Genomic DNA, 57,671 nt, shown 5'->3' on the forward strand with positions numbered 1-57,671 from the left:
GCACCTGTCGCGCCTACATCACCCTTGTCGCCTTTATCACCCTTGTCACCTTGCGCGCCCGTTGCGCCTGTCGCTCCAGTGTCACCTTTATCGCCCTTATCACCTTGGGCACCTGTCGCCCCAGTGTCTCCTTTGTCTCCCTTATCACCTTGAGCACCTGTCGCGCCTACATCACCCTTGTCGCCTTTATCACCCTTATCACCTTTTAGAGATGCCAGCCATTGTGTCTCATTGCCAGTGAATCCATTATCTTGCGCTATTTCATAAGCACTTTTACCATCTGCACCAGCGCCAGTAGGTAAACTGTCAATTTGGCTCTGTAAACTTGTCAATTTAGTATTTACGGCACTAAACGCACTGCCTACATTATTATAGTTAGATCCTTGAATCGTATATGTGGGATTACCAAAAAAACCATTTGTAAAACCAGCCCCACCGCCTAAAGCTGCGGCCAGAGAGTTTAACTGCCCATAATTCACTGCATCATTTGTAGAAGTACCATTTGCAAGATTGGTAATCTTATTACTGTTAAAGGAGATTTCACCACTGCCGATATCATTTCCAAGTGCACCTTTAGACGTTATCCCTCCAGTCCCCACCTTTAAAGTGTCTGTGCTAATCGTTACATTCATATCGTCATTTAATAACTTATTATCAGAAACGAGTGTTCCAGATGGCTGGTTTAAACAATACAGCGTTCCCCAATACTGCTGTGAAATAATTGAGTTATTTAGTCCAGCTGTTGCGATACTCGGATTGGTATTTGCCCCTTGAGCACCACAAGTAATTACCTGTTCAGCAAATGTTTGTTGCGAATATATCGTTGTAAAAATTAAACTTATAGCCATCGTGATTGGCTTCAAAGTCAGGGTGAAATTATTTAATTTTTTGATGTTTTTAATATTATCTAATGATTCCGAAACAGATATCGACTTATTGGTCTTTCCCGCACCTTTAGCATTTTCTGATACGACAATGATGCACCCTTGAGCTTTGCTCCAAATTTTTTTAAAGATATGGTTCATGTTATTCCCTACTTTTGTGAGTATAAATACATAAATTAGAGAATATTTTCTAAAACAATGAATCATTGAAATTTGGTATAAATTTAATTTTTTTAAATAACAAATTTCAATGATGTGCAACTTAGACATTTACTTTTTAATAACCGTGCTGCAAACAACAACGATTTTTCTAGAAAGGAATAATATGAACAACACCACCTTATTAAGTCATAGAGAACATGAAATTTTTTTAAATGTTAGCTCATGGTTTTAGAATTAAAGAAATTGCCGCAAAACTATGTATTAGTGATCGAACTGTTACAACACATCAAGAAAGAATTTACCAAAAACTTAAAATCCATCATCGTGCTAGCCTGATTCAATTTTCACCTTATTATTTAGAACTTCTAAACTTACTTACTCCTAGAGAAAGTACAATTATTGAATTACTGACCCAAGATCTTTGTAGTGAAGATATTGCTGAGGAATTAAATTTAACAGTTGAAACAATCTATAGCCATCGTAAATCAATTAATAAAAAATTAAGAGGTCTTCAAGAAAAATACGATGTTTTGGGGATATTCAGACAAAAACAAATTTCCTTTAATTAAATGGCACATAAACATCAACAACTTTTCAAGAAAATAATAGGTAAAAATTATGAGCGCAGATCCATATTTAGGGGAAATTATTCTTGTTCCATATACTTTTGTCCCTCAGGGATGGGCAGCATGTAATGGGCAGTTACTATCAATAGCCCAATACCAAGCTTTGTTCAGCTTGTTAGGCACAACTTATGGTGGTGATGGTCGAACTACTTTTGCTCTTCCAAATTTAGGTGGTCGTTTTGCAATGGGGCACAATAATACCAATCAATTGGGTCAAAGTGCTGGTCATAACAGTACGACCTTAACCGTTGCCAACTTGCCTGCACATAATCACATTGTTCCTGCTGAAACCGTTTCAACTGCAATCTCTTTAACATTGCAAGCAAGTAACGGTGGAGGAAATACAAGTGATCCAACAAATGCCGTGTGGGCAAATGCAAATGATCCAACTACAGGCGGTATTTTTGATACTTTTACTCAAAATCCAAGCCAATTGATGAATATGAAGCCTGTAAGTTCGCCTGCGAACATACCATTACCTCAACAAAATACATCAATTGCAGGTGGCAGTATTCCTGTCGATATCACAAACCCTTATCTTGTGCTTTATTACATTATTAGTTTGCAAGGTATTTACCCTTCTCGTTCTTAATTTATAAATGGGTTTCTATTTATTGATAATAATTTAAATAGAAACTCATTATCACCACATAAACAATTATTAAAAAGCATATTAAAACAAACTAACAAATAAAATTAAGATCCAATATTATTAAAATTATTTAACAAAGATATAGAAAATAAACACCATATGTTTATAATAATTAAATACAGATAACAATAGAATAAAATCATGGTTGAGCAACTACAGGAAAGGCAAGATTTATTTGATAAAAATATCTTGAGCACCATCTTGCCTAAACCCGTGTTAATTGCAGAAGAAGACCAAAAACTTCAAAATAGGTTAACAAACTTATTAATTAAATTAAATTATAAAAATGGTGATTTAATCATTTCAAATACCCTCCAAGATGCTCTTTCTATTGTTAAAGAAAACAGCGTTGCTTTTGCCTTAGTTAATTTAAACCTACCTGATGGAAATGGAACTAAGCTTATTCAAACCCTGAAACAACAGAATTCGAATACTTTAATATTGGTTATCTCTGAATGGGATACAAAAGAAGCCGTCTTAACTGCAATTCATGCAGGAGCAACTGGTTATTTATTAAAAGAAAGAAATGATGTTGAAGTTTCAATGTCAATCAAACAAATTTTACAAGGTGGAATTCCTATTGATCCATTTTTAGTGCGTATCATTTTATCAGCAAGACTAAGACAGCCAATTAAGCTTGAACATTCTCCTGAAAACCTATCTACAAGAGAGTTAGAAATTTTAGAATTTGTGACTCAAGGGTTTAACAATCAAGATATTGCAAATGAATTAGGCTTATCACGGTATACCATAGAAGCACATTTACGCAATATTTACAGCAAACTTTCAGTCGATAGTCGCTCTAAAGCCATTAAAATTGCATATTCTCTTGGCCTTTTTTAAAATAAATACAATCTTTATTAAATAAAATTCACTTAATTTTTAAAATAAATAAAGGTGCATTTATTACTAAATAACACCTCAATTAAATATATTTCAAAGGCTTCTGAAAATTAAATTATTCAACAGTCGCTGATAATTTAATTTGATTATTATTAGAAACCATTTCCATTTTTTGAATACTTAATCCCATCTGAGACAATTGCATTAAAAAATTAGCAAGCACAGCATAATTTTGATGTTCTGCGACGATTTGGATTTGCTCACCACTTTGTTGTGATGAAACTGCTAGCCCCTGCTGTTGAGCAGTCCGTTGAATTTTATCTGCTGGTGTAAGATCAAGATCATTCGCAGGCTTCATCGTTGCAGCATTACTCTGCATCCAAACCGTTAAATCTTTAAGTTCATTTAAACGTGTCTGTTGCTGATCTGCTAAAGAATGCATTTTCCAAAGTGCAGAACCGATAATCACAACTGTTAAAAATATTGCAGTGAAAACCACCATAACACGTTCACGAACAGACAAGCTCTGTAAATACTGACTGACTGCTTCAACCTTTTGATCAAAAAGGTTTTTTATTCCTGTAAATGCTTTCATTATTTTACTTTTACCACCCCGATTGCACCTACTGTATCGGCTTGCACGTTACCTAATTCAGCCTGAAATCCTTGTTGATTCAACTGTTGAGTTAATGCTTGTAAATCATCCGATGATTTGGCTTTCAATGACATCGTCAATTCAGATGCATCGTAATTCACTTGCTGAGCAAGGATTTGTTTTTGCATTAGAATAGGACCAACACGACTCAACAGTGACAATGCTTGCGTATCACCTAACTGGCTCATTCTGAGCTGGCTTTCAAACTGACTTTTTATATTTTGTTCAGTTACACGACTGTTTTCACCAAACCAATATTTATATTGATCAATCGCTTGGGCTGCTGTTTGATCCGCCACCTTTTTGAGCTTAGCCCAGCGTAAACCATCATAAGTCAACTGAACGAAAATTACGGCGATAAAAACGATTGCAGCAGCTTTCCAGTAACCAGACCATTGCACATCAGCATTTTTTGCTTTTGGAAGAACATTAAACGGATGCTGTCTAGGTCGTTGTAACTGCTGAAATTGGTAACTAAACTCACTGCGCTGATCTTTACTCGAAGCAGTTGCCAAACTATCTAATTGTTGAATATTGAGATTAGCAAACTTGTATTGAGTTTCTGGTGTTTGAAACTCAAGAAATAGACCTAAGTCATCAACAGAGTTACCAGACCAAAGATTTTCTCGAACAAGCAAATGATCGTAAATATTTGTGATCACAACTTCGGCTTGTTCTGGTTCAGGTAACATCAAAAAGTCAGGTAAAAAAGCAACAATTTGAATAGGTAATAAACTTAATGCATGCTGCCAAGTTTCAATGGATGATTGTGCTACACCTAAAATATTAAGTTGATCATTTTGAAAATGATGAACGACTTTCATTTGATCAATAGGTAAAGTTACAAACTCTTCAAGGAGGTATTTTATTCCTTCTTGCCCCAACTGTTTGTAATGTGCTTTCGTCATTGTTTGTTGCAAGATTTGAGCATTTCGACTCGGGAAAAAAACTGTCGTCTCTTTCCCTTGATGCTCTTGTAGATCCTGAATGAGTTGTTCAAGACTTTCAGCGACTAACCAATTTTCCCCTGCCGACCAATACCATGTTCCATTGGTTTCGGGCATCCATATATACAGCATCGGTTTTAATTACCCTTTTATCCGCTTAGGATAGATAAAATTTATATTGTTGGCGTAAAACGTTTCTTTTGTGTCGATAAGCCATTTGCAATCACAGTCTGATCATAAATACGCGCTTCGGCTAATGCAAATGGATTAAAACTTTCATGTGTTAATTGTTCTGCAATATGCGCTACGACATTCATATGACATACAACTGCAATAGATTCATATGGTAGTTTTGACAACCATTCTATCGCATCTTTAGCATCATCATCAGGTTTAATTTTATCGCAGATTAAAACAGGAATACCTTCAAAGTGTGCCTTGATATGTGACAATGTTTCTTGAGCACGCAATAAAGGACTTACAATAAAAATCTCAGGTCGAATGACATCTTTTAGAAAATGTCCTGTTTGATCAGCTTGCTGATGTCCACGCGGTGTTAATGGACGCTTGATATCATCACCATCAATAGCTGGAGAAGCTTCACCGTGACGAACTAAAGTGAGTTGCATAAAAATACCTTATTTCTTATCTCTATATTTTAACTATGATTGATGACAATTTGATAAATCTATCATCACTTTACCAGGCCCTTTCTAAAAAGGGCCAATATATCTATTTTTTATCCCAGCCTTAGCTTAAAAGATTGAGATAATACCAATTAAAAGATATTTAATTGGTGCCAGTATCTTTGTTTGCTGAAAGACCTAAAAGCCACCCTACACTTCATGATGTGGTAGTACGAACTCGACATCACTGCGATGACCATTTTTCATCAAAGATAAAGCGATCGTCATCGGTGGCGCATTTTCAAAAATAACTTCATATAAAGCATTAGTAATTGGCATATACAGATCAAGTTCTTCCGCTTTAGCACGAACTTGAACAATTGTATTGATCCCCTCAGCCGTTTGTCCTAAAGCTTTGGTTGCGTCATCCAATGTTTTACCTGAACCTAAAGCAAAACCAATTTGATAATTTCGGCTTAGTGGACTATTACACGTTGCAAATAAATCACCAACACCTGACAATCCCAAGAAAGTTAATGGATTAGCACCTTGCTTAACCGCAAAACGACTCATTTCAGCCAAAGCACGGGTCAAAATCATACTCTTGGTATTTTCACCAATGTTATATGCCGCACCCATTCCCATCGCCACGGCATAAATATTCTTTAACGCACCACCAAGCTCTACACCATGTACGTCATCACTACCAAACACACGGAATAAAGCACTGTGCAATGCATGCTGCACAGCATAGCGAACCAATTCAGATTCACTCGCAATCACTGTACCTGATGGCATACCTGCCATAATTTCTTTTGCCAAATTTGGACCTGACAAAACCCCATAAGGGACTTCAGGTAATTCTTCACGAATAATATCGCTCATGAAGCTAAAAGTTTTTGCTTCAATCCCTTTCGTGAGTGAAACTACAGCTTGCGAGGTAATAAACGGCGCAATTTGTTTTAATACATCACGGAATGAATGACTCGGAATTGCAACAAGAATAATGTCGCGATCTCTTACTGCAAGCTCTAAGTCGGCAACTGCACGTAATGCAGGCTCTAATGGATAATCAGGTAAATAACGTTTATTGATATGCGTTTGATTGATCTCTTCAGCCGCAGCAGCATCACGAATCCAAATCATGGTATCGCAACCATTACGTACTGCTAAATTTGCCATAGCAGTACCAAAACTGCCGCCACCCAACACGGTGATTCTTAATGCTGTTTTTTGATCGACCGCAACAGGCTCAACTAAATCACTAAATTTTAACTCTGTCATTTTTTATCCTGAAACTCTATTTTTAAATCTAAAATAAATTTTAAGTCGCTTGCCATGTTTTCATGAATACTTGGCTATCAATTTCAGCGCGTGGTGGAATTGCTTTTGCTGCCGTTCCAACATAAATAATGCCTGAAATGAGATCTTGCTCTTTTAAGCCAAGTTGCTGTTTTAACCAGTTTGATTCAACCACTGCTCCAGAACGCCACATACTTGCAAAACCTTGCGCTTGTAAAGAAAGCAAGAAGTTTTGAATCGCAGCACCTGTACTAAGAATCTGTTCAAAATGAGGAACTTTAGGATGATCTTGTATCGTAGTTAAAGCGAGTACTAACATCGGAGCACGGAACGGATGTTGTTTTACCCTGTCCAACTGAGATGAATCTGTCTCACCTAAATCAGCTAAAGCATTGGCTAACTGCTCACCAAATGCAGCCCTTTGCTCTGGAGTAATAATCACAAAACGAGTTGGTTTCAAACGATGGTGGTCTGGTGCAGTTAATGCAGCTTGGACAGCTTTTTCGAGTTGTTCTGAATTTGGAGCTGGCTCAACGAGTTGACCAATAGATTGACGTTGATGGATATTTTGATGAATTGTCTCTATATTTGAGTCCGTCATTGACATGAATCTAACTAACACAAGGATTTCGCTAGATTAGCATAATATATCTAATCTCCACTACTGATCCCCTACGCGCTTCACGATCAATTTTAAAAATTTAACAGACCCTCAGCATAAACTGTACATAATCAGCTAAAGCAATCAAAAGTTGTGTGTTCAAATAAAATAATTATGTAGTAACTAGAGAAAAAGCAATGAAAAAAACTTTGATGATGAGTGTATTAGGTGGCTTAGCACTTGGATTAACGGCATGCGCATCTACACCAACCAACACCATCGCGATTCAAAAAGAAAATAATCAATATGAAGTGACTGGAATTGGCAAAACCAATCTCATTTCAAAAAATAACGCAGTAAGTGCAGCGCAAAAAACGTGTACTAAAAATACGTCACCTGTCGTCGTTGATGAGAAAACGACTTATCAAGGTGTACTAAATGGTGTAGTCGATGAGCAAACTGGAAAAATGGTTGAAGCCGCCGCAGGTGTCATTGGGACATTGACTGGTAAAAATGCGTCTTTGGCTAAAGATGATGATTATCAAACTACCCTAACATTCTACTGCAAACCAAATGCTTAAATAAAAAAAGCCGATGTGATCACATCGGCTTTTTTTATTTCAGAACAGCTTACTGAGCTTCGCTCGCTGCTACTTCTGATGCTGCACTTTCTACAACATCAGTATTCTTTTCATCTAAATTCGGTTTATCGATCGCAGCGATCGCAGCTTGTTGTTCTGGAGTAGTCTGTGTTGCTACAGTTGAAGCTGCTTGTTCTTGCTGTTCAGCGTTATTCGCTTCTTCTTTTTTTGCACATGCAGTTAACATGATTGGTGCAATGATTAAAGCGGCAAGAGTTAATTTAAATTTCATCACGGCTTTCCACAGTTACTTGGTTAAGTTGATGACAATCATATTGCAAATATATGACAATTTTATGACTACTTTGTAATGCAAAAGTAAAAGAGCCGATTTACATCAGCTCTTTAGCTCTATCTTTTATTGTAAATCAATCAATTAACGCAATTAAGCACGTTCGAGTAAAACAGCAACAGCAGGTAAAGTTTTGCCTTCTACAAATTCTAAGAAAGCACCACCACCTGTTGAGATATAACCAATTTGATCAGCAACTTCATATTTATCAATCGCAGCAAGCGTATCGCCACCACCTGCAATTGAGAAACCAGCTGATTCAGCAATCGCCAATGAAAGTGCTTTCGTCCCTTCACCAAATTGATCAACTTCAAATACACCTACTGGGCCATTCCAAAGAATTGTTTTTGAAGTTTTTAAGATCTCAGCAAAAGCTTTAGCAGTTTCAGGGCCAACATCTAAAATCATATCAGTATCTGCAACATCTTCTACTTTCTTAACAACTGCTTGAGCATTTGCTAAAGAACCCAAAAAGTCACTGAAGTCAATTTGAGTTGCATCAGCAACCACGACATCAGTTGGTAATGGCACACTTACTTTTGCAGCAATTTGTTTTGCTGTTTCAACTAAATCAGCTTCGTAAAGTGATTTACCCACATTGAAACCAGCTGCAGCTAAGAATGTGTTTGCAATACCACCACCGACGATCAATTGATCACAGATTGTAGAAAGTGAATTCAGTACATCGAGTTTGGTTGAAACTTTAGAACCCGCAACAATTGCAACCATTGGCTTTTCAGGTGTTTGCATTGCACGACCTAAAGCATCCAATTCAGCTGCCAACAAAGGACCCGCCGCAGCAACTTGAGCAAAGCGTGCTGCACCTTCAGTTGAAGCTTCTGCACGGTGTGCTGTACCAAATGCATCCATAACGAATACGTCACAAAGTGCTGCATATTTTTTAGCAAGCTCTTCGTTATTTTTCTTTTCGCCATGATTGAAACGAACGTTTTCAAGCAATACAACTTGACCTGCTTCGACTTCAACACCATCTAAATAATCAGTAAATAATTTTACTTCTTGGCCTAAAGCTTTTGTTAAATACGCTGCTACAGGAGCAAGTGATTGTTCTGGTTTTGGCTCACCCTCTACAGGACGACCAAGATGAGAAAACACCATAACTGCTGCGCCTTTTTCTAAAGCAGCTTTAATGGTTGGCAATGCAGCACGTAAACGTGCATCGCTAGTAATTTCCCCATTTTTTACAGGAACGTTTAAGTCTTCACGAATAAGAACACGTTTACCTGCTAAATCAAGGTCAGTCATGCGCTGAAAATTCATGGATGGCTCTCTAGTTGATTTTAAAAACGGCACAATTTTAAATGATTCTCTGAAATAAAGGTGAGTTTTTTTGCAGAAAAGCTGTCTAAAGCTTCACTTTTGATTATGATAATCATCGTCATTAAATCTATATATTATTATGTCTATTCATCCAGATCCTAAAATTAATCGCTTAAATGTGCTTGGCGAACCTTTATCCAGCTGTTGTTATGACCCAATCACTGGGTATTTTCGTAACGGTTTTTGCCATACGGCAGTTACTGATCTAGGTCAGCACACCATGTGCGCCCAAATGACTTCAGATTTTCTTAATTTCTCACAAAAAGTTGGCAATGACTTAATTACGCCATTACCCGAAGTAGGTTTCCCTGGCCTAAAACCAGGTGACTTCTGGTGTATCTGTGTGACCCGTTGGGTTGAAGCATATGAAGCAGGACATGCTCCTCCAATTAAGCTAAATGCTTGCCATAATGCGGTACTACACTATGTGCCTCTCAATATTCTTGTGGAATATGCAGTCTAATGAAGCCATTAGAATTGATCTTGGCTTCTAGTAGCCAAACCCGTAAAGATTTGATGGATCGTTTACGTTTGGACTATCGTTGTATTTCACCTGATATTGATGAATCTGCAATGGGTGAATTACATGCTGATGATTTAGCTAAACGATTGGCATATGAGAAAGCTCATGTTATTTCCGCAGAGCATCCTAATGCCATTGTCATTGGCTCTGATCAAGTGGCGTGGCGTGAACATGCACCCTATGACTTTATTGGTAAACCATTAACTGTTGAGAATGCCATTCAACAATTACTAAAAAACTCAGGGAAAACTGTTTTTTTTAGTACGGCGCTCAGTGTTCAACATTTGCAATCTGGCTTTGAAACAACGCTCGTAGAACATTATCAAGTCAAATTCAGAGAACTTACTTTAGCTGAAATCGAACGCTATATTGACATAGACAACCCCTTGCATTGTGCAGGCAGCTTTAAATGTGAAAGCTTGGGTATTAGCTTATTTGAGAAAATGCAGGGTGATGATCAAACCACGTTGATGGGGCTACCTATGATTCAGTTATGCAAGATTTTGCGGAAATTCGGATTGAATCTTCCGTGAGAAACACCCTTAGCTTGAATGACCAAACTAAGGGTAATCTTTATTCTTCAACAACAGTCACTTTCTTTGGTAAAGCAAAATAAATAAAAATAGACAATATAAAAAACAGAAAAGCAGCGACATTCAGAACAGAACGATGTGATTGAATGAATGCTTGTTTCGCAGCATCAATGACTGTTTCAGCAATCGAAGGCTGTAACTGTTTGACGACTTGCATCGCCTCTCCGATTGAACCACTCACCTGCTCAATGAATGCATGAGGCAACTCATTTGGAATAATAATTGAGTTGGCATAAAACCATGAAAGCATCAAACCGAAAAATGCAATTCCTAGCCCTGCCCCTAATTCATATGCCATTCCTTCGATTGCTCCTGCTGCTGTCGCTTTACTCGGAGGTACAGAAGACATAATTGCTGAGGTAGACGACAATAATGCAATTTCCACACTTAATCCCAAAATCACCATCCATGCCCAAGCCGATATTTGTGCACTCATAAAATCTGTATGCGCCAATCCCCATAAGCTAATCGCACTCATTAACATTCCAAGTGACGCAACTGAGCGTAGACCAAAGCGATTCACCAACAAACTTGCAATTGGCCCACCCAAACTAATGGCGATCATAAATGGCAAGATAAATGCGCCTGCTGCAAGTGGTGAAAGCTGATAAACAAACTGTAATTCTTGAGAAATTAATAGCTCAAACCCAACCAAAGCCATCATTGATAAAATGGCCATGATGACGCCTGTCGCAATCACAGGATGCTTAAACAATTGGATATCGATCATTGGAGCATCAGAAATTAACTGTTTACGTACAAACCCAACCAACAAACTCAGACCCACAGCAAAAATCAGTACCGACCAAATTGAAAAGCCGTGTATCACTGATTTAATGGCATAAATCATACTTAGAATAGCCACAACTAAAATAAGCGCTTGCAATAAATTCAAGCTTTGCTTGGGTTGCCCTGTTTGCTTTGGAATTATTAAAGCTGTCATGATTAATACTGCAAGCATAATTGGCACATTAATCAAAAAAACTGAGCCCCAATGAAAGTGCTCAAGTAAAAAACCACCAAGCAATGGGCCAAAGGCTGCGCCACCACCACCTACAGTCGCCCAAATACCCAAAGCAAAGTTACGCTGTTTTTCATCTAAAAAAGTATTGCGTACAGCGGATAAAGTCGCTGGCAAAATCATTGCTGCACCAACGGCGAGTAATGCCCTTGATGCAATCAAAGTCAAAGCTGTTGGTGAAAATGCAGCAGCTAAAGACGCTAAACCAAATAATAGACCACCAATAAGCATCAATCGTTTAAAACCGATACGATCACCCAAAGCACCCATTGGCAAAATAAGACCAGCCATAACCAGTGAATAAATATCAATGATCCACAACATCTCATTTGCCGATAGTCCAAGTGACTCACTCAATGTAGGTGTAGCGACATGTAAAATAGTTGCATCGATCGAAACAGGAAGATAGATCAATACAATGATTGCAAGAATTAACCACTTGCGTGACATAAATGCCTCTAAATTCTGGACAGTTGTTCAAATTGGTGCAATTATAAGCAAAATTGAACACTTGTCCAACTTTAAAATATAAGTTAATTTGTATCTGTTTTTACAAACCGAGTTTTGGTCAAAAAAATGGCTTATTTAAATCGAGAACAACGCCGTGAAATGATTTTACAAGCAGCGATGCATGTTGCTTTAAATGAAGGATTTTCAGCGATGACTGTTCGCCGTATTGCAACCGAAGCACAAACCTCCACAGGACAAGTTCATCATCATTTTGCATCAAATTCTCACCTTAAAGCAGAAGCTTTTATCAAACTTATGCAACAACTCGATGAAATTGAAGACCAAGTAAATACTGTAAATTACTTACAACGTGTCTCTCTTTTATTAGGTTGCGAAAATATTGAGCAAATTCAGCCCTATCTCCGCCTGTGGAATGAAGCTGAAATCCTGATTGATCAAGATTCAGAAATCAAACATGCCTATAATCTAGCGATGCAAGATTGGCATCGCTCAATTGTCCGAATGATTAATGAGGGTAAAAACCAAGGTGAATTTAACTTTGAATCAGATAGCCAAGACATTGCTTGGCGATTAATTGCTTTTGTTTGCGGTCTAGAAGGTATATATAAATTAGGACTGAATGGTCTAAATGATGCAGACTTTAAACGCCATACCGAAGCTATTTTACAAGCAGAGCTATTTAGAAATTAAATGAATTACACATTACCAATATTACAAAGCTCAAGAGTCAATCTATTTGTATTTCAAATGGATGATCTAGTAGAGATATACCCTTGTATTACCAAAACCTTAACTCGCTATATGGCTTGGGAACCTGCTGAAAATTTTGAAGCATTAGAACAAATTGGACAGCAATGGCTGCTAGCCGAATCAGAGAATACAGATCATCACTTTGTTTTACGGTGTAAAGAAACGCATATTTTTATTGGTCTGATTGGTGTACATCGCGCCCAAACAGCCACACCAGAGCTAGGTCTTTGGATCATAGAAGACTATCACAATCAAGGTTTTGCCAAAGAATCAATTTACGAAGTTTTCCGCTGGGCTTCTGAAAAAATACAACATAAATATTTTTTGTATCCCGTTGCCATTCATAATTATGCAAGTAGGAAACTGGCAGAGTTTTTAGGTGCCACAGTTGCAGATAAAAAGACTGAGAGGAAATATGACGCTGTCATTTATCATATTCCTCCGTATTTAGACCAATTAACTTAAAACCAACTTTTTTCCTTTCAGAATTTCATCTGCACAACGTAAAGTTTCTTGGCTCAAACCCCAAAGAAGATAATCCCCATTTGCCGAGGTAATATTAAAATTATGGGTATAGGCAAAAATCAAACCATTCAGATAATATAGCCTTCCTTGCACTTTACTTTAAGTAGAACCAAATTCCATTCAGAACTAATTACTTAAGCATAGGATATTCATAGTCTAATGATCATGTAGCTCATGATCCTCTACACCATCATCAATACTCTGGACTACGCCTTGTCCATTTTTTATTTCTGCAGTGTAATTACCTTTGTCACTATATATTTGAATAATTGTATATTGATCTTTTTGACTTTGAGTAATCGTAAAAAAATTTCGCTCTGGGCTTCCTTGATTAAATTTCCCTCGCCAACACAGAATATCGCTATCTACTTTTTCAATTTCAACAATCGTGCCCTCTCGATTTATACCATACTCTAACATTTGGAATTTAACAGTATCTCCAACATTTTTAGTTTCAATAATATTTTGATTATAAGCAATCGCCATTCCTTTTCCGCTTTTGGATAAAGGTAATGCATCACTATTTGTTAAATCTTCATCTTGAATTTCATGAAACAAAACCATTTCAGTTTTAGCTTTTGCTAAGTCATTAGATGGAATATCCAAATTCTTACGTGGATACCCACCATCTGTATTCAAGATTTCAGGTTGATTTTCATCAGAAATTATATTTTGAACAGATTTAGTTGCTTGGTCTGGCTTTAAAAAAAATACCAAACCCGCAGCCACGACAAACGTGACTGCAAGCAAAAGGAGAATATTTTTATTTTTCATTCAAAAATCACTTAATTGTATTGAGAGATTCGGACAACATTTGCGTTAATAACACCTACAGCATCCTTCTTACCCTCTTCTCCTAAACGAACACCATATTTCGGATTATATAAATACGGACTTGAATAGAAGTTTAAGTTATTACCACCTAAAGCTGTACTTCCTAGAGGATGCGTAAATCCTGAACCAATGTTAGTTGAGTCACCGTGATAAATACCCAAATTATGTCCTACTTCATGACGCATCGCAGCAACTGAACAACCTGCTATATCATTTGCACCGATCATATTGTAAGAACTCGCATTGATCCAAGCCCAACCACATCCTCCTGCACCAGGCTCATTACCTTGGTAATAAACACCATCTGCTAATACACGTTTACGCTCTGCTTGAACAGTTGTATCTGAACGCCCAACATTAATCGCATCAAGTAAAGTCGATGCTGGTATTTTATAAGTCAAATAACCAACGTCTCGTAGATAGAATTTAGCTGATGAATTCTCAGCAGTTAAATTGGTTAAATTCAATCCTTCAGTCATTCGAATTTTAGCTGCACTATCGCCCAATATAGTCGAAACTTCAGGACTATTGACCAACAACATATCTACTACATAGCTGTCAGCAACCCAACCTTGGCTCGTGTAAGCAAAACGTCGATTTTCGCCATTTTTGATCGTTTCAGAAAGACCATTCTCTGCAACTATAAAACTATTCGAATCAGCTGTAGAGCTCACAATCACTTTATCGCCTACTTGTGCATAACTCGGCAGATTTAATGTTTGCTTCCAATTTGTATTTGAGATTTTTACCTTTAAAGTTGGTTCAGTCATACTAGGTAAAGTTGAAGGAATAGTTGTATTTGCATCAATTGTTTTTATCGGAGACGACATCAGCACCCAATGCGCACGATCACTCACATACATAAACTCATACTGATCTCCTTTTTTCAAAGTTAAGGTTGCAGTAGTATTGATATTCGTATTTGAAATTTTTGCTGACCAAGTCGCTGAAGATTTTACAACTATTCGATCCCTATCATTTGCTATTGCTGGTAGTGTGAAATTTGGTACCCAATTTGCATCAGCAAAACTTACTTCAGTTAATGGTGATGACACTGCATTAAGCGAGCTTCCAATATCTTTCACGTTTAATTGTAGTGGTTTAATATATTCAGGTATCCATTTTTGCAATGCAGAATTGTATTTAAACCAATATTCACTGCCTTTATTTAGGTTATAACTACTCGGGAAAAGTAAATTATCTTTAGCTAGTTGTGATGGGTAAGCCGCTGTGGAAGTAATTTGAACTAAACTACCATTATTTACATTTGAAGGTAATGCAATAGTGCTTGCCCATTTTCCATCAGCAATAAGTACATGTTGAATTTTTGCCGTACTTAGTGACATTTGCTCGTATTGTGAGTTGTTCACTGGACTAAGGGTCGCAAGCTGAATTAACCATTTCTTTATGTTTGCATCGAATACAAACTGAAAACTGTCTCCACTTTGAATTTCCAAGACTTCTAACGGTAAATTTGTGTTGGAGGTATCTAGGTAACTTTTATAAGCAGCACTAGATTGAATCGTAACTTTATCTAGATGATTTGCGGTTGTCGGCAAATAGAGATTTTTTGCCCAATTCCCATTTGACAATGCAAAAGTTAATTCGCTGTATCCATTCGGGATATTACCTGAATTGTTAATCTGATTTGGAGATAAGATTGTTGATGCATACACCGCAGATGCTGCTATCGCCCCCACTAAACAGATCGCCTTTAATCCAAATTTCATTTAATAATCCTTGTTTTTGTGTTTTTTGCATGATTAAAGCTATCAAAAAAACATTCTAAAAACAAAACTATTTTGTAAAAAAATAAATAACTATCAATAATTTAATTTTAATAAATATGCATACGTGTTCAAATTTCTTTTTAGAAACAACTACTCAAGCAATCTTGAAACAATTACTTGGTATTAAATCTTAAATTTGGATGGGATTGCCTAATCTGCCGCATATTTATCTTTTTATTAAAATCAACTTAAGAATATTAATCAGTTTTAAATCGTTCTTTTAAATACAAGTAATCTAGTTAGAATCAATAAACCATTTTTGAATATAAATTTTATTGATTAACTGAAGATAGAAAATGAAATTCTAAAACCAGCCTTTTCTTCCTTTTAGAATTTCATCTGCACAACGTAAAGTTTCTTGGCTCAAGCCCCACAAACGATAATCGCCTGTAGCTGAAGTAATATTAAAATTGTGCGTATAAGCAAAGCTTAGTTCTCGATCTGGATCACACCAAGCACCTGAACCATTAAAACCAACATGACCGAAACCATGCGGCGCACGCTTACCCATTGTTAAAATACGGTGATACCCCAAACGCCAATGCATAGGAATCGGCATCACTCGATCACGAGTCTTGCTTTGTACCGTACTCAATTGTTTAAAGACTTCTGGACGAACCAGTTGTTGCCCCTGCCACTGTCCTTGATTCGCAAGCATTGCGTATACTTTTGCAAGGCTATTTGCAGTGAAAACACCATTTGCAGCAGGAATGACCGCTTGTAAACCCGCATCACTATAAAAACTAAAATTACGCATCCCTTTTGGAATCATCGCATCTTGGAAATCTTGTGGACTTTGCCCAGATAACTCTAACAATCTTTCTGATAAAGATGCTTTACGAGCGGCTTGAGGCTTTTGTACTTGCGGTTTTGCTTGAGATTGAGACTTAGGCTTCTCTAGTAACCGTGCGACACGCCCCAACTCCGAAGTTGGCGTACCAAAATATGCACCATCAAGTTCAAGTGGCTGTACAAGATAGCGTTGCATTAACCAACTTAAAGGCTGTTTTGCTGCTTTCTCAAGAACCCCACCAATAATCCAACCATACGTGAGCGGTTGATAAGCAAAGCTTTGTCCTGCTGAAAAGCGTGGTGTAGCAGCAGCCATAACATCTAGCATATGCGACCAATCCAACATTTCTGTTGCTGTCTCAATGGTATTTCGAATATCGAATAAACCACTTTGGTGAGACAGTACATGGCGTACAGTTATTGCTTGCTTGCCATTTTGTGCAAACTCTGGCCAATAATGTGCAATCGGTAGATCATAATCCAGTATGCCTTCGCTCACTAAAATATGTGCAAGCGTGGCTAAAATTCCTTTTCCTGTTGAATAGCACATCGACAAAGTATCTGCTTGCCAAGCTTCATCCTGAGATTTCTTACCCGTGAAAATATCAACAACTTTTTGGCCTTTGAAATACACCACTAAAGCCGCACCGCCTTGATGACTTCGCGCATCTTGTAAACGGCTAAATTGTGTTGCTAGATCAGCGAAACGGTCATCAACATTGCCATGATAATTATGTGTGTCGGCAAACAAAATCTCTTTAATCAATGTACGCATCCTTATGATATTTATATTTTAAATATCCCTCTTGCGAACAAAAGGGATATTGAACATATGAATAATGGCTTAGATTGCTTTTACAGTACCCGCAACATGTGGCTTTTTAGATTTAACATTACGAATTAAAAAGTCAGTCTGCTTAGCGTCTGTAGCAGTTAAAAATTCTACTTTTGAAGGTAAGTACATTGGTAACTTAAACCATACGTCTGCTTCATAAGCATCTGGAAGCTGCACATTTGCTAAAGCTTTTGCTTTGCTCCACATACCATGTGCAATTGCTTGTTTAAAACCAAAAGCTTTTGCAGTCACCGCATGAATATGAATTAAGTTGAAATCACCTGAAATCAACGCATAACGACGGCCTGTATTTTCTGAAATATTCCATTCAGCCTGCGGTTGATAAGCTGGCTCTTGAGTGTCTTTCGCTTTCTCAGCCGCTTTTTTCTCAACTTTCTGACGTGACAGATATGTTGTTAGACTTTCCATCACAACTTCAGCACCGACCTTCGCCGTCGTAATGAAATCAAACTGTAAACCTTTATCATGTGGTTTCAGCTCACCAAACTTGCATGACAATGTGATTTGTTCATTCACACCGATTTTACGCATTTGTTTGATCTGATTGCGGATATGAACTAAACCTAAAATTGCAAATGGGAAAGCTTCGCTTGTCATCATATGCATTTGTAGGCTTTGAGATAGTACGGCTAAATAGATCGCAGGCACAAAACCATCATTTTTAAAACCACAGATTTCGTTATAGCTTTCTAAATGCTTGGTATCAATTTTTAATGTATCCACCACATACTCAACTTGTGGTAATACTTTCTCGCCTTTTGGCTTTTTAAAAATTAAACCCTGAATAACTTTTGGATAAGCCAAATAAGGTTTTGGTAATTCACTAAAATGACGTGTGTTCATAATCAACCTTTTGATATTTTTTATAAAAAAGGGATGCACAAGCACCCCTCTTCAAAACCCTAATGCTTACGCACCTAATAAGCTTTGACCACATACACGAACAACGTTACCTGTAACACCCGTTGAACCAGTAGATGCATACCAAGCAATTGCTTCTGCAACATCTACAGGTAAACCACCTTGGTTCATAGAGTTCATACGACGACCAGCTTCACGAATCGCAAAAGGAATCGCAGCAGTCATTTGAGTTTCAATGAAACCAGGCGCAACAGCATTAATCGTAATACCGTTTTTCAATGTAGGCGCAGTAAATTTCACTAAGCCAATAACACCCGCTTTAGAAACAGCGTAGTTAGTTTGACCTAAGTTACCAGCGATACCACTGATTGATGATACACAAACGATACGACCATTTGCATTTAAACCATCATTTGATAGTAAGTAATCGTTAACGCGTTCGATTGCAGATAAATTAATGTTGATAACTAAGTCCCAAAGCTCTGGCTTCATGTTTGCCAAAGTTTTGTCACGAGTAATACCAGCATTGTGAACAATAACGTCTAAACCACCTTGTTTTGCAGCAGCAGTTTTGATTTTCTCGCCAGCATCCGCAGCAGTAATATCAATTGCCAATACAGAACCACCGATTGAACCTGCAACACGCTCAAGATCAGCTTGCTGTTGCGGTACATCCAAGCAAATTACGTGTGCGCCGTCACGAGCAAGTACGTTTGCAATTGCTTCACCAATACCACGGCTTGCACCAGTCACTAATGCGGTCTTACCTGCAAGTGGCTTCGCCCAGTCTAGATCAACAACGTCTGCTTTAGAAACACGAACCACTTGACCTGAAACATAAGCAGAACGTGGAGAAATTAAGAAACGTAACGTAGATTCAAGATTTGCTTCTGCACCTTGGTCTACATAAACAACTTGAGCAGTGATGCCTTTTTTGAACTCTTTACCGACTGATTTGATGAAACCTTCAAGCGCACGTTGAGCAATCGCTTGTTTCACTGTCTTTGCAGTTTCAGGCGTTGTACCAATTACAATTACACGACCAGAACTAGAAATCTGGCGAGCAATTGGGTTAAAGAAGTTATACAACTCTTTAAGTTGTTCTGAATCTTGAATACCAGAAGCATCAAATACAACTGCTTTAAATTTAGACTCTTTATCGTCTGCATTTAAAGGACGAAGGTTTAAACCAACTTTCGCCGCGGTTTGTTGTAATTCAACATTATTACCCACATAGCTATCTGCATGGATATTGCTAAGAACCTGAGCAATAGCAGCAGAAATCGTGCTTGAAGGCGCTGCGCCAAGCAATACTGCACCATTCACAACAGGTTGAGCACTTTCAAAACGATCTAACGTTACTGGCGATGGTAAACCTAAATTTTTTACAACAAATTTACCCAAAGGCGATTGTGTAAATGCTTGGTATTGATCGGTCATGATTATTATCTCTCATACAAATGAATTTTTTACAAACACATGCATCATGTTAATCAAATTACATGAAATCAATGTTTGATTGACTCGTCATAAATCATACTTGAGTTCATGTTCTGATGTCTTGACCTGAATGTGGTCTACAGCGTCATTCTAGTCAATACAGCAGTATTGTAAATATGGTATTGTTGTCACAAGAATATCGCAATTATGCTTGGAAAAGCCTTATGAGCAAAACAACTCAAGAAAATCCAGCAGTCGAGAATTCTGCTGAAGAAAATGTGTCAAATACATCAAAAGCAGCTTCTACTACACGTAAAACTGCTGGCACGACCTCTAAAGCAGCAAGCACGACACCTAAAACGACTCGTACGCGTGCTACTACTCGTAGTCCGAAAAGCACTGCTTCTTCTACATCTACAAAAGCAGCGCCAGCTAAAACAACCAAACCTTCTGTTCAACAGGATAAAACCATGAGCCAAAACACTGTTCGCCGTGTTGCCATTATCGGCGGTAACCGTATTCCATTTGCTCGTTCAAACGGCGCTTATTTTACAGCTTCAAACATCGACATGTTTACTGCTGCATTAAATGGTTTGGTTGAGCGCTTCAACCTACAAGGTCAACGCTTAGGTGAAGTTGTTGCTGGCGCAGTATTAAAGCACAGCCGTGATTTCAATATGACTCGTGAATGTGTATTGAATACTCAACTTGCTCCAGAAACTCCAGCTTGTGATCTTCAACAAGCTTGTGGTACTGGTTTACAAGCAGCATTCCAAGTTGCAAACAAAATTGCATTAGGTCAAATCGAAGTAGGTATCGCAGGTGGTGTAGATACGACTTCTGACGCACCTATCGCGTTTGGTGATGGTTTACGTAAAGCTTTACTTGAGCTTAACATCGCTAAAACTGGTAAAGACCGTTTAAAAGCACTTTCTAAGATCAATGTTAAAGATCTTATGGATGCACCTAAAAATGGTGAACCACGTACTGGTTTATCTATGGGTGACCATCAAGCAATCACTGCGCTTGAATGGGGTATTGCTCGTGAAGATCAAGACGCTTTAGCTGCTTCTTCTCACCAAAAAATGGCAAAAGCATACGAAGAAGGTTTCTTCGATGACTTAATTACACCATTCTTAGGTTTAAGCCGTGACAACAACTTACGTGCTGACTCAACTGCTGAGAAATTAGCGAAGTTAAAACCAGTATTTGGTAAAGGCGAAGCTGCAACAATGACAGCTGGTAACTCTACTCCACTTACTGATGGTGCTTCATGCGTACTTTTAGCTTCTGAAGAATGGGCTAAAGCAAATGGTCACGAAGTTCTAGCTTACTTAACGTTCTCTGAAACTGCTGCGGTTGATTTCGTTGGCAAGAAAGAAGGCTTATTGATGGCACCTGCTTATGCAGTTCCACGTATGCTTGAGCGCGCTGGTCTTAAACTTCAAGATTTTGACTACTACGAAATTCACGAAGCATTTGCATCACAAGTTCTTTCTACATTGAAAGCTTGGGAAGATGAGAAATTCTGTAAAGAGCGTTTAGGTTTAGATGCACCTTTAGGTTCAATTGATCGTAGCAAATTAAACGTTAAAGGTTCTTCTTTAGCTGCGGGTCACCCATTCGCTGCGACTGGTGGTCGTATCATCGCAACTGCTGCAAAAATCTTAAACCAAAAAGGTTCAGGTCGTATCTTAGTTTCGATCTGTGCTGCTGGTGGTCAAGGCGTAACAGCAATTATTGAAAAATAATTACTAGCTAGACTCAAGAGGGATTAAATCTTTGGATTTAGTCCCTTTTTTATATTCTGAGTTAAAAAAATTCACCTTTCTAAATTTAAACCATCATTTACTATCATGGTTGGTGGCATGGACGCCGCCTTGTTGGACTGCGGTAACAAGGATGTACCGTCAGTCCAACAAAAGATTTTGCTTACTTTTCATCTCTGAAAAGTAAAGGTAAACACAGCCTATCTAGTTATCGTAACTATGAAAATATATTTATTAATTCAGGCTTGAAACCAAACTATCTAGCTCTTTTAAACTTCACATAATAATCATTTAAAACTTTAATCGCTTGCTTCAACTGTTTAAGATTTTCTTCTGTATTCCCCAACCGCTCAACAAAACGCTGTGAGTGTATTTCTAGATCGATCTTTTCATTAATTTGCGGTGCAATCCGAAATAGCTTTTCGAGATCGTCAAATCGATCTAACTTTCGGTTTGAGAAATATTCCAGACGAAATCCCAACTCATTCAAAACAATGCATTTATAAATTGCACCACGACTATCAAAAACTAAGTCATTTTCCCTAAGAAATAACTGTTCAGGTGTTTCCTTTGAACTTTTGAATAGGTTAGTTAGTTGGCTTAACATTTGATCTATCTATACAGCTTTGCTTTGATAACTTGCTTATTAAAACGATAAAGTACTCATTGATGCAAGCTAACAATCAATCAGGAATAAAAAAGCACCCTTAACGGATGCTTTTTTTAAATCAGGTTATCCATATTGTTTTTTCAAATAATCAACAATCTTAGCCGACTCAAACATCTTCACGCCTGTGTTTGGATCAATTAAAAATGGAACTTGAATATCGCGCCCCATAATTTCGACAACCTTTTCACGCTTGCCATTCGGTAATGGAATATATTTACCGGGTTTTAAACGTAGAATGGCTGGCCCCATATCTTGCCAACGCTCCTTAGGCACATTATGCAGAACATATGGAATTTCCAATTCACATAAAGCTTCACGGACTAAACGCGTATAAGGGCTTGCCTCAAAGCTCCACAACTCTAATAGGTGTTCGGGTGCTGCTCGATCAATAATTTTCTTATTGATCCATACACCACGTGCCGCATTTGCAACTGAAGCCAAAGTCGAAACATAAGGTAATTTAGGATAATGGCTGTATTTCTTAGGGGTCTGCCCCGTTTTACCATAATGTTTAAATAAATGATGAATAATATCTTGTGATTCATAAAGTTGATCACCTGTATTTTCATCAATTAAAAATGGAAATTGTCTTTTTCCACCTTTGCTCTTTACAATTTGTCGATATTTCTGACCGCCTTTAGGACATGGATAAATCTCCACATCTAAGTTCAATAAGGTCACTACTTCTCGAACTCGACGGCAGAATGGCGAACCTTCAAATTCATAAAGCTTTAAAGGTTTTGTTGGTTGTTGAGGAAAAGGCGTACCTGATACACCTCGCCCACCCTCAATGATACTCGCAACCACAGATTGTAAAACTTTAAATTGATGATTCACCATTTTCAGCATATCGCTAACCCTTTAGCAGTCGACTAATTTTTCTTTCGCAATCACAATTCCGTTATTATCTGCATAGATATAATCACCAGAACTGATTGTCACACCACCAAAATACAATGTGATATCAACTTCACCTATGCCTTTACGATTACTTTTTTGTGGAATTGCAGCCAATGCATGTACACCTAAATCAAGTTCAGCAATTGCATCTACATCACGCACACAACCATAGATCACAACACCATTCCAGTGATTTTTCACTGCTGATTCCGCAATCATGTCTCCCATCAATGCACAACGCATAGAAGCACCACCATCAACAACAAGTACCTTACCTGTTCCATCAGTTGCCAATAACTCTTTAACACGAGAATTATCTTCAAAGCACTTTACAGTCACAATTTGGCCACCAAAAGTTTTACGAGCTCCATAACTCTTGAAGAACTTCCCATCTAAGCATGGTGTTACGACTTGTAAATCTTTTTCAGGGTTGTCATCTAACAAATCACAAGTTACGAAAGATACTGTTGTCACTGAGCTTCTCCATTATCGAGTTTGTTGTATCATTAAATTATCAAACAGTTTAAATGCGGCAGTTTGTGTTTGGGCTGCAACCAGCATAGTATGCGCCAATTGCTCTGCGGTTACAGGCTTATATTTAAACGGCTTAGTCCATGCTTGTTCTACAAGCTTAAATGCAGTTTGTGCCATATCTTCTAGAAAACGCACATCGCTTCGTTTACCAATCAATAATGATGGCTGAAAAATTGATAATTTATAAAGAGATAAACTTCTGAGGTAATTTTCTAATTCACCTTTAACTTTATTATAGAAAATTGGTGAATTTGCACTCGCTCCCAAAGCACTAACGACCAATAAGTGAACATCTTTATCTTGAAGTAAATCAGCAAAATGAGCATTCATTTCATAGTCAATTGCATAGAATGCTTCTTTTGAACCTGCTTGTTTAATCGTGCTACCTAAACAGCTAAAAGCATGCGTATATGCATTCACGTCTTCATCATTTAATAACAAAAAATCTTCTAAGACAAACTGAGTAACTTTATTATAAGTATCTAATGCATCAGACTTTTTACGCACCACAGCAGTTATCGCACTGAATTCTTCAGACTGTTGCAATTGCTCTATTAAAGCTTGTCCAACCAACCCTGTAGCACCTATTACAATCGCTTTTTTATCACCTGTTTTCATTTTTATTTCATCCAAGTTATAACTAGGCTTAATGTAACGTTTTCTTGCAACATAATCACCTGTTAAATGCACTTAAAAACATTACAAGGCTTGACTTCGATGCTTAGTTTCATCAAAATATGGCACTTGTTTACGGGCTGGTGAATGTTGCCAATATTTTTGGTTTTAACTTCAGCCCGCCCAGACCAACTTATTTTCAAGGAGTGCACGAGTGGCAAACTCTGCTCAAGCTAAAAAACGTGCTCGTCAAAACGTTAAAGCACGTAAACACAACGCAAGCTTGCGTTCTATGGTTCGTACTTACCTTAAACGTACAGTAAATGCGATCGCTGCTGGTGATTATGCTGCTGCTTCAGAAGCTTACAAAACAGCTGTACCTGTAATCGACCGTATGGCTGATAAAGGTATCATCCACAAAAATAAAGCTGCTCGTCATAAGAGCCGCTTAAATGCTCAAGTTAAAGCGTTAGCTAACTAATTTGAAGCAAATAAAAAAGCCCGATTTTCGGGCTTTTTTATTGTCTACAGTTTTTCGTATTACAAAAATTAGAAAGAGGTAAATTGATTACCTCCTCCCTTTTGAGTTTTATGGATTAACTGTTAATACTTTAGAAGATAACGCCAAGTTCTTAGTCGTTAAACCTGAAAGTATTAAGCTATTATTCACAGATGGTATCGTCCATTTTTGGTTCGTGCCAGCAGTGCATCTATAACGAATCAAACGCGCTCTATTATTGGTAAGATAACCACCTTCTAAATCAAAACATTGATTCGATTGCTTAATCGCTTGAGCACTTACATCTGTAACCCAAACTTGATTAGCTTGATTATTATCACAAGGCATTAAATTAATTACATTACCTGAGGTTGTTGCCAAACAATGATCAATGTATTGTTTACTGTGTATTTTCCCTAGAGCATCATAAACCCATTTTTCAGAGTCATCTCCAACACATCCAGTAGCACCACTAATAAATGCATTCAATTGCCCGCTTTCAAGTCTCTCAGCTTTCAAACAATTGGTTCGATTCATCAAACTCACTGCTGAGTCTAAATTAAAATCATTTTTTAATTCGAGTTTATCTAGGAATGTATAGAATGCATCCAAGGCATCAACATTCATATCTATTAGATCAGCTCGATACACATTCATCCAGCGGTTCAAACGATAAAGCTTCGTTTGCTGTTGCGTATAACGATTCATTTCAGTTTGCGCATCGGATGAAAGCTGGTTTTTAAATTTCTGGTAAGAATCAAATAACAACTTAGCATCTGTTGAAAGACTAACAACTGGTTTTGCTTTGTTCGCAACTAGCGCTTGTTCAAGCATTGGAAGCTCAATTTCTTTTAATGCAGAGTAACCAGCCTCCTCACCAATCTCAACAAATGGTGCAATCGGTGTATTATTCGCAGGAATGCTCATTGTAGAGAGTAATACTGCATTTTCATTGGCTTTTCGACAATACAAATTAACTTGTTGAGGTGCTTCACTTTGGGCAATATTGATATGGAACTTATTGGCATTACTATTGCTATTCATACGCTGAGGTGCAAGCGCAATATTTTGTGTAGTTGATGCGAACTGAACATTGAGCCAACAGTTTGCCGTAGTTGCATTAGTATTAACTTGAGGCAAATTAAATACATTCCCCCAATTCCCTTTAGCAGCAGGATAAATTAAACCAATCTGATTCACAGGATCATATCCACCTAGAATCGTATAAACAGGAACACCAAATAATCTTGGTTTTAAATAATTACCATCTGCGCTGTTGTACCAAACATTTCCAGAGTTCGGTACTTTTGGCTGAGCAACTTCCATTACTCGTGTGGTCGCGTTCCATTTTTTATAACCAGTTGGTGAGTTTTTATCCCATACATAGCGATCAAAAGCTGGCTGTATTTTTAAATAGGTACTATAACCTGTGTAGTGCGTATATTTAGAGATGTTACTTGCTGTTGCTCCACCAGACATTGCATCCCAACCATAAGCATATTTGTTTAAAAAGTTTGGAACACCGTTACTGCCATCACCTAAATTTGTTGCCGTCCAGTTTAGATTGCCTCGCATTTTATTTCTAAATGCAATATATCCCCAGCCACTATCTGCATGATGTGCAGCCCAAAACATATTATTACCAACTGAACCAGGATAGTGCCCTAACCCATAGTGATGACCAATCTCATGGCTAAATTCATTACCTATAGAATCAATCAAAGTTAGCATACCATTGCCACCGCTCAATCCGTGCGAAGCCTCTCCATTGCTGTATTTACCGCGAGCATGATGTGTAACTACACTTTGAGTAAGTTGTGGCTGTTCTTGACTTGCCATTGAAGCACTTGTAATTCCCCAATTGGCTAGGTTTATACCCACACCAAAAGTTGATTTAGCCGTATTTTCTCGCATGTCACCACTATAAACATCGCCAGTAGTTGCACTCACAGTGTCGTAAATGACACCACTTGCGACCATTACTTTTTCTAATTTTAAATCATCATATTTTGTGACAATCATTCGCGCAGCTGGAATCGTCTGAAAATAATCTGTTCCCGCTTTTGCTGGTTCTAACAGCATATAGTGACCATTTGATTTAGGCGGATCTGTCAATAAACCTAATCGAATATTTTGCAACACTAATTCACCTGGAGCAGCAAAATCAATATCATTCTCAGCCAAATCACCTATACGATTATTTAATGGATCAATAACTCGAATATGTAAACCCGCCTTAACCTCACCCCAATTCAAAGGTGCACTCCAAGCGCGCTTTGAATAGCTTACAGGTGGCCGACCATCACTATTTGATTGATCAGATGCAGCCAAACGCGATGGCTCCTCTAACTCAACGGTTCTGAGTAATTGATTGCCCTGATAAATCTCAGCCTTTAAGGTCTTTACATCCCCCATCTCAGCCAAAGGTGTAACTAACAATAAAGCCTCTTTATCCGTTGTTAAACGTGGCATGTAATCTTTTTCATTATTCTTAGGATTGACTACATGACTTTGACCGAATTGAATCATCGCAGCAAAGCTACCATTCAAATCATTTCTTAATGAGCGTGGCTGTCCTAATTTATCGTAATCATAAAAGCCCAGAACATTATCATCGATTACATCCTTTGTTGGCTCTGGATATTTCTCAGCTACAGGTGGAGCAGGATTTTCTGTACTGCCTGTCCCTATCGTATTATCTCCTGAAGATTCCGAACCACCACTATTACCACCTCCACCACAACCAGTAAGCATAATAGTGAAAATACATACAGATAAATGTTTGAGTTGCAATTGCATCACATTTCCCCAAAAAAATTACAATGAATTATCAGTAATGATAAATTATGATTACTAGTTAAAGTTAATAAAAATCATATATTTATAATAATATCACCTTTAATTTAAAGATGAAAAAATATATTCAGAATATAATAAAATATCTAAAATAAAATGAATGACTAAAATTAATTTAAACCCAATTGTTCTTTTAATTATCTTTAAAATCTTTAATTAATAGTTCTTGTTTTTGCCCACGCCAAATCCATTTCAATTTACTATTAGCAAAATCCTCACCTTCAAACCAAACAAATAATCCCTCCATCATATCTGGCCAATCCGCTTTATCAATTTGGTTTTTGCCAGAAATCACTGCAACTATCGCCGCCAAAATCGTATCGTGACTGACAGCTAAACTTAATCCTTTTTGTTGTGACGGATGCGTGTGATATAGCAATTCGATCACATCAAAAACACCTGTAATCGGATGCTTCATTCCCGGTAAGGCATTATTCACAAAACTATTAATAAAACCCAGTGCACCTTGTTTACGAAAATAAGGCGCAGCTTGTTGAATATCCAATACAAAGCTTCCTGGTTCAACCAACAAACGTTGCTCAACTATTTCAATCGTATGTGTATTTGAAGCTTTATGTGCATCATCAGCCCCTTCAATCATTAAAGCGGCTGTATCGACACAACGCTGAATTGGACTAGAAATACAATGATGGATGGCGCGATCCGTATTTTGTATTAAATACTGCCCCCATGCATAAGCAAGATCTCGACCTTGCTCTGTAAGCTGAAGATCATAACCAGCAAAACCCTGCCCATTCACCAATTCACGTAAAGAGTGGCGTGTAAATAAAGTGACTGGTGTTGAAGCATCAGGCAACAAGTCGACTGCTTCAAACATACTTTTGGGCAAGAGATGTAACGCCATAATATTTATAAATGATGAAAATTTATTTCACTATACCATGCGCGAAATAACTCTCAATCTAAAATACCCGAATGCGTTAAAGCATCATAAGCAAGATCTTTGCAATATTGATCTTTAAATGCGATAAAACCACCATTAAGTACGGTATCTCTTTGATTGTATAGAAATGGTTTACCCTCTAAAGTCAATAAACCGCCACCAATACTTTCTAACAATGCTTGACCTGAACTTGTATCCCACTCAGAAGTTGGATGGAAACGTGGATAAATATCAATTTCGCCTTCTAACATCATACAGAACTTATAAGCACTGCCCGCTTCGCGGCGAGTTACATCTCTCGATTTTAAAATCGGATCGATGAAATTTTGATATTTAGGGTTTTTACTATTATGACTTAAGCCAATTTGGATCGGCGTATTAACCGAATGCTCTTCAACCTGATATTGAAACCATTGTTGTTGACTAAAACTATATTTATAAGGGCGATGTGAAGTGTAGCCAATATACATCACTTGCTCACACGGCACTGCGATGATTGCAAATGTAGTCAAATGCCCATCAATTAAACTTAAATTAATTGTAAATTCATCACGCTCATGAATAAATTCTTTCGTCCCGTCTAATGGATCAAGCATCCAACATTGGAGCCATGCCTTTCGAGCTGAATAATCACTTTCTTCAGAGAGTACGGGTAAGTTTGGTGTCACTTCAGCTAAATGCTTCAATAAAAAACGATTCACTTTCAAATCCGCTTGTGTTACTGGTGAATCATCACTTTTTTCCTGAATATTAAATTCACAACCTGCACAATAACTTTGGTATTCTTCCAACAATATTTGACTTGCCTGCGCCATAATCGGAACAAGTTGAGAAATTAACGGATCTTGTGGCGCAAGCGTTTTTAAAAACATAGACCAACCTTATGTCATATTCAGATTTACAGCAGCAGCCGATTGCCATGTTCGACATGGATGGCACATTACTCGATTTAGCCTTTGATGATTTTATTTGGAATCATTGTTTGCCCGAACGACATGCTCAAGTCCACCAATGCAGTCTTGAACAAAGCCAGCAGACACTATTTCAATTCTACCAACAGCATAAGCATACACTATCTTGGTATTCTTCGGCGTACTGGACTGCTAAAGTTGGGATTGATGTACTGCAACTTCAATATGAACATCGTGAGAAAATTGCTGCACGCGCTGGCTGCCATCAACTGCTAGAACAACTCAAAGCGAAAGGTTATCGCTGCTGGTTATTGACCAATGCAGATCGAGCTGGACTGCAATTGAAACTTGAAAATGTCGAACTCAGTCCTTACTTTGAAGTTATGATCAGTAGTGAAGAATTGGGATATGCCAAAGAAGATGTTGGATTTTGGCAAAAGCTTCAACAGCTTCACCCTTTTGATCCAGTGAAAGCTGTATTTATTGATGATACCGTTGCTGTCTTAAAAGGTGCTGAAGCTTTTGGTATTTCTCAACTTGTAAGCATTCTACAACCATCAAGTAGTAAACCAAGTAGAAGCGCAAACGAACTCCCATATCCTGCACTCAATCATCTAACTGAATTATTTGACTATCTTGAGTCCAACAATCTCGAGACCAACCTACAGGTAACAGATGCCAAAACAGCATGAACCAGACAGCATGGAAAGCATGCGTATTGATAAGTGGCTTTGGGCGGCTCGTTTCTTTAAAACACGCTCCATTGCCAAAGCTGCGATCGAAGGCGGTAAAGTCCACCATCACAATGATCGAGTTAAAGTCTCTAAAGAAGTTCGAATAGGAATGGAACTGACCATCCAGCAAGGCTTCGAAAAAAAGACCGTAGTGATTAAAGCACTATCTGCCGTTCGTGGTGGCGCTCCTATTGCTCAACAACTCTATGAAGAAACACAAGAAAGTATTGCGCGTAGAGAGTTGCATGCATCACAGCGAAAAATGCATAATCTAGCTCGACCAGATCATCGACCAAGTAAAAAAGATCGTCGTGATATCAATCGTTTTAAGCAGGAAAATGTACAATCATGGTCTTATCATGATGAGTGAATTTCCCTACTTTCAGGTGCGTCATTTTGTGTCGCAAAGACACAGATCAGATGTAGAATAAACAACTAGAATCTGCCACTATACCCGAGTCCCAACAAGTTGAGATTCAATACATCCACTTGGGTTAGTCGTTAAGAATATAAAGTTTTGAGGTTTTGAGATGGATGATAATAAAAGCAAAGCGTTACAAGCTGCGTTAAGCCAAATTGAGAAGCAATTTGGTAAAAATACAGTGATGCGCTTGGGCGATAACACTGTACAAGCAGTTGAAGCTGTTTCTACAGGTTCATTAACACTAGATATCGCATTAGGGATTGGCGGATTACCTAAAGGCCGTATCATCGAAATTTACGGTCCTGAATCATCAGGTAAAACGACCATGACATTACAAGCGATTGCTCAATGTCAGAAAAATGGCGGTACATGTGCATTTATTGATGCAGAACATGCATTAGACCCGGAATATGCACGTAAGTTAGGTGTAGATATTGATAACCTCTTGGTTTCACAACCTGACCATGGTGAACAAGCGCTCGAAATCGCAGATATGCTGGTACGTTCTGGCGCAATTGACCTCATCGTTGTCGACTCTGTTGCTGCATTAACCCCTAAAGCCGAAATTGAAGGCGAAATGGGTGATTCACACATGGGCTTACAAGCACGTTTAATGAGTCAGGCATTACGTAAAATTACCGGTAATGCAAAACGCTCTAACTGTATGGTGATCTTCATTAACCAAATCCGTATGAAGATTGGTGTGATGTTTGGTAGCCCAGAAACCACGACTGGTGGTAACGCACTTAAATTCTATGCATCTGTACGTTTAGATATCCGTCGTATCGGTCAAGTAAAAGAAGGCGATGAAATTACAGGTAACGAAACACGCGTTAAAGTTGTAAAAAACAAAATGGCGCCTCCTTTCAAAGAAGCTGTATTCCAAATCATGTACGGTAGAGGGACTAATCAGTTAGGTGAATTGGTTGACCTCGCAGTTCAACAAGATATCGTCCAAAAAGCTGGCGCATGGTATTCATACCAAGGTAATAAGATTGGACAAGGTAAAAATAATGTAATTCGTCATTTTGAAGAAAACCCTCAAATGGCTCAAGAAATTGAGAAGCTGATTCGAGAACAACTTCTGACTAAAAACAAGCCAGCCGAAAATACAGATATTGAAGAAGAACCAGACTTTTTAGAAAGCTAAGCTGAAACGCCCTTCGGGGCGTTTTTCTTTCATGAGGAAATAAAACGTGTTTAATACTGAAAAATCAGAAAAACCCAAAACGCTTACAGGTACAAGACTACGCTCTTACGCCTTTGCACTTCTGACACGCCGTGATTATTCCCAAGCCGAACTGAGCAATAAACTCAATCAATATGCAATCAATCCTGATGAGGTTGCAGAGTTAGTTGCAGAATTAGCACAGCAAAACTATCAAAGCGATCAAAGAGTCGCAGAACTTACCCTAGCAAGCCAATTGAGAAAAGGTAAAGGGCTACAGCGCATCAAACAGGCTTTAAAAGCGAAAGAATTAGATGAAGAACTGATTACAGAAGAATTAAAAGAAGTCGATTGGTCAGAGCAAGCGTATCAGCTTAAAATTAAAAAATTTGGTATAGATGTCGCAAAAGATCCAAAAATCAAAGCTAAGCAAATTCGCTTCTTGCAATATAGAGGATTTAGTATGGATGCGATAATGAAAGCGATTGCTCGAACGAGCGAAGAAGAATAGCTGGTGGCAACCCTACCAGCAAGACTTCGGCACATTATAGTTCTACTACCGTTGCTACCTTCCGGTCCTGGCGGGGTTCATAGAGTACAATTGCGAAGCTACCAGCAGGGCTACCATTGCCTGACAAAGTATAGAGATTTTTAAACCACTTGCAAGTCTTGTAACTGTTTTTAATTAAGTTTTCTATTCAACTGTCTAATTCATCACCAAAATTTCGTTTTTTTCATTACAACCAATTAAGCATGCATAAATTATAAACAACAAAAACTAAATCTCTTCAAAAGTGCTTGAAGATTGTAAATGCTTATTGCATTTAAATGAGTTGCTGTTTTAATGACTAAAGTAAAATACATATCAACATGCCACAAGCTCAAAAGCTTGCTTGTATCACTTATTTTTCAACATTACGGATGAGTTTTCATGCTAAAAAAGCATTCTGTACTTTTCATTGCTCTGCTTAGCAGTGCGCATTTGTATGCCAATGTTCCTATTGAGTCGAGAGCTTTAAGCCAACAAATTGCTGACAATACAAATGCTTCGCCTGTTGCGACGAATTTAAATTGGGATTTAATTCAAAAGAACCAAAAACTTGAAGAAGAAGTCCGAAAGTTGCGTGGTCAGCTTGAAGAGCATGAAAATGCAATTGACCAACTCAAAAAAGAGCTAGCAAATCGTTATACTGATTTAGATCAACGCTTAGAGTTGCTATCACAAAAAATCGATCCACCGGAAGAAAATACTGATCCAGAAAATGCTTCTAGTGAACCAACAACAAATACCACAAATCAGGTCGCTCCAGTAGCAAATACACAGCAGACAGCGCCAATCACACCAACACCTGTGCAAACACCAGTTGTTCAACCACAAGCAAACAATAGCGTAAATAACCAAATAGAGCTCGAAAAAGCTGCTTATACAGTTGCTTTAGATGCATACAAACAAGGCGGTGCTAAAAATGCGATCCAGCCTATGCAGAACTTCATCAAAAACCATCCCAATGGAATATATGTCGGGAATGCATATTTTTGGCTAGCAGAATTTTATTTAGCTGTAGAGCCTGTTGACTATAAAGCAGCTAAACAAAACTACAATATCGTTGCCACACGCTATCCAAACTCTGCCAAAGCACCACGGGCTGTTTATCAACTTTATAGTATCGCTAAAGAAGTCGATAAAAATGCAGCTTTAGCTGGTCAATATCGCACAAAGTTACTCACTCAATACCCACAATCTGAAGAAGCAAAGTTTATTCAGAAAAAATAAAAAAAGATCAAAAAAAGCCAGTTCAAATTGAACTGGCTTTTTTTATACCTAGATTAAACTTATTTAATCTTTGCATGTGATTTTAAGTATTCAGTGTAATCTTCTAATATCTGCTGACCGCGGAACTGTTGATATAGTTTTGTCAACTCAGTCAATTGTTCTTGTGGTAGCTCACTAGCAACATTCGCATTCACATTTGATACAGCTACGATAACCAATTCATTTGGTAATTTCGCAGTAGTTGCTGACCACATCCCTTGTTTCGTCGGAGCTGGAATACTGAAAGCCGCTCGTTCAATTTCACGTTTTAAACCTTGAGAACGAACAAATACGCCTGCATTTTCAAAAGTCACATTAGACTTAGCAACAACTTGCGCTGCTGGCTGTGTTTTAAAGTCTGCCAAAATTGTAGACATCTTCGCTTTCGCAGCTTTATATGCTTTATCTTCAATAACTTTAGCTTTAACTTCAGCTGTCGCTTGAGCTAACGGCTTAATACCTGCTGGATGATAATCACGAACTTTGATCCAGATCGTATCACCATTAGCTAATTGAATATTTGATGACGCATTACGATCACCATTCTTCACATCATCACTAAAGATTTTAGCTTTAACATTTAAATCACTTAAATAAGGATTTTGCGTTGTCAAAGTTACACCTTTTGCTGATTCAACGCGTGCAGCTTTTACTTCTTGCACTACAGCATCGAGTGAATCGCCACCGACAACCATTTCATTTAAGTTATTGACAGTATCGCTGAATAAATTAGCTGATTTTGTTTTTTCAACTTCAGCTGTCAAACGCGCTTTTTCAGCTTCAAATGAAGGAATAGTCACTGTCTGTGTGTTTGCTTCGATAATGTGATAGCCATACTGAGTTTTCACAGGCTTTGAAACTTGACCATTTTTCAAAGCATTCACAGCATTATCAAAATCAGTAGAGAAAATACCAGGTGCATAAGCATCAACCAAACCACCCTGATCTTTCGAACTAGGATCTTCAGAGAATTGAGCTGCAGCTTGAGCAAACGTCATGCCAGCTTGAATTTTCGCATAAACATCATTCGCAAGTTTTTGTGCTGCGGCAGCATCACGAGTATCCGTCGTAATTAAAATATGCTTCACTTCACGCTTAGCATCTTTCTGCTGTTTTTCAACAAAAGCTTGATAGGCTTGCTTTAAATCAGCATCAGTTACAGCTAAGTTTGTTTGTGGCAACAATGAAGGTGTTAAAACAACATAATCAACATCGACTGCTGCAACTTGCTTAAACTCACCTTTATGCTTGTTGTAGTAATCTGTGATTTCCTGATTAGACGCAGTTAAACCTTTTTTATATTCATCCAGTTTGATGCTTGCTAGATGCAAAGTACGTTGCTCAGTTTGCAAGTTAGCCAATTGTTGTAAATCAGACTTACTTACTAATGCATAGTCCATCAACGTTGATGAAATCATTTTCAATGCATGGTCTTGACGTAAGCTTGCAAGCAAACTTTGATTGGTCATGCCTACTGAACGTAAATAGTTTCCATAAAGTTGCTCAGAGAACTTCCCGTTTTCTTGGAAACTTGGTTGTTGAGCCAACATTTGTTCAAGTTGAGCATCGCTTAATGAAATACCTAACTTTTCAGCTTGCTGTTGCAATAAGGCACGCGTCACAAGCGCATCTAAAGCTTTGTCTTGAATAACTGGTAGATTTAAAAGTGACTCATCACCTTTAACCATAGATAAATACTGATCTTTATAATTCTTGGTTGCACTTTCTAATTCTTTATTAGAAATATCTTGACCGTTGACAGATTTCGCAACATCTGCCTTATTGCTACCACTAAAATATCCCTCAATACCTACAAGCGCTAAAGGAGTCAAAAACAAAACTAAAAGGACTTTGCCAAGCCAACCCTTAATGAGTGTACGAAAAGATTCCATAAGAATTCCAATATTTTATTTCGGAGCAATTTTAACTGAAAAATAAAAGCGAATGAATGCAGAATAAGGATCAAACTCACTTTTTCATTAATTAAATAAAAAACGCACCCGAAATGGTGCGTTTATTGATTTAAAAAGATTACGCAACTGAATCTTTTAAACCCTTACCTGGTTTGAAACTAGGTACTTTGCTTGCTTTAATTTGAAGCTCTTCACCAGTTTTTGGATTACGACCAGTACGTGCAGCACGTTCTTTAACGCTAAAAGTACCAAAACCAACTAAAGTAACCGTATCACCCTTTTTAAGTGCTTCAGTGATTGACGCAATCGTTGCATCGAGTGCCTTACCAGCATCCGATTTAGATACTCCCCCTTTTTCAGCAATCGCATCAATTAATTCTGATTTATTCATGATAAAAAATATCCTCTTAATATCGTTTGTTAAGATCCAAGGCTATAGTTTAAAAGGCCATGACGCCTTTATAGCAATGCTTTAGGGGAGAACGCAATACTAGAAAGGCCTTTTAGCAAAAATAAATACTGAAATACGACATAAACGGACGAGTGCCAACGATTTTTTTACTTTTTATTCAATTTGGCTTTTAACTGGTTATTTTCTTCAATTAAAGCGTCCACTTTAATGTGAAGTTGCACTAAAAGTTGCTCAATATGTTGAAGATCCTTTGGTGTCACTAAACCAATGCGATTTAAAGAGTGATTTACACCAGTATCTAAAATCTTTTCAACTTTATCTTTGGTATCTGTAACAGACTCTTTGGCTTTCTCAGTGACCTTACCAACTGTGTTATCCGCAAAATCAACTGTTTTTGATTCTAACTCTTCGCCGACCTTGACCAATGAGTCGAATAATTTATTTCCTTCCTCTTCAGCGCGAGAAAAAGCACCTAAACCAGCTAACCAAATTTGTTGTGTATACTTCTTGAAATCAAGTGCAGATTTTTTAGAACTCTTTGATTTTGTCTTAGTTTTCACCTCAGTTTCTTCACTCGAATTTTCTATATTTGAGTTATCCATAGAACCATGCTCCTAAGCACTTTACAAACAGTATGTCGTATTTAACCATAAAAATGTTTTTATAATATCAAAGTTAAGACTTGATCGTTTTAAAAAACTGTTCTACAAAGCAACAAAGTCATGTAAATTATTTTTAATAATTGAGTAAGGATGCTCAAGTTTACAGATTTGTGGTTTTATTGTTTGATTGGTAAGGAAAAAGAGACTTATGAGTTATACGCAACAAAGAAACAAGCACCCTCATTTGTTGCTAAACATTGTCATCATTGTTTTAGAGACTTTTTTCTCATTCATCCTAACCCATGATGCCGCTTTACGTTTGCAAGCAAAAAAATTTATTGAGCAAAAAATTACAATTCGCATCAATAGCTATATCCCTTTCTTTGATTTTTATATCCAATTTACTGACAAAGGCTTGTTGTTTGATATGAAAGCTTTGGATAGAAAAATTGATTTAGAGGTGAATAGCACACTGATTGATTTAGTTAAAATATTTGTATTTAACAATCAACGCAGCATCACCAATATGCGTATTTTGGGTGATTCAACCTTATCTGAAGAGTTTTTAGACTTCATTCCTCATCTAACATTAACCAGTATCTTCGCAAATTGGAGACAATGGTTTAATGCTTTTAATGACGAAGCAGAAGCAGTTGCATCTCAACAACGCATCGCACCGCTCTTGGATAAAATTGACCAACAACGTTCTGAAATCAATACTTTACTCGTTGAAGTAAAACAGTATCAAAATCGTATCCATCGCATACAGAAACGTCAGCGTTTCATCAATATTTGCTTTGCTTTATTGAGCTTTATTTTTATTGGTTTTTTTGTTTATAATATGTGGATACAATAATTACAGTATATTTCACTTTTCACATTGATATTCGCAATTAAAAAACTTGACTATTTTAGTCGGAATTCATAAAATTTAGACATCTAGTCTAACCATGTGTATCGAATCATGCGCCTTACAACTCGCGGTCGTTACGCAGTGACTGCTCTACTTGATTTAGCTTTGCAGCCAACTGAACAAACGATCACGCTTGCGGAAATAGCAGCACGCCAATCCATCTCAGTCGCTTATTTAGAACAGTTATTCGCGAAACTTAAGCGTCATGGGTTAGTTTCAAGCGTTCGTGGTGCTAACGGTGGATATCATCTTGCACGCAATGCCACTGAAATCACTGTGCTAGAAATTATCGAAGCTGTAAATGAAACTGTCGATGCGACGCGTTGTGACCATAAAGGCAACTGTCAAAATGGTGCAATGTGCTTAACGCATGACTTATGGCAAGAACTCTCCCACCATATTGCCGATTATCTCGCAAAAATCTCCCTTGCTGATCTGATTGCTCGTGACAACGTTCAAACAGTTGCACTACGCCAAAATTCAGTAAGTTTAGATTCAGCCCTTCTATCGGTTACAGGTATTTGACATGAAACGTCCAATTTATCTTGATTATGCAGCAACTACGCCAGTACTTCCTGAAGTTGCAGAGCGTATGATGGAATGCTTAACTTTCGAAGGTACATTTGGTAATCCAGCATCACGTTCACATGCGTATGGTTGGCAAGCTGAAGAGAAAGTTGAGTATGCTCGTGAACAAGTAGCAAACTTAATCAAAGCTGATCCGCGTGAAATCGTGTGGACTTCTGGCGCTACTGAATCTGACAACTTGGCGTTGAAAGGTATTGCTCAGTTCTATGGTTCAAAAGGCAAACACATCATTACAAGTAAAATCGAACACAAAGCTGTGTTGGATCCTTGCCGTGAACTTGAAGAACAAGGTTTTGAAATTACATATTTAGAGCCAGAACCACGTACAGGTTTAATTACACCTGAAATGGTTCAAGCTGCTTTGCGTCCAGATACGATTCTTGTATCACTCATGATGGTGAACAACGAAATCGGTACAGTGACTGATGTTGCTGCAATTGGCGAACTCACTCGTGCAAATAAAACATTCTTGCATGTAGATGCTGCACAAGCGGCGGGTAAAGTTGAAATTGATCTTTCAACAATGAAAATTGATTTGATGAGTTTTTCAGGTCATAAAATTTATGGCCCTAAAGGGATTGGTGCACTTTACGTTCGCCGTAGCCCTCGTGTTCGTTTAAAAGCTCAAATGCACGGTGGTGGTCATGAACGTGGTATGCGTTCTGGCACTCTAGCGACACATCAAATCGTTGGCATGGGTGAGGCTTTTGAAATTGCTGGCAAAACTATGCAAGCAGAACAAGAACGTCTTCGCCTCTTACGCGACAAGCTTTGGAATGGTTTCCAAGATCTTGAGCAAGTGTTCTTGAATGGTCACCCTACTCAAAACGTTGCAAACTATCTCAATGTCAGCTTCAACTTCGTTGAAGGTGAATCATTGATGATGGCACTAAAAGACCTTGCCGTTTCAAGCGGTTCAGCATGTACTTCTGCAACTTTAGAACCATCATATGTGTTACGTGCTTTAGGTTTATCTGATGAGCTAGCACACAGCTCGATCCGTTTCAGTTTTGGTAAATATACGACTGAAGCAGATATTGACCATGTGTTAACACTTACCAAAGCTGCTGTTGAGAAACTTCGTGAACTTTCTCCGCTTTGGGATATGTATAAAGAAGGTATTGACCTTTCAACAGTTGAATGGGCTGAACACTAAATTCATTGTAGTTTTAATTAACTCTTCATTGAAAATAGTGTTTTAACCCTCATATTTAATATTAGGCTGACCCCGAGGTTTGGAGAAGCGACATGGCTTATAGCGAAAAGGTAATTGATCATTACGAAAACCCTCGTAATGTAGGTATTTTGGATAAAAATGCAGAAAACGTTGGTACAGGTATGGTCGGTGCACCAGCTTGTGGTGATGTGATGCGTTTACAAATTCAAGTCGATGACAATGGCGTAATTGAAGAAGCTCGCTTCAAAACTTATGGCTGTGGTTCTGCGATTGCATCAAGTTCTCTTGTAACTGAATGGTTAAAAGGTAAGACACTTGATGAAGCTCAAGCAATCAAAAACATTGATATTGCAACTGAGCTTGCGCTTCCTCCAGTAAAAGTACACTGCTCTGTATTGGCTGAAGATGCGATTAAAGCTGCGATCGAAGACTATCGTGGTAAAAAAGCAAAAGCTTAATTGATTACCGAACAAAATTGGAGTTTTCATGATCAATTTAACTGAAAATGCTGCGACTCACATCAGCAATTACCTACAAAACCGAGGTAAGGGTGAAGGCATTCGTGTTGGTGTGAAAACTTCGGGTTGTTCTGGATTGGCTTACGTACTTGAGTTTGTCGATGATGTCGACACACATGATCAAATGTTTGAACAATTCGGTGTTAAAGTTTTCGTTGATCCAAAAAGCCTAGTTTATCTCGATGGTTTAGAGATGGACTATGTTAAAAACGGTCTCAATGAAGGTTTTGAATTTAACAACCCAAATCAAAAAGGTGAATGTGGTTGTGGTGAATCATTTACTGTTTAATCCACTCCCACCCTCTTTCTTTTCGTCAAAACAGTGTGTTCCGCACTGTTTTAACGTATTTATCAATAGCGGAATTCATCTCCCATGAATCATTTTGAGTTGTTCCAATTACCCGAAGCACTCGATATAGATTTAGCAGCTTTAAAAAAACAATTTTTAAGTTTGCAACAGCAATATCACCCTGACAAAGCAACTGACAAAGATCAAGCACTGATTAAGTCAAGCGAAATCAACCAAGCCTTCAAAGTGCTTTCACAAGTTGACAGCCGTGCTGCATATTTACTTGGTTTAAAGAAACAAGACCACCATCTTGACCAATCCATTAGCGATTTTGAGTTCTTACAATCTGCACTTGAAATGCGTGAACAATTGGATGAAGCAACATCTTCAGCACAATTGCACACATTAAAAGTTGAAGTGCAACAATGGATTGATGGTCTAGTACGTGAGTTTAAAATTGATTTTGCGGACGAAGATTGGGCTGAAGCACGTGATACTGTTCGTAAACTGCGTTTTTTCCAACGTGTTATGAATGATATTGATAAGGCTGAAGATCGCATACTAGATGAAGAAGAAAGCTTCGATCTAGATGATGATTTTTAATCCGCTATTACCAATTATTTTCAAGGGATACCTCACGCATGGCACTTTTGCAAATTGCTGAACCTGGTCAATCGACTGCCCCGCACGAACATCGTATTGCGATTGGCATTGACTTAGGAACAACCCACTCTTTAGTGGCGACAGTGCTATCGGGAAAACCGAAAGTTCTACAAGATGACAAAGATCGCGTTTTATTGCCATCTATTGTTCACTATGCAAAGGATTCAACAACGTTTGGCTATGAGGCCAAACCGTTTATGATGACTGACCCAAAAAATACTGTCGTTTCTGTAAAACGCTTTATGGGTCGTTCACAAGCAGATATTAAATTTCAACATCCGTATACACTTGTTGGCGCAGAAAATGAGATGCCAGCATTTGAAACTGCTGCTGGTCGTAAAACGCCTGTTGAAATTTCAGCTGAGATTTTAAAACAACTTAAAGATCGTGCTGAAGCAAGTTTAAACAATCCTGTAAATGGTGCAGTCATTACAGTTCCTGCTTACTTCGATGAAGCACAACGTCAAGCAACGCGTGATGCAGCTCAACTTGCTGGTTTAAACGTTTTACGCTTATTAAATGAACCTACAGCCGCTGCGGTTGCCTATGGTTTGGATCAAGAAACCAATCTAAGCACTGATCGCAACTATGTGATTTATGATTTAGGTGGCGGTACATTTGATGTATCTATCCTACGTTTTTCACAAGGTGTATTTGAGGTTTTAGCGACAGGTGGACACACTGCGTTAGGTGGCGATGACCTTGACCGTTTAATCGTAAAATGGGCAAAGAAACAGCTCAATATCGATACATTAAGTGATGAAGAATATGCTGTCTTTGTTGTTGCTGCCCGCCAAGCCAAAGAATATTTAACGGATCATGAATCTGCCGAGTTAAAACTATTGGATGACCGTCTTACTTTAGACCGTCCAACTTTTGAATCGATTATTCAAGTTGCTCTTGATAAGACAATCAGTGTTTGCAAACGCGTATTACGTGATGCAAAACTTGAACTTGATGAGATTGAGCATGTTGTTTTAGTGGGTGGTTCAACCCGTTCTTATGCCGTTCAAAAAGTAGTACGTGAACTATTCAAGCGTGAACCATTATGTACAATTAACCCAGATGAAGTTGTCGCGATTGGTGCCTCTATTACAGCAAATCAACTGATTGGCAATAGCCAAGACGGCTCATTATTGCTTGATGTTACCCCACTATCTCTTGGCTTAGAAACTATGGGTGGTTTAGTTGAACGCTTAATCTCTCGCAATACAGCAATTCCTGTTGCTCGCCGCCAAGAATTCACCACTTATCAAGATGGTCAAACAGCAATGCTAATCCATGTGGTACAAGGTGAACGTGATTTGGTTGAACACTGTCGCTCGTTGGGTCGCTTTGTATTGCACGGCATTCCACCAATGACAGCTGGTCAAGCACGCATCGAAGTGACATTCCAAGTTGATGCTGATGGGTTACTGACAGTATCTGCAAAAGAAACCACTTCTGGCGTGCAAGCACAGATTGATATCAAACCATCTTATGGTTTATCAACAGCTGATACTGAACGTTTATTAGTAGAAGGTTTCCAGCATGCAGAGGAAGATAAACATCTTCGTCATTTGCAAGAAACTAAAGTTGAAGCTCAACGCGAGTTAGAAGCCTTAGAGCAAGCATTAAAAGCTGATACGGATCTACTTTCTCAGCAACAAGCCCGAGATCTTATTTTAGCCGCAGAAGCATTGAAAGCTCGACTTAAAACTAATGAACTAGGGGCAATTGAACATGCTGTTCAGGAGCTTAAAGTTCATAGCGATGCTTTTGCAGCGCTTCGTATGAATCGACATATTGACCATGCCTTAAAAGGTACAAAACTTGAAGATTGGTCAAACTCAAATTAAAGGTATAGGTGATCAATATGCCACGTATTAAAGTTCTTCCTCATGCTCAAATTTGCCCTGAAGGTGCAGAATTTGAAGTCGAAAAGAATGCCAATTTATGCCAAAGCTTACTTAAGCAAGGTATTAAAATTGAACATGCTTGTGATATGTCTGCGGCATGTACGACCTGCCATGTGGTTGTTCGCAAAGGTTTTGACAGCCTAGATGAAATGAATGACGTAGAAGCTGATTTACTTGATCGTGCTTGGGGTTTAGAGCCTGACTCTCGCCTATCTTGCCAAGTTGAAATTGTTGATGAAGATTTAGAAATTGAAATTCCTAAATACACAATTAACCATGCTTCAGAAAACCACTAAGCCTATATTCGCTTAGTTATAAAAAAACTCCTCATACTTTGAGGAGTTTTTTTATTCAAAAATAAATCTGGATTATTGTCTAATCTCATCATCAAGCGTTAATTTTGGAATGCCCTGAGCATTAGTAATTTTTTGCTGAGTTTTAATACGCTGAATCATTTTCTCCAAAATTTCGACCAATTCTGGATATTCATAGTTCTGTACTTCTTCTAAGTTCAGCACTAAATGGAATCCTTTATATTCAAAGTCGAACCATTTTTGTGTATCTGACTTCTTACCAGTGAACTTCTCCATAACCTGCCAAGTTTTGACAGGACCTTGAATCCCTTTTAAATAAATCGGCACTTTAGGAACACAAAGAAATTCATTTTTAATAAGCTGATGCGTGTCATCAGCAATCAGAATTTCATCAACTTCTGCTGCTGATTGTAAGCGTGCAGCGAGATTCACATCACGCCCAACAATGGTATAAGCCATACGATGTGAAGCACCATAGTTTCCAACGTGACAATACCCTGTACTTACTCCCATACGGATATGTAATGCTGGATAACCCATCTTCTTCCAACGCTCACGTAAGAGCTTCATTTGCTGACGCATCGCAATCGCCATTTCTACACAAGATTTTGCATCTTGCTCAACACCTTGCGAGTTTGGATCACCAAAAAAGATCAGAATCGCATCACCCATGAACTTATCGACAGTCGCCTCATACTGCTTCGCTATCTCTGTCATATGACTAAGATAATCATTGAGTAAGAAAGCTAAATCGTCTGGGATTAATGTTTCTGAAAGTTCAGTGAAACCTTGAATATCTGAAAAGAAGATTGTTAATTTTTTACGCTTATATTCAATCTTTGCTTCAGCCTCACCACGCATAATCGACTGCCATAATTGCAGTGGTGCATATCGACTCAATTGATTTGCAAAAGCAATATAACGCGTCATTTGGTTATGATAATGCTGACGTTGCTGACCAAGAATATTGATACGACGATGCTGATAGTAGTTTCCAATCACAATAAACATCATCAAACCCAGTAAACTGACGACGGTCAGTTCTGGATTCGTTGGCTCAAAATATTCTTCTGCACCAAAAATGAAGAATGTACAGAAATAGAAAGTTAAAACACCGATTAGCCCAATCAAACAAGCAACAGGTAATGTGATTTTATTATTGAGACCAACGTAAAGTAATGCAAATAAGATTGTAAATGTTGGAACTAAACTTAAATGTAACCCAGCTAAAACGATTGCAACAATGACTGCTTCACAAGCAAAGAGAACATTTTTTTCTGTGTTTTTATCAAATTTGTACTGTAACCATTTTTCTAACTTTGGACAAAACAGAAAAAAAACAAATAATATAGGAAGGATGTAAAGTTGATGGTTAGCACTTGAAGAGGTAAATGTATAAATTACCAATATCAGCGACAGTATCGAATATCCCATCAGCCGATGAAAATATGCGAACTGTCTAGGTTCTTTATCAATCAACCTATCTAGTGGCACCCTTAGCTCCTTCCTTATTATAGAAGACTGTTTTTATTCTGTTGTCTAAATCAGTCCATACGCCAATCAAATGGCATATCGCCTTGACCACGTAGTGCAAGCATCAAAGTCTGGCGCATATGAGCAAGAACATCATTGCTATAAGGTACAGCTGGAGTTCCCCAAACTGGCTTCGGCCAAGCAACATCATTTTGGTAACGTACAACATGATGAAAATGAAGTTGAGGTACAACATTACCTAAAGCTGCAACATTCATCTTATCTGCACGGAACACTCGTGAAAGTTGGCTAGATAACCAGCTTGATTCACGCAAAAACTGCTCTTGATCTGCTTGGCTAAGTTCATATAACTCAGTGATTCCTGGTACACGCGGTACAAGAATCAACCAAGGAAATTGCATATCATTCATTAAACGACATGTTGAAAGCGGAAAGTCGCCTACAAAAAATGTATCTTGAGCAAGTTGTGGATGCAAACTAAACATATCTTTATAAATGATGCAGAATAATGATGATCAATACTATCACATCAGTTTTGATGTGAATATTATTAGTAACCTGTTTGATTACAAATAACAATGATTTTCCTCATTTATTACATATACATCAGACCAAAGGACTATTCATTGGCTAAAGACCACACATCTTGATCATTTAAGCAGCAAAAATATACTTTTCCACTAACTATGTAATTCAGTAAGAAGCTTATTCAGCAAATCAACAATAAATTGGATGCGTTTATCATACTCAGCCAATTGCACCATGACTTTTAAGCGCTGACCGCCCTCCATACGATAGTAGGTTGGATTCTTTTGCATGAGTTGAATAATGCTCATCGCTTGCACTGGGGTGTCTGGTGCAAATTCAATGTAGCCACCATTGCTATTGATATCAATTTTAGTGATGCCTAATTGCTCTGCTCGCAAACGAACTTGATGCACACTGAATAATTGCTTCACTGGTTGCGGAGGAATACCAAAGCGATCAATCAATTCCATACGAATATTATCAAGCTTCTCTTGTGTATCGGTATTACTAATACGCTTATAAAAGAGTAAACGCTGATGTACATCTCCCAAATAATCATCAGGAATCAGTGCTGGCATATGCAGGTTGATTTCAGCAGTAAGTGACAATGGAGCATCGAAATTTGGGGTTTTACCTTTTTGAATCGCTTTGGTGGCTTTTTCCAACATTTCCATATACAGGCTATAACCAATCGCTTGCATTGAACCACTTTGTTGTTCACCAAGTAGTTCACCTGCACCACGAATTTCCAAATCTTCGGTTGCCAGCATGAAACCTGCGCCCAAAGTCGAAGCACGTTGAATTGCATCTAAACGTTTTTCAGCATCACCTTTGAGATGTTTAATTGATGGAACTAATAAATAGGCATAGGCTTGGTGATGTGAACGTCCAACACGACCACGTAGTTGATGCAACTGTGCTAAACCAAGTTTGTCAGCCCGTTCAATTAAAATGGTATTGGCATTTGGAACATCAATTCCAGTTTCAATAATCGTCGAGCAGACCAAGACATTGTATTCTTTATGATAGAACTGTTGCATCACTTGCTCGAGTTCACGTTCACGCATCTGACCATGTGCAACTGCAACACGCGCTTCAGGCACAAGGTTGCGAATGTTTTCCGCTGCTCGCTCAATCGTATCGACTTCATTATGTAAGAAATACACCTGACCACCACGTAACAACTCACGCAGAATCGCCTCTTTCACAGAATCATCTGTATGCTCTTGTACAAATGTTTTTACTGCTAAGCGGCGTGCAGGCGGAGTCGCGATAATCGATAAATCACGCATTCCTGAGAATGCCATATTTAGCGTACGCGGAATCGGTGTAGCAGTAAGTGTGAGCATATCGACATCTGAACGTAGTGCTTTGATGCGTTCTTTATCTCGAACACCAAAACGATGTTCTTCATCAACAATCATCAAACCCAAATTTTTAAACTGAATGCTTTCTTGCAAAATCTTATGTGTTCCAATCACTATATCGACTTTGCCTTCTGCCAAATCTTCGATCGTTTTCAAATGGGTTTTATTGCTACCAAAACGAGAAAGCACTTCAATACGAACAGCAGTATCGGCAAAACGATCTTTGAAAGACTCATAATGCTGCTGAGCTAAAAGTGTGGTTGGAACAAGTACAGCGACTTGTTTGCCATTTTGCACCGCAACAAAGGCAGCGCGCATTGCTACTTCAGTTTTACCAAAGCCAACATCGCCACAGACCAAACGATCCATCGGTTTGGCAAGTTGCATGTCATGCAAGGTTGCTTCAATCGCATTGGCTTGATCCAGTGTTTCTTCATAGGCAAAACCACTGGAAAACTGCATATAACCAGTATGATCTAACTCAAATGCAAAACCAGGTTTAGATTGACGGCGAGCTTGAATATGCAACAGCTCCGCAGCAACATCATGAATTTGTTCAAGCGCTTTGCGTTTTGCTTTGCTCCACGTATCCGTACCTAGTTTATGTAATGGTGCAAGGTCTGGATCACCACCGCTGTATCGACTGATCAGATGTAAGTTGGTCACAGGCACATAAACTTTTGCACCATCGGCATAATCGAGCTGCAAAAATTCGTGATCTTGCTGATCAATTTCTAATGTAACCAGACCTGCATAACGCCCAACACCATGATCAATATGTACTACAGGCGCACCGATACTCAGCTCAGTTAAACTGCGAATTAAAAACTCTTCTGAAACTTCTTGTTGGCGTTTTCGGCGGCGTTGTACCACACGATGCTCATAAAGTTGGTTTTCAGAAATAACAGATAATTGACCTGTGAGCAGCAAACCACGATCTAAAGGTGCACTGGTAATCGCAACGTGTAATTGTTCTTTTTGGAATTGTGCAAAACTCTCTACATTCTGAATCTCCCCCAATACAGAACGTAGTGCATCTTTTAAGGTCTCACGACGACCAGCACTCTCGGCGACGAGTAAAACAGGATGCTTAGCTTGATCGATATAATGTTTGACTGCTTCAAAAGGTTGCTCTTTTTTGGGATCAACTGCTAATTTGGGTGGTTGTTCAGCAGCAAGATTCAACACACCTGATTTGACATCAAATGCGTCTGCAGAGGCTAAAATACGAGGAAATTGGTTGAGTGCCTGCAATACGTGATTCGGCATTAAAAATAAATCTTCTGGCGGAAGAATCGGTTGATCAATATTATGACGACGATCTTCATATCGACGCACAACTTCTTTCCAGAAATTAATCAGCTCATCTTCAATTTCATTATTTGTAATGACAACGCAATTCTTTGGTAGGTACGTCATAAGCGTACTTTGTGATTCCATCAATTTCTTATCGAAGAATAATGGTAGATAGAACTCTAAACCAGGGGTTGCAATCCCTTCTAGCACATCCTGATAAATTGGATTTTTCTTTGGATTGGCAGTTGGGAAGCTTTCAGCATAGCGATCTCGAAATGTAGAGCGTCCTTCTTTAAGTGGAAATTCTTTTGCAGGTAAAACAGTGAAGTTTTTTAGGGATTCCGTAGTACGTTGCGTTTCTGGATCAAAGAATTTTAAGCTCTCAATTTCATCATCAAACAAGTCGATACGAATCGGCTGGTCTTGTCCAGATGCATAGATGTCCATAATACTGCCACGAACTGCAAACTCACCATGATCATAAACCGTATCAACCAAGCGATAACCCGCTTGTACCAGTTGCTTTTTCTGTGTTTCTAAATCAAGCTTTTGACCGACTTTAATATCAAAGTGTTCGCCCACAACCCACGAATATGGTGCTACACGTTGCGCTAAAGTACTTGCAGCAATCAGCAAAATGCCCTTTTGTGGCATATTGGAAAGAAGTGCCAAACGCTCAGACACAATATCCTGATGTGGAGACAAACGGTCATAAGGCAAAATTTCCCAATCAGGAAAAATCGTTGGCTTGATGCCATAGAACTCAAGTTCACTTTCAAGTTGAGCAAGGTGCTGATTATTTCTTGCGACAATCACATATAAATTAGAATTCTGCGTAGCAATTTCTTTAAATAATAGTGCTGCTGATGATCCGAGTAATGAACCAATCCAGCGTTTTTCGCCCGCTTTGAATTGTTGTAAGTTTAATTGAGAGATTTCTTGTTGAAACATAGAGAAAATCATGCAATCTAAAAAGATAAGTACCCTATTTTAGCATGATGTTTTTTAGTTGAAGTAGAAAATCAGTTTCATTTAAAAGTTTTAAATATGCTTAGGCTATTTTATTTTTGCCACCTCTCTATTTAAGTAAACACCTTATCCTTTATTTAGTTATGACATTTACATACTTGAATTTCGCTATCAATAAAACAAATAGCAAGTAGAACAAAGCTATCGCTAATCAATCAAATACAATATAAAAAGCACCTCCATCAAATTATGCGAGGTGCTTTTATTAATCATTAGGATGCAAATTTTGCATTTGGAAAGAAACGTCCTTCAACAATGTCATAGCACCATTGGAAGATAAACGTATACACCAAAATACACATCGTTAAACCAAAATCTAAAATCAAAGCTTCAATGAACGACATATTCATCATATAAGCAATAATTGGAATGGTTGCGAGCATTAAACCGCCCTCAAACCCAATCGCATGAAGAATACGTATACGAATCGTTCTTTGCCATTGATATTTATGTTCTATTTTTTCGAAATAATGGTTAAAGATCATATTCCAGATGACCGAAATGACCGCCATGATTGCACCTAGAATACCTGTGACTTCTAATGGCATACTAAAAATTAAACTTAACGCAATTGCGATGATGACCAATAAAATCACTTCATAGCTAATCGCATGAACGAGTCTTCTTTTGGAAATCAACATTTTTAAACACTCTCTTGTTTGGATATTATGCATTTTATTTTTATAATTTTGATTAATCCAATCAGGTTCTTTCAGTTTTTTTGACAGATGAATATAAATCAAGAACAACTTCTCATGTTTCAAACCGTCATTGAAACAGGTTCATTCTCTGCTGCTGCACGTAAGCTAGGCAAAGTCCCCTCAGCAGTAAGTATGTCCATCGCCAATTTAGAAATTGACCTCGATCTAAACTTATTTGAGCGTGTTGGACGTGAACCAAAACCAACAGATGAAGCATGGGCTTTATATGAGAAAACACAGCAATTACTGATTGAAATGAATCAGTGGAAGCAACATGCTCATGCTTTAAGTACGGGTTTAGAATCTACACTTAATATTGTGGTGGTTTCTGAGTTACTGCATACCAATTGGACAGATTACATCACCCTACTTGAGCAACACTTCCCGAGTCTTGCGATTAATATCGTGTCTGCACCTCAAGAAGATGCTTTACAAATGTTGCTCGATCAGTCCGCACAACTCGCACTGATGTTTGAGAGAGAGCACTTGGACAGCCGCGAACAATTTGTTGAATTAAAACGAGAAGCTCTCGTTCCTGTTGTTTCAAATATTCATCCGCTTGCACAACTTCAAGAAGTTTCTTTTGAACAAATGATCCAAACTCGACAAATCGTAGTCGCGAGTCGTGATAATACAATTAAGCCAGAATTACTTTATTCTAAAGATTATTGGCGCACCGATAATCATCATTCTGCATGCATGATGATTGTCCGAAATTTGGGTTGGGGTGTTTTACCTTTAGAAATGTTTAATGAAAACCCTGAACTGAAAAAGAAATTAAAAATTTTGGAACTTTATGATTTCACGCCTAAGTTTGAATACTACGTCGATCTTGTTTGGAGTCGTGAAAGCGAACTTGGTGCAGCAGCAAGATTTCTGATTAAACATATCAGAACTCAACGTCAACAAACGAATAAATAAAAAGCATTCTATTGCATAAATAAATGCGGCAATGCCATGCTTTGATTTCACACAGTTTATGTTATAAAGAAGTTATCCGTAATTTTGTTTATTAAGAACGCTATATCAATGACTGAAACTGCATTACACCAATTAAAGAATCTAACAACTGTTGTAGCTGATAGTAGCGACCTAGAGGCGATTGAAAAATTTCGTCCACTAGATGCAACAACCAACCCCTCATTGATTACTACCGCAGCAGAACAGCCAGAAAGCAAACAGCTGATTGAAGACGCTTATACACAAGCAAAACAGGAAGGCTATCAAAATGATGCACTGATTGAACGTACCATTGATATTTTAACAGTCAAATTTGGCGTTGAAATTTTAAAACTAATTGATGGTCGAGTTTCAACAGAGGTTGATGCTTCTCTTTCTTATAATACTGAAGCAACGATTGCCAAAGCGCGTGAGCTTTCTAAACTCTACCGAGGCTATGGCATTGCTCAATCACGTATTTTGATCAAGATCGCGTCGACATGGGAAGGTATTCAGGCGGCGAAAGTCCTCGAAGCAGAAGGTATTCCTTGTAACCTCACTTTGTTATTTGGTTTACATCAGGCCCAAGCTTGTGCAGATGCGAAAATCACTCTGATTTCCCCATTTGTTGGTCGTATCTTAGATTGGTATAAAAAAGCTGAAGGTGTCGAGCAATATCCAATTGAAAAAGATCCAGGTGTACTGTCTGTTAAGCAGATCTATAATTATTACAAACAGCAAGGTATTCAAACTCAAGTGATGGGCGCAAGTTTCCGTAGTACGGCGCAAGTTCTAGGTTTAGCAGGTTGTGATTTATTGACAATTGCACCAAGCCTGTTGTCGCAACTGGAACAAGATCAAAAGCCTGTTAAAGCTCAGTTGTCAGTTGAAGTGGCGGAACAAGCAGAAAAAATCGAACGTCCAGCTCAAACCAAAGAAAGTTTCAAAGCTGAACTTGAACAAGATTTGATGGCATTCCAATTGCTACAAGGCGGAATCGATGGCTTTATCAAAGCACGTGATCAACTCAGTTTATTGCTACGCCAATCTTTTGGTATTGATGCTGAAATCAAAGCATAATTAGTCGAATTTTCACCTATAAAAACCGATTTTTGCTATATTAGCGAAAATCGGTTTTTTTAATGAGTTTAACGTGTTCGGCATAACAGATTTAACCACGTATATTATTGGTACAATCTTGATCGTGTTATTACCCGGACCTAACTCTATATATGTGATGTCAGTGGCATCACGTTACGGTATACGAACTGGTTATGCCGCTGCTTGTGGCGTATTCACAGGCGATTTTATTTTAATTATTTGTACTGTATTAGGTGCAGCTTCGCTATTAAAAGCATTTCCGATTTTATTTATCGTTTTAAAATTATCTGGTGCTTGTTACCTCGCATATTTAGGCTTTAAGTTATTGCAAAGTGCTTTTCAAACATGGAGTCGACCAACGCAACATGCTGAAATGGCTGATTTACCACAATTAGATAAAGTTCATCCTTACCGTACAGCACTTAGTATTAGTCTGCTTAATCCCAAAGCAATTTTATTCTTCCTTTCTTTTTTTGTTCAATTCGTAGAACCCAATTACGCTTACCCTGCATTAAGTTTTTTAATCTTAGCAATAATTCTACAAATAATTAGTTTTAGTTATTTAACCGCTTTAATTTTTTCAGGTGTAAAGCTTGCTAACTTCTTTAAACATAATTATAAACTTGCAGCTAGTGGTATTTGTTTAGTTGGGCTTTTATTTTTTGGATTTGGTTTAAGACTTGCTACTTCAACCATTTCTTAGTTTCAATTTTTCAAATTTGATCAGTTTATTCAATCGCCTAAATACTTCGATTAATTGATAATTAACGATATACTTTTCAACAATTTTTAATCAAGTTTAGATGCATAGATGCAACGTCTCCTTCAAGATTTCTCGATTCCTGCGGTTTTTGCTGGCTTTATTACTTTTCTTATCGGAATTAGTGTTTCTGCCGTACTGGTGATCCAAGGCGCCCAATCTTTGGGGGCAAATACTGCTCAAATTAATTCTTGGTTTTGGGCGCTTGGGCTTGCAATTGGTCTATCTGGATTAATTTTATCTTGGAAATATAAGTATCCTGTTGCAACCGCATGGTCAACGCCGGGTATTGCCTTAATTATTGCATCTACAGGACATTACGATTTATACGAAGCAATTGGTGCTTTTCTTATTTGTGGAGTCGCAATTGCTATCGTTGGCTTTTCAGGCATTTTCCAAAAATTATTGGCTCATATTCCTCAAAGCCTGACCTGTGCAATGCTAGCGGGTATCTTATTAAAATTTGGAATACAAATTTTCAGCAGTTTAGAAACGCAGCTTGGTTTTATTCTAAGTATGTTAGTGATCTATCTTGTATCAAAGCGTTTATTCCCACGTTACAGTATTGTTCTTACTGTTATTGTAGGGGCGATCATCTGCCCTCTATTCATTGATTTTGAACTTCATGCAATCACATGGTCTTTGACACAACCTGTGTGGATGCAACCTTCATTTTCTTGGTCTGCCATTCTTGGACTTGCCTTACCGTTGTTTGTAATCAATATGACTTCACAAAATTTACCAGGTATTGCAATGATTCAAAGTTATGGTTATCAACCACATGTGAATCAACTTGTTGGTTGGACGGGTATTGCACACACTGTTTTTGCTCCTTTTGGCTGTTTTTCCGTTAATTTAGCAGCAATCAGCGCAGCAGTAAGCTTAGATGACCAAGTACATCCTGATCCAAGCAAGCGTTATATCGCAGGTATTAGTTGTGGTTTGTTTTATATTTTAATGGGGCTTTTTGCCGCGACTCTAGTCAGTCTACTGATGTCGTTCCCACAAATTTTTATTGTCGCACTTGCAGGAATTGCCTTATTTGCAACAATTAGCCACAACGTAGCAGTCGCATTTTCAAATGTCGAAGAACGTGAAGCCGCTTTACTGACCTTCCTATGCAGTGCTTCTGGCATTCAATTTTGGGGAATTGGCTCAGCATTTTGGGGATTATTGCTTGGAATTTTCGTACTGATCTTATTTAGATTTAAAACAAAAAATAAGCCTTAGAGATTAAGGCTTATTTAGAGAATACGTTCTATTTACCCTCGAAATCCTTCTGAACCTCTTCATCATTTAAAATACGGCCAGCTTGTTTTGGCCGTAATAAAGGTGAAGTTGGACGAGGATGGCGGTGTGAATATTGTAAACCTACCCCTGCATAAACATCATCTGCGGCAATTTCTGTCTCAAAACGCTCTTCATCCCGCTCACGAATTTCATCACTAATTCGTTTGACTTCATCTTCATCAACACCAAGACGATCCAAAATTACACCACCAAATTTGATTGCAGATTCAAAGGTCTCACGAATCATATAATCCACTTTTTGTTTCACTAAGTGCAAAGAATGTTCACGATCATATGAGCGAACTAATAGCTTTGCTAAAGGAAATTCATGTGTAACCAGTTCAACGATACGATTGGTTGTTTCTTTGCTATCGACACAGACAACAATTGCTTCAGCTGTTGAAGCACCTGACGCATGTAAAATATCTAAACGACATCCGTCACCATAATAGATTTTAAAACCAAATTTTTCTGCGTTTTGGATCATATCAATGTCATTATCAATAATGGTGACATCAACCCCTCTAGCCAATAATAACTGACTAGCTACCTGCCCGAAACGACCAAAGCCAATCAACAAAATACGGCCACTAAGTCCCTCAGCAACATTGACATTTTCCAGCGAAATTTCGTTTTTAGTTTGGGTAAATCGTTTAAATACCACACCAAGAATCGGTGTTAGCACCATTGATAAAACAACAATGGCCGTTAGGTTGGACTTGACCGTATTATCAATGACCTGAGCACTCACAGCCGCGGCAAAAAGTACAAAAGCGAACTCACCGCCCTGTGCCATCAATAAAGCTCGATCCAAAGCTTCTGTATGCGAACTTTTGGTCACACGTGCAACAACATAAATCATCAGGGCTTTGGCAAACATCATGGCCAAAACGCCACTTACGATCAGCTGCCAGTTCTGTTGTACCACAGATAAATCTAAAGACATCCCCACACCAAGGAAAAATAGTCCTAATAAGATGCCCCTGAATGGCTCAATATCTGCTTCAATCTGATGTCTAAAGGTTGACTCTGATAACAATACACCTGCAAGGAAAGCGCCCATCGCCATCGACAAACCACTGACCTGCATTAACAATGCTGCACCTAATACGACTAAAAGTGCCGCGGCTGTCATCACCTCCCGCGCTTTAGCTGCTGCCAAGAGTCTGAATAGTGGATTCAGTAGCCAATAACCCGCAGCGATTAAACCTGCGATGGCAATTAAACCAATCCCAATATTTTCTAAGCGCGCTGATGTAGTTTCGACCACATGATTTGGTGCCATGAATGCAACAATCGCCAATAACGGAACAATCAGTAAATCTTCGAATAAAAGTATTGCAACAACTTTTTGTCCGTGTGGTTGTGCAATATCACCGCGATCACCCAATAACTGCATCACAATTGCAGTTGAGGTTAAAACGAAACCAGCCGCCCCAATAAATGCAACTTGCCATTGAAACCCAAAGAGTAAGCCGACACCTGTTAAAGCCAAAGCACAAGCAACAATCTGTAATGTGCCTAAACCAAAGATTTCACGTCTAAGACTCCACAAATGTGACGGTTGCATTTCTAAGCCAATCACAAATAGATACATCACGATACCAAGTTCAGCGATGTGTAAAATCGAAGTAGAATCATGAAAAAAAGCAAAACCAAATGGGCCAATGATAAGGCCTGCAATTAAATATCCTAATACGGCCCCTAATCCAATACGCTTAAAAATGGGTACGGCGATAACAGCCGCAGCTAATAAAACTACAGGCGCAATTAAACTGATTGAGTGTGCCTCTGAACTCATACTGTTCTCATTTTTATCAATTTGATTTTATTCTATTTGAAACACGAAAAGACTTATATACCATTTATGAGACAATGCTTCTCAATCTATTTTTTAATGATCTAGAAATAAAAAAATCGCCACAGAGGACGATTTTAAATTTGATTAAACAACTTTCTAAAGCTCTTTTACCACAACTGTCTTAGCCATTTTGTCATGCCAACCCTGTTTTTTAGGATCAAAAGCGACCCAGATCAAACCTATAAATAAAACTAAAGTGGCTGGAATATAACCAATATAGCGAATAATTCCTTGCCCAACACTAACATTATTTCCTGTTTGCTCATCCAATACTTTTAAACGTAATAGACGTTTACCGGGTGTTCCCGCAAATTTGATCCAACAAAAGATATAAAAAATAGCACTGAGAATTTGACCTAGCCAATCAGCCCAAGTCCAACCCGAAAAATTATTACTGACATTAGGTGCAATAATCATCATAATTGGTATTAGAGCAACTGCCACGATAATCGAATCAATTATAGCTGCACCTACACGTATCCAGAAACCTGCATACTCATATTTATATGACATTAGCCCCTCTCATTTTATTTCTATAAATGAATAAATATTTATACATAATAACGGCTAAGCATATCATTTATACAGTATTTTGTTTTAACTCTCGATCAAAAAAATCAACTGTACGTTGCCATACGACTTTGGCCTCAGGCATGCCACGGCTGACACTTCTGAAACCATGCGGCATATTATAGGTATAGGCTTCAACTCGATCGCCTAACTGTTGGATCAACTTTTCCCTTTTTGACTTTGGACAAAATGGATCGACATTCGCCCAATGTCCTTGCAGAATTCGAATATCATCCAAGGATTCTTTTTTCGGTACACCAACGCCCTCAATCCCTAAAGAATGATGATAAACCACAGGAGCTAACATATCTTCACGTTTGGCCATTTGAATCACATAACCACCTGTTAAACATTGTCCCAACATGCCTAAACGCCCATTTGAGCGTGGATCGGATTTCAAAGCATCCAATAAAACATGAATCTCTTGATTTACGCCACTATCAGCAGCATTACTTCGCCCCGCTTTACTCACCATCGCACGGATACAATATTTGACTGCACCACCATCAAACAAATTAGGTACATAAACGAGATAGCCACGATCAGCTAAATCTTGAGCATCCTCACGATAAACATCAAGAATACCAAATAACTCGTGTAGCAATAAAATTGAAGGAACTGATTCAGAAGTTTCTTTAGGTGCGTACACTTCTACTTCTATTTGGCGGGTGGGTAATGTGATTTTTTTTATTTCCATTTTAGTCATCCATAATATTCGAATCGATTTCATACTATTTATGACAATTCATATTGTCAAATAAAAAAGGATGGTTTGTACCATCCTTTCTGTAAGGCGTTCATTTAACACTAATAGTTTATTAGCGCAGGTTTAACATTCAATCGAATTGACGGCTAAACCACCTTTGGAGGTTTCTTTATATTTATCTGACATGTCTTTACCTGTTTCTTTCATAGTTTGTATGACTTTATCCAAAGACACATGATGTTCGCCATCGCCATGTAATGCCATTTGCGCTGCATTAATCGCTTTTACCGCAGCAATTGCATTTCGCTCAATACACGGCACTTGTACCAAACCACCAATAGGATCGCACGTTAAGCCTAAATTATGCTCCAGACCAATTTCAGCAGCATGTTCAACTTGCTCAGGTGTGCCATTTAAAATTTCTGCTAAACCAGCCGAAGCCATTGCACATGCTGAGCCAACCTCGCCCTGACATCCAACTTCTGCACCTGAAATAGAAGCATTCAATTTACATAAAATTCCAACTGCTGCTGCGCTTAAAAAGAATTTTACGATGGTATCTTCAGACTCATCTTTTGAAAAATTTACATAATAGGATAAAACTGCTGGAATAATGCCTGCTGCGCCATTGGTTGGGGCTGTTACCACTCGACCACCTGCGGCATTTTCTTCATTTACTGCAAGAGCAAATAAGTTGACCCACTCCATTGCATTAAAGGTCGTCTCAATCAAATTTTGATTTTCTTTTCTTAATAACCGTTGATGAATATTTTTGGCTCGACGTTTTACATTTAGCCCTCCCTCTAAAACTCCCTCATGCTCTAATCCGCTTTGGATACAGGTCTGCATTGCCTGCCAAATTTCGAGAATTTTAGTGCGTATTTCATCTTCAGTTCGCCAGCTTTTCTCATTTTCCA

General features: G+C 38.2%; 59 protein-coding genes and 1 other RNA gene (1 of these 60 running past the window's edge). 27 read left to right on the plus strand and 33 right to left on the minus strand.

Annotated features, from left to right (window positions below; all coding sequences use genetic code 11):
- A partial coding sequence (locus ACF8D3_RS09880) for an ESPR domain-containing protein (RefSeq protein ID WP_392471294.1) occupies positions 1 to 1,025 on the minus strand: 1,025 nt, incomplete at its 3' end.
- A 233-nt stretch (positions 1,026 to 1,258) separates the two neighbouring features.
- Between ACF8D3_RS09880 and ACF8D3_RS09885 the strand changes: the two genes are divergently transcribed.
- The 3 genes from ACF8D3_RS09885 to ACF8D3_RS09895 all read left to right on the plus strand — a co-directional run bounded on the left by ACF8D3_RS09885 (position 1,259) and on the right by ACF8D3_RS09895 (position 3,167).
- Positions 1,259 to 1,615 (plus strand): LuxR C-terminal-related transcriptional regulator, encoded by a 357-nt coding sequence (locus ACF8D3_RS09885; RefSeq protein ID WP_004878803.1) that lies wholly within the window; start codon positions 1,259 to 1,261, stop codon positions 1,613 to 1,615.
- A 49-nt stretch (positions 1,616 to 1,664) separates the two neighbouring features.
- Positions 1,665 to 2,264, plus strand: coding sequence for a phage tail protein (locus ACF8D3_RS09890; protein ID WP_392471297.1), 600 nt, complete (start codon positions 1,665 to 1,667; stop codon positions 2,262 to 2,264).
- Positions 2,265 to 2,465: 201 nt separating this feature from the next.
- Positions 2,466 to 3,167 (plus strand): LuxR C-terminal-related transcriptional regulator, encoded by a 702-nt coding sequence (locus ACF8D3_RS09895; RefSeq protein ID WP_392471299.1) that lies wholly within the window; start codon positions 2,466 to 2,468, stop codon positions 3,165 to 3,167.
- 115 nt (positions 3,168 to 3,282) lie between these two features.
- Here the strand turns inward: ACF8D3_RS09895 and gspM are convergent, their stop codons facing one another.
- From gspM to ACF8D3_RS09920, 5 genes are all read right to left on the minus strand, one after another.
- Complete coding sequence (gspM, locus tag ACF8D3_RS09900) at positions 3,283 to 3,762, minus strand: type II secretion system protein GspM (protein WP_004878798.1); 480 nt, start codon at positions 3,760 to 3,762, stop codon at positions 3,283 to 3,285.
- Positions 3,762 to 4,901 carry a type II secretion system protein GspL gene (gene gspL, locus ACF8D3_RS09905; RefSeq protein WP_392471302.1) on the minus strand — a complete coding sequence of 380 codons (1,140 nt, stop codon included), beginning with the start codon at positions 4,899 to 4,901 and terminating at the stop codon, positions 3,762 to 3,764. Before gspL ends, gspM begins: the two co-directional genes overlap by 1 nt.
- A 41-nt stretch (positions 4,902 to 4,942) precedes the next feature.
- Positions 4,943 to 5,398, minus strand: coding sequence for a histidine phosphatase family protein (locus tag ACF8D3_RS09910; RefSeq protein ID WP_004878795.1), 456 nt, complete (start codon positions 5,396 to 5,398; stop codon positions 4,943 to 4,945).
- 207 nt (positions 5,399 to 5,605) lie between these two features.
- Positions 5,606 to 6,679 carry an NAD(P)H-dependent glycerol-3-phosphate dehydrogenase gene (locus tag ACF8D3_RS09915; protein ID WP_392471304.1) on the minus strand — a complete coding sequence of 358 codons (1,074 nt, stop codon included), beginning with the start codon at positions 6,677 to 6,679 and terminating at the stop codon, positions 5,606 to 5,608.
- Positions 6,680 to 6,719: 40 nt separating this feature from the next.
- Positions 6,720 to 7,298 carry a nitroreductase gene (locus ACF8D3_RS09920; RefSeq protein WP_007480264.1) on the minus strand — a complete coding sequence of 193 codons (579 nt, stop codon included), beginning with the start codon at positions 7,296 to 7,298 and terminating at the stop codon, positions 6,720 to 6,722.
- Positions 7,299 to 7,495: 197 nt separating this feature from the next.
- Between ACF8D3_RS09920 and ACF8D3_RS09925 the strand changes: the two genes are divergently transcribed.
- Entirely contained in the window at positions 7,496 to 7,879 is a 384-nt protein-coding gene (locus ACF8D3_RS09925; protein ID WP_392471306.1) for a hypothetical protein, read from the plus strand.
- A 49-nt stretch (positions 7,880 to 7,928) separates the two neighbouring features.
- On the opposite strand, the gene ACF8D3_RS09930 is transcribed toward ACF8D3_RS09925, so the two are convergent.
- Both ACF8D3_RS09930 and ACF8D3_RS09935 read right to left on the minus strand, forming a co-directional pair.
- A complete protein-coding gene (locus tag ACF8D3_RS09930; RefSeq protein WP_392471308.1) occupies positions 7,929 to 8,171 on the minus strand; it encodes a hypothetical protein in 243 nt (80 codons plus the stop codon).
- Positions 8,172 to 8,324: 153 nt separating this feature from the next.
- Positions 8,325 to 9,512 carry a phosphoglycerate kinase gene (locus tag ACF8D3_RS09935; RefSeq protein WP_007480262.1) on the minus strand — a complete coding sequence of 396 codons (1,188 nt, stop codon included), beginning with the start codon at positions 9,510 to 9,512 and terminating at the stop codon, positions 8,325 to 8,327.
- A 139-nt stretch (positions 9,513 to 9,651) separates the two neighbouring features.
- Here ACF8D3_RS09935 and ACF8D3_RS09940 point away from each other — a divergent pair, with 139 nt between their 5' ends.
- Entirely contained in the window at positions 9,652 to 10,035 is a 384-nt protein-coding gene (locus tag ACF8D3_RS09940) for a DUF2237 family protein (RefSeq protein ID WP_004878785.1), read from the plus strand.
- Positions 10,035 to 10,628: a Maf family protein gene (locus ACF8D3_RS09945; protein WP_392471311.1), complete on the plus strand. Its 594-nt coding sequence runs from the start codon at positions 10,035 to 10,037 to the stop codon at positions 10,626 to 10,628. The genes ACF8D3_RS09940 and ACF8D3_RS09945 overlap by 1 nt, the downstream gene beginning before the upstream one ends.
- Before the next feature lie 40 nt (positions 10,629 to 10,668).
- On the opposite strand, the gene ACF8D3_RS09950 is transcribed toward ACF8D3_RS09945, so the two are convergent.
- Positions 10,669 to 12,159 carry an MFS transporter gene (locus ACF8D3_RS09950; RefSeq protein ID WP_392471313.1) on the minus strand — a complete coding sequence of 497 codons (1,491 nt, stop codon included), beginning with the start codon at positions 12,157 to 12,159 and terminating at the stop codon, positions 10,669 to 10,671.
- Positions 12,160 to 12,285: 126 nt separating this feature from the next.
- Between ACF8D3_RS09950 and ACF8D3_RS09955 the strand changes: the two genes are divergently transcribed.
- A complete protein-coding gene (locus tag ACF8D3_RS09955; protein ID WP_004878778.1) occupies positions 12,286 to 12,870 on the plus strand; it encodes a TetR family transcriptional regulator in 585 nt (194 codons plus the stop codon).
- Positions 12,871 to 13,395 carry a GNAT family N-acetyltransferase gene (locus ACF8D3_RS09960; protein ID WP_392471316.1) on the plus strand — a complete coding sequence of 175 codons (525 nt, stop codon included), beginning with the start codon at positions 12,871 to 12,873 and terminating at the stop codon, positions 13,393 to 13,395.
- A 216-nt stretch (positions 13,396 to 13,611) separates the two neighbouring features.
- Here the strand turns inward: ACF8D3_RS09960 and cpaB are convergent, their stop codons facing one another.
- The 5 genes from cpaB to ACF8D3_RS09985 all read right to left on the minus strand — a co-directional run bounded on the left by cpaB (position 13,612) and on the right by ACF8D3_RS09985 (position 20,028).
- Positions 13,612 to 14,229, minus strand: a complete 618-nt coding sequence (gene cpaB / locus ACF8D3_RS09965; protein ID WP_392471318.1) for a metalloprotease secretion chaperone CpaB — start codon at positions 14,227 to 14,229, stop codon at positions 13,612 to 13,614.
- A gap of 11 nt (positions 14,230 to 14,240) precedes the next feature.
- Positions 14,241 to 16,019: a metalloendopeptidase CpaA gene (gene cpaA, locus ACF8D3_RS09970; protein WP_392471320.1), complete on the minus strand. Its 1,779-nt coding sequence runs from the start codon at positions 16,017 to 16,019 to the stop codon at positions 14,241 to 14,243.
- Between the two features lie 364 nt (positions 16,020 to 16,383).
- Positions 16,384 to 17,637 carry a serine hydrolase domain-containing protein gene (locus ACF8D3_RS09975; RefSeq protein ID WP_392471322.1) on the minus strand — a complete coding sequence of 418 codons (1,254 nt, stop codon included), beginning with the start codon at positions 17,635 to 17,637 and terminating at the stop codon, positions 16,384 to 16,386.
- 78 nt (positions 17,638 to 17,715) lie between these two features.
- Positions 17,716 to 18,570 carry a MaoC/PaaZ C-terminal domain-containing protein gene (locus tag ACF8D3_RS09980; RefSeq protein WP_312102615.1) on the minus strand — a complete coding sequence of 285 codons (855 nt, stop codon included), beginning with the start codon at positions 18,568 to 18,570 and terminating at the stop codon, positions 17,716 to 17,718.
- 66 nt (positions 18,571 to 18,636) lie between these two features.
- Positions 18,637 to 20,028, minus strand: coding sequence for a 3-oxoacyl-ACP reductase (locus ACF8D3_RS09985; protein WP_004878773.1), 1,392 nt, complete (start codon positions 20,026 to 20,028; stop codon positions 18,637 to 18,639).
- Positions 20,029 to 20,252: 224 nt separating this feature from the next.
- Between ACF8D3_RS09985 and ACF8D3_RS09990 the strand changes: the two genes are divergently transcribed.
- The gene (locus tag ACF8D3_RS09990) at positions 20,253 to 21,779 is read left to right on the plus strand and encodes an acetyl-CoA C-acetyltransferase (protein WP_004878771.1); all 1,527 of its coding nucleotides are present in this window, start codon (positions 20,253 to 20,255) and stop codon (positions 21,777 to 21,779) included.
- Positions 21,780 to 22,053: 274 nt separating this feature from the next.
- Here ACF8D3_RS09990 and ACF8D3_RS09995 read toward each other — a convergent pair whose 3' ends face one another.
- The 4 genes from ACF8D3_RS09995 to ACF8D3_RS10010 all read right to left on the minus strand — a co-directional run bounded on the left by ACF8D3_RS09995 (position 22,054) and on the right by ACF8D3_RS10010 (position 24,519).
- Complete coding sequence (locus ACF8D3_RS09995; RefSeq protein WP_392471325.1) at positions 22,054 to 22,404, minus strand: hypothetical protein; 351 nt, start codon at positions 22,402 to 22,404, stop codon at positions 22,054 to 22,056.
- Positions 22,405 to 22,530: 126 nt separating this feature from the next.
- The gene (locus ACF8D3_RS10000) at positions 22,531 to 23,316 is read right to left on the minus strand and encodes a glutathione S-transferase N-terminal domain-containing protein (protein WP_392471327.1); all 786 of its coding nucleotides are present in this window, start codon (positions 23,314 to 23,316) and stop codon (positions 22,531 to 22,533) included.
- 12 nt (positions 23,317 to 23,328) lie between these two features.
- Positions 23,329 to 23,841, minus strand: a complete 513-nt coding sequence (gene rraA / locus ACF8D3_RS10005) for a ribonuclease E activity regulator RraA (RefSeq protein ID WP_004878765.1) — start codon at positions 23,839 to 23,841, stop codon at positions 23,329 to 23,331.
- A 12-nt stretch (positions 23,842 to 23,853) separates the two neighbouring features.
- On the minus strand, positions 23,854 to 24,519 hold the full coding sequence (locus tag ACF8D3_RS10010) for an NAD(P)H-binding protein (RefSeq protein ID WP_004878763.1): 666 nt from the start codon (positions 24,517 to 24,519) through the stop codon (positions 23,854 to 23,856).
- Positions 24,520 to 24,730: 211 nt separating this feature from the next.
- Here ACF8D3_RS10010 and rpsT point away from each other — a divergent pair, with 211 nt between their 5' ends.
- Complete coding sequence (gene rpsT, locus ACF8D3_RS10015; protein WP_004878761.1) at positions 24,731 to 24,997, plus strand: 30S ribosomal protein S20; 267 nt, start codon at positions 24,731 to 24,733, stop codon at positions 24,995 to 24,997.
- A 108-nt stretch (positions 24,998 to 25,105) separates the two neighbouring features.
- On the opposite strand, the gene ACF8D3_RS10020 is transcribed toward rpsT, so the two are convergent.
- From ACF8D3_RS10020 to ACF8D3_RS10030, 3 genes are all read right to left on the minus strand, one after another.
- Positions 25,106 to 27,814, minus strand: a complete 2,709-nt coding sequence (locus ACF8D3_RS10020; RefSeq protein WP_392471328.1) for a M66 family metalloprotease — start codon at positions 27,812 to 27,814, stop codon at positions 25,106 to 25,108.
- Between the two features lie 190 nt (positions 27,815 to 28,004).
- Complete coding sequence (locus ACF8D3_RS10025; RefSeq protein ID WP_023012942.1) at positions 28,005 to 28,736, minus strand: histidine phosphatase family protein; 732 nt, start codon at positions 28,734 to 28,736, stop codon at positions 28,005 to 28,007.
- Between the two features lie 53 nt (positions 28,737 to 28,789).
- Complete coding sequence (locus ACF8D3_RS10030) at positions 28,790 to 29,647, minus strand: 3'(2'),5'-bisphosphate nucleotidase CysQ (RefSeq protein ID WP_392471329.1); 858 nt, start codon at positions 29,645 to 29,647, stop codon at positions 28,790 to 28,792.
- An 11-nt stretch (positions 29,648 to 29,658) separates the two neighbouring features.
- Between ACF8D3_RS10030 and ACF8D3_RS10035 the strand changes: the two genes are divergently transcribed.
- The 4 genes from ACF8D3_RS10035 (at position 29,659) to ACF8D3_RS10050 (ending at position 32,523) form a co-directional block, all read left to right on the plus strand.
- The gene (locus ACF8D3_RS10035) at positions 29,659 to 30,378 is read left to right on the plus strand and encodes an HAD-IA family hydrolase (RefSeq protein WP_392471331.1); all 720 of its coding nucleotides are present in this window, start codon (positions 29,659 to 29,661) and stop codon (positions 30,376 to 30,378) included.
- A complete protein-coding gene (locus ACF8D3_RS10040) occupies positions 30,362 to 30,790 on the plus strand; it encodes an RNA-binding S4 domain-containing protein (protein ID WP_004878750.1) in 429 nt (142 codons plus the stop codon). The genes ACF8D3_RS10035 and ACF8D3_RS10040 overlap by 17 nt, the downstream gene beginning before the upstream one ends.
- Before the next feature lie 160 nt (positions 30,791 to 30,950).
- On the plus strand, positions 30,951 to 31,994 hold the full coding sequence (gene recA / locus ACF8D3_RS10045) for a recombinase RecA (RefSeq protein ID WP_392471334.1): 1,044 nt from the start codon (positions 30,951 to 30,953) through the stop codon (positions 31,992 to 31,994).
- Positions 31,995 to 32,040: 46 nt separating this feature from the next.
- Positions 32,041 to 32,523 (plus strand): regulatory protein RecX, encoded by a 483-nt coding sequence (locus ACF8D3_RS10050; RefSeq protein WP_004878746.1) that lies wholly within the window; start codon positions 32,041 to 32,043, stop codon positions 32,521 to 32,523.
- Between the two features lie 10 nt (positions 32,524 to 32,533).
- Here the strand turns inward: ACF8D3_RS10050 and ffs are convergent.
- An RNA gene (gene ffs, locus ACF8D3_RS10055) (signal recognition particle sRNA small type) lies at positions 32,534 to 32,630 on the minus strand.
- A 313-nt stretch (positions 32,631 to 32,943) separates the two neighbouring features.
- Here ffs and ACF8D3_RS10060 point away from each other — a divergent pair.
- A complete protein-coding gene (locus ACF8D3_RS10060) occupies positions 32,944 to 33,786 on the plus strand; it encodes a YbgF trimerization domain-containing protein (protein ID WP_004878744.1) in 843 nt (280 codons plus the stop codon).
- Between the two features lie 59 nt (positions 33,787 to 33,845).
- On the opposite strand, the gene ACF8D3_RS10065 is transcribed toward ACF8D3_RS10060, so the two are convergent.
- From ACF8D3_RS10065 to ACF8D3_RS10075, 3 genes are all read right to left on the minus strand, one after another.
- Complete coding sequence (locus ACF8D3_RS10065; RefSeq protein ID WP_392471335.1) at positions 33,846 to 35,717, minus strand: SurA N-terminal domain-containing protein; 1,872 nt, start codon at positions 35,715 to 35,717, stop codon at positions 33,846 to 33,848.
- Positions 35,718 to 35,856: 139 nt separating this feature from the next.
- Entirely contained in the window at positions 35,857 to 36,129 is a 273-nt protein-coding gene (locus ACF8D3_RS10070; protein ID WP_004878739.1) for an HU family DNA-binding protein, read from the minus strand.
- 167 nt (positions 36,130 to 36,296) lie between these two features.
- Positions 36,297 to 36,752 (minus strand): phasin family protein, encoded by a 456-nt coding sequence (locus tag ACF8D3_RS10075; RefSeq protein WP_007480233.1) that lies wholly within the window; start codon positions 36,750 to 36,752, stop codon positions 36,297 to 36,299.
- 208 nt (positions 36,753 to 36,960) lie between these two features.
- Here ACF8D3_RS10075 and ACF8D3_RS10080 point away from each other — a divergent pair, with 208 nt between their 5' ends.
- From ACF8D3_RS10080 to fdx, 8 genes are all read left to right on the plus strand, one after another.
- Complete coding sequence (locus ACF8D3_RS10080) at positions 36,961 to 37,608, plus strand: hypothetical protein (RefSeq protein WP_023012947.1); 648 nt, start codon at positions 36,961 to 36,963, stop codon at positions 37,606 to 37,608.
- A gap of 108 nt (positions 37,609 to 37,716) precedes the next feature.
- Positions 37,717 to 38,190 (plus strand): Rrf2 family transcriptional regulator, encoded by a 474-nt coding sequence (locus tag ACF8D3_RS10085; RefSeq protein ID WP_004878735.1) that lies wholly within the window; start codon positions 37,717 to 37,719, stop codon positions 38,188 to 38,190.
- A gap of 1 nt (position 38,191) precedes the next feature.
- Positions 38,192 to 39,409, plus strand: a complete 1,218-nt coding sequence (locus tag ACF8D3_RS10090; RefSeq protein ID WP_004878733.1) for an IscS subfamily cysteine desulfurase — start codon at positions 38,192 to 38,194, stop codon at positions 39,407 to 39,409.
- 92 nt (positions 39,410 to 39,501) lie between these two features.
- The gene (gene iscU, locus ACF8D3_RS10095; protein ID WP_004878732.1) at positions 39,502 to 39,888 is read left to right on the plus strand and encodes a Fe-S cluster assembly scaffold IscU; all 387 of its coding nucleotides are present in this window, start codon (positions 39,502 to 39,504) and stop codon (positions 39,886 to 39,888) included.
- Between the two features lie 28 nt (positions 39,889 to 39,916).
- Complete coding sequence (iscA, locus tag ACF8D3_RS10100) at positions 39,917 to 40,237, plus strand: iron-sulfur cluster assembly protein IscA (protein ID WP_004878730.1); 321 nt, start codon at positions 39,917 to 39,919, stop codon at positions 40,235 to 40,237.
- Between the two features lie 84 nt (positions 40,238 to 40,321).
- On the plus strand, positions 40,322 to 40,840 hold the full coding sequence (gene hscB / locus ACF8D3_RS10105; RefSeq protein WP_004878728.1) for a Fe-S protein assembly co-chaperone HscB: 519 nt from the start codon (positions 40,322 to 40,324) through the stop codon (positions 40,838 to 40,840).
- 38 nt (positions 40,841 to 40,878) lie between these two features.
- Positions 40,879 to 42,738: a Fe-S protein assembly chaperone HscA gene (gene hscA / locus ACF8D3_RS10110; protein WP_392471337.1), complete on the plus strand. Its 1,860-nt coding sequence runs from the start codon at positions 40,879 to 40,881 to the stop codon at positions 42,736 to 42,738.
- A 17-nt stretch (positions 42,739 to 42,755) separates the two neighbouring features.
- Positions 42,756 to 43,094: an ISC system 2Fe-2S type ferredoxin gene (gene fdx, locus ACF8D3_RS10115; RefSeq protein WP_019384153.1), complete on the plus strand. Its 339-nt coding sequence runs from the start codon at positions 42,756 to 42,758 to the stop codon at positions 43,092 to 43,094.
- A gap of 72 nt (positions 43,095 to 43,166) precedes the next feature.
- Here fdx and ACF8D3_RS10120 read toward each other — a convergent pair whose 3' ends face one another.
- The 4 genes from ACF8D3_RS10120 to aceI form a co-directional block, all read right to left on the minus strand.
- Entirely contained in the window at positions 43,167 to 44,606 is a 1,440-nt protein-coding gene (locus tag ACF8D3_RS10120; RefSeq protein WP_392471339.1) for an adenylate/guanylate cyclase domain-containing protein, read from the minus strand.
- A 50-nt stretch (positions 44,607 to 44,656) separates the two neighbouring features.
- The gene (locus tag ACF8D3_RS10125) at positions 44,657 to 45,091 is read right to left on the minus strand and encodes an HIT domain-containing protein (protein WP_004661448.1); all 435 of its coding nucleotides are present in this window, start codon (positions 45,089 to 45,091) and stop codon (positions 44,657 to 44,659) included.
- A gap of 195 nt (positions 45,092 to 45,286) precedes the next feature.
- Positions 45,287 to 48,748, minus strand: a complete 3,462-nt coding sequence (mfd, locus tag ACF8D3_RS10130) for a transcription-repair coupling factor (RefSeq protein WP_392471342.1) — start codon at positions 48,746 to 48,748, stop codon at positions 45,287 to 45,289.
- A 290-nt stretch (positions 48,749 to 49,038) separates the two neighbouring features.
- Positions 49,039 to 49,467 (minus strand): chlorhexidine efflux PACE transporter AceI, encoded by a 429-nt coding sequence (aceI, locus tag ACF8D3_RS10135; RefSeq protein ID WP_392471344.1) that lies wholly within the window; start codon positions 49,465 to 49,467, stop codon positions 49,039 to 49,041.
- 87 nt (positions 49,468 to 49,554) lie between these two features.
- On the opposite strand from aceI, the gene ACF8D3_RS10140 reads away from it, so the two are divergent.
- From ACF8D3_RS10140 to ACF8D3_RS10155, 4 genes are all read left to right on the plus strand, one after another.
- On the plus strand, positions 49,555 to 50,448 hold the full coding sequence (locus tag ACF8D3_RS10140) for a LysR family transcriptional regulator (RefSeq protein WP_004878715.1): 894 nt from the start codon (positions 49,555 to 49,557) through the stop codon (positions 50,446 to 50,448).
- Positions 50,449 to 50,556: 108 nt separating this feature from the next.
- Complete coding sequence (gene tal / locus ACF8D3_RS10145) at positions 50,557 to 51,546, plus strand: transaldolase (RefSeq protein WP_392471347.1); 990 nt, start codon at positions 50,557 to 50,559, stop codon at positions 51,544 to 51,546.
- A 73-nt stretch (positions 51,547 to 51,619) separates the two neighbouring features.
- On the plus strand, positions 51,620 to 52,270 hold the full coding sequence (leuE, locus tag ACF8D3_RS10150) for a leucine efflux protein LeuE (RefSeq protein WP_004878712.1): 651 nt from the start codon (positions 51,620 to 51,622) through the stop codon (positions 52,268 to 52,270).
- A 108-nt stretch (positions 52,271 to 52,378) separates the two neighbouring features.
- Positions 52,379 to 53,557, plus strand: a complete 1,179-nt coding sequence (locus ACF8D3_RS10155; RefSeq protein WP_392471349.1) for a benzoate/H(+) symporter BenE family transporter — start codon at positions 52,379 to 52,381, stop codon at positions 53,555 to 53,557.
- A 28-nt stretch (positions 53,558 to 53,585) separates the two neighbouring features.
- Here the strand turns inward: ACF8D3_RS10155 and ACF8D3_RS10160 are convergent, their stop codons facing one another.
- From ACF8D3_RS10160 to ACF8D3_RS10175, 4 genes are all read right to left on the minus strand, one after another.
- Positions 53,586 to 55,418, minus strand: a complete 1,833-nt coding sequence (locus ACF8D3_RS10160; protein ID WP_392471351.1) for a monovalent cation:proton antiporter-2 (CPA2) family protein — start codon at positions 55,416 to 55,418, stop codon at positions 53,586 to 53,588.
- Between the two features lie 156 nt (positions 55,419 to 55,574).
- Positions 55,575 to 55,991, minus strand: a complete 417-nt coding sequence (locus ACF8D3_RS10165; RefSeq protein WP_392471353.1) for an RDD family protein — start codon at positions 55,989 to 55,991, stop codon at positions 55,575 to 55,577.
- Between the two features lie 67 nt (positions 55,992 to 56,058).
- Positions 56,059 to 56,745 carry a dienelactone hydrolase family protein gene (locus tag ACF8D3_RS10170; RefSeq protein WP_136458874.1) on the minus strand — a complete coding sequence of 229 codons (687 nt, stop codon included), beginning with the start codon at positions 56,743 to 56,745 and terminating at the stop codon, positions 56,059 to 56,061.
- A gap of 132 nt (positions 56,746 to 56,877) precedes the next feature.
- On the minus strand, positions 56,878 to 57,671 hold the 3' portion of the coding sequence (locus ACF8D3_RS10175; protein WP_392471356.1) for an L-serine ammonia-lyase. The gene runs 586 nt beyond the window's last position; 794 of the gene's 1,380 nt are visible here — the last part of the coding sequence; its start codon lies beyond the right edge, outside the window; the stop codon is at positions 56,878 to 56,880.

This window comes from Acinetobacter sp. YQ_14, from assembly GCF_043102985.1.
Classification (GTDB): Bacteria; Pseudomonadota; Gammaproteobacteria; order Pseudomonadales; family Moraxellaceae; genus Acinetobacter; species Acinetobacter venetianus.

Bases quoted from the DNA above. Each gene is read 5' to 3' on its own strand.
- ACF8D3_RS09885 (WP_004878803.1), top strand. From the start codon at position 1,259: ATGTTAGCTCATGGTTTTAGAATTAAAGAAATTGCCGCAAAACTATGT.
- ACF8D3_RS09890 (WP_392471297.1), top strand. From the start codon at position 1,665: ATGAGCGCAGATCCATATTTAGGGGAAATTATTCTTGTTCCATATACT.
- ACF8D3_RS09895 (WP_392471299.1), top strand. From the start codon at position 2,466: ATGGTTGAGCAACTACAGGAAAGGCAAGATTTATTTGATAAAAATATC.
- gspM (WP_004878798.1), bottom strand. From the start codon at position 3,762: ATGAAAGCATTTACAGGAATAAAAAACCTTTTTGATCAAAAGGTTGAA.
- gspL (WP_392471302.1), bottom strand. From the start codon at position 4,901: ATGCTGTATATATGGATGCCCGAAACCAATGGAACATGGTATTGGTCG.
- ACF8D3_RS09910 (WP_004878795.1), bottom strand. From the start codon at position 5,398: ATGCAACTCACTTTAGTTCGTCACGGTGAAGCTTCTCCAGCTATTGAT.
- ACF8D3_RS09915 (WP_392471304.1), bottom strand. From the start codon at position 6,679: ATGACAGAGTTAAAATTTAGTGATTTAGTTGAGCCTGTTGCGGTCGAT.
- ACF8D3_RS09920 (WP_007480264.1), bottom strand. From the start codon at position 7,298: ATGACGGACTCAAATATAGAGACAATTCATCAAAATATCCATCAACGT.
- ACF8D3_RS09925 (WP_392471306.1), top strand. From the start codon at position 7,496: ATGAAAAAAACTTTGATGATGAGTGTATTAGGTGGCTTAGCACTTGGA.
- ACF8D3_RS09930 (WP_392471308.1), bottom strand. From the start codon at position 8,171: ATGAAATTTAAATTAACTCTTGCCGCTTTAATCATTGCACCAATCATG.
- ACF8D3_RS09935 (WP_007480262.1), bottom strand. From the start codon at position 9,512: ATGAATTTTCAGCGCATGACTGACCTTGATTTAGCAGGTAAACGTGTT.
- ACF8D3_RS09940 (WP_004878785.1), top strand. From the start codon at position 9,652: ATGTCTATTCATCCAGATCCTAAAATTAATCGCTTAAATGTGCTTGGC.
- ACF8D3_RS09945 (WP_392471311.1), top strand. From the start codon at position 10,035: ATGAAGCCATTAGAATTGATCTTGGCTTCTAGTAGCCAAACCCGTAAA.
- ACF8D3_RS09950 (WP_392471313.1), bottom strand. From the start codon at position 12,159: ATGTCACGCAAGTGGTTAATTCTTGCAATCATTGTATTGATCTATCTT.
- ACF8D3_RS09955 (WP_004878778.1), top strand. From the start codon at position 12,286: ATGGCTTATTTAAATCGAGAACAACGCCGTGAAATGATTTTACAAGCA.
- ACF8D3_RS09960 (WP_392471316.1), top strand. From the start codon at position 12,871: ATGAATTACACATTACCAATATTACAAAGCTCAAGAGTCAATCTATTT.
- cpaB (WP_392471318.1), bottom strand. From the start codon at position 14,229: ATGAAAAATAAAAATATTCTCCTTTTGCTTGCAGTCACGTTTGTCGTG.
- cpaA (WP_392471320.1), bottom strand. From the start codon at position 16,019: ATGAAATTTGGATTAAAGGCGATCTGTTTAGTGGGGGCGATAGCAGCA.
- ACF8D3_RS09980 (WP_312102615.1), bottom strand. From the start codon at position 18,570: ATGAACACACGTCATTTTAGTGAATTACCAAAACCTTATTTGGCTTAT.
- ACF8D3_RS09985 (WP_004878773.1), bottom strand. From the start codon at position 20,028: ATGACCGATCAATACCAAGCATTTACACAATCGCCTTTGGGTAAATTT.
- ACF8D3_RS09990 (WP_004878771.1), top strand. From the start codon at position 20,253: ATGAGCAAAACAACTCAAGAAAATCCAGCAGTCGAGAATTCTGCTGAA.
- ACF8D3_RS09995 (WP_392471325.1), bottom strand. From the start codon at position 22,404: ATGTTAAGCCAACTAACTAACCTATTCAAAAGTTCAAAGGAAACACCT.
- ACF8D3_RS10000 (WP_392471327.1), bottom strand. From the start codon at position 23,316: ATGCTGAAAATGGTGAATCATCAATTTAAAGTTTTACAATCTGTGGTT.
- ACF8D3_RS10010 (WP_004878763.1), bottom strand. From the start codon at position 24,519: ATGAAAACAGGTGATAAAAAAGCGATTGTAATAGGTGCTACAGGGTTG.
- ACF8D3_RS10020 (WP_392471328.1), bottom strand. From the start codon at position 27,814: ATGCAATTGCAACTCAAACATTTATCTGTATGTATTTTCACTATTATG.
- ACF8D3_RS10025 (WP_023012942.1), bottom strand. From the start codon at position 28,736: ATGGCGTTACATCTCTTGCCCAAAAGTATGTTTGAAGCAGTCGACTTG.
- ACF8D3_RS10030 (WP_392471329.1), bottom strand. From the start codon at position 29,647: ATGTTTTTAAAAACGCTTGCGCCACAAGATCCGTTAATTTCTCAACTT.
- ACF8D3_RS10035 (WP_392471331.1), top strand. From the start codon at position 29,659: ATGTCATATTCAGATTTACAGCAGCAGCCGATTGCCATGTTCGACATG.
- ACF8D3_RS10040 (WP_004878750.1), top strand. From the start codon at position 30,362: ATGCCAAAACAGCATGAACCAGACAGCATGGAAAGCATGCGTATTGAT.
- recA (WP_392471334.1), top strand. From the start codon at position 30,951: ATGGATGATAATAAAAGCAAAGCGTTACAAGCTGCGTTAAGCCAAATT.
- ACF8D3_RS10060 (WP_004878744.1), top strand. From the start codon at position 32,944: ATGCTAAAAAAGCATTCTGTACTTTTCATTGCTCTGCTTAGCAGTGCG.
- ACF8D3_RS10065 (WP_392471335.1), bottom strand. From the start codon at position 35,717: ATGGAATCTTTTCGTACACTCATTAAGGGTTGGCTTGGCAAAGTCCTT.
- ACF8D3_RS10070 (WP_004878739.1), bottom strand. From the start codon at position 36,129: ATGAATAAATCAGAATTAATTGATGCGATTGCTGAAAAAGGGGGAGTA.
- ACF8D3_RS10075 (WP_007480233.1), bottom strand. From the start codon at position 36,752: ATGGATAACTCAAATATAGAAAATTCGAGTGAAGAAACTGAGGTGAAA.
- ACF8D3_RS10080 (WP_023012947.1), top strand. From the start codon at position 36,961: ATGAGTTATACGCAACAAAGAAACAAGCACCCTCATTTGTTGCTAAAC.
- ACF8D3_RS10085 (WP_004878735.1), top strand. From the start codon at position 37,717: ATGCGCCTTACAACTCGCGGTCGTTACGCAGTGACTGCTCTACTTGAT.
- ACF8D3_RS10090 (WP_004878733.1), top strand. From the start codon at position 38,192: ATGAAACGTCCAATTTATCTTGATTATGCAGCAACTACGCCAGTACTT.
- iscU (WP_004878732.1), top strand. From the start codon at position 39,502: ATGGCTTATAGCGAAAAGGTAATTGATCATTACGAAAACCCTCGTAAT.
- iscA (WP_004878730.1), top strand. From the start codon at position 39,917: ATGATCAATTTAACTGAAAATGCTGCGACTCACATCAGCAATTACCTA.
- hscB (WP_004878728.1), top strand. From the start codon at position 40,322: ATGAATCATTTTGAGTTGTTCCAATTACCCGAAGCACTCGATATAGAT.
- hscA (WP_392471337.1), top strand. From the start codon at position 40,879: ATGGCACTTTTGCAAATTGCTGAACCTGGTCAATCGACTGCCCCGCAC.
- fdx (WP_019384153.1), top strand. From the start codon at position 42,756: ATGCCACGTATTAAAGTTCTTCCTCATGCTCAAATTTGCCCTGAAGGT.
- ACF8D3_RS10125 (WP_004661448.1), bottom strand. From the start codon at position 45,091: ATGTTTAGTTTGCATCCACAACTTGCTCAAGATACATTTTTTGTAGGC.
- mfd (WP_392471342.1), bottom strand. From the start codon at position 48,748: ATGTTTCAACAAGAAATCTCTCAATTAAACTTACAACAATTCAAAGCG.
- aceI (WP_392471344.1), bottom strand. From the start codon at position 49,467: ATGTTGATTTCCAAAAGAAGACTCGTTCATGCGATTAGCTATGAAGTG.
- ACF8D3_RS10140 (WP_004878715.1), top strand. From the start codon at position 49,555: ATGAATATAAATCAAGAACAACTTCTCATGTTTCAAACCGTCATTGAA.
- tal (WP_392471347.1), top strand. From the start codon at position 50,557: ATGACTGAAACTGCATTACACCAATTAAAGAATCTAACAACTGTTGTA.
- ACF8D3_RS10155 (WP_392471349.1), top strand. From the start codon at position 52,379: ATGCAACGTCTCCTTCAAGATTTCTCGATTCCTGCGGTTTTTGCTGGC.
- ACF8D3_RS10160 (WP_392471351.1), bottom strand. From the start codon at position 55,418: ATGAGTTCAGAGGCACACTCAATCAGTTTAATTGCGCCTGTAGTTTTA.
- ACF8D3_RS10165 (WP_392471353.1), bottom strand. From the start codon at position 55,991: ATGTCATATAAATATGAGTATGCAGGTTTCTGGATACGTGTAGGTGCA.
- ACF8D3_RS10170 (WP_136458874.1), bottom strand. From the start codon at position 56,745: ATGGAAATAAAAAAAATCACATTACCCACCCGCCAAATAGAAGTAGAA.